At 65.2% G+C, this 55,553-nt stretch carries 54 protein-coding genes (2 of these 54 only partly in view); 30 read left to right on the forward strand and 24 right to left on the reverse strand.

Going from position 1 to position 55,553, the window contains the following annotated elements; all coding sequences use genetic code 11:
• Positions 1–905 carry the 3' portion of a 30S ribosomal protein S12 methylthiotransferase RimO gene (gene rimO / locus L0962_RS10810; protein WP_234086440.1) on the forward strand. Its footprint begins 418 nt before the window's first position, so the window shows 905 of its 1,323 coding nt (coding positions 419–1,323); its start codon lies off the left edge, out of view; the stop codon is at positions 903–905.
• On the opposite strand, the gene L0962_RS10815 is transcribed toward rimO, so the two are convergent.
• Positions 906–1,253, reverse strand: a complete 348-nt coding sequence (locus L0962_RS10815) for a DUF3024 domain-containing protein (RefSeq protein WP_234086441.1) — start codon at positions 1,251–1,253, stop codon at positions 906–908. It abuts the gene before it with no gap.
• Positions 1,254–1,373: 120 nt separating this feature from the next.
• Here L0962_RS10815 and L0962_RS10820 point away from each other — a divergent pair, with 120 nt between their 5' ends.
• Positions 1,374–2,762 (forward strand): FAD-binding oxidoreductase, encoded by a 1,389-nt coding sequence (locus tag L0962_RS10820; RefSeq protein WP_234086442.1) that lies wholly within the window; start codon positions 1,374–1,376, stop codon positions 2,760–2,762.
• Here L0962_RS10820 and L0962_RS10825 read toward each other — a convergent pair.
• On the reverse strand, positions 2,710–3,504 hold the full coding sequence (locus tag L0962_RS10825; RefSeq protein ID WP_234086443.1) for a 4-hydroxy-tetrahydrodipicolinate reductase: 795 nt from the start codon (positions 3,502–3,504) through the stop codon (positions 2,710–2,712). The genes L0962_RS10820 and L0962_RS10825 overlap by 53 nt on opposite strands.
• 271 nt (positions 3,505–3,775) lie before the next feature.
• Here L0962_RS10825 and L0962_RS10830 point away from each other — a divergent pair, with 271 nt between their 5' ends.
• Both L0962_RS10830 and L0962_RS10835 read left to right on the forward strand, forming a co-directional pair.
• Entirely contained in the window at positions 3,776–4,282 is a 507-nt protein-coding gene (locus L0962_RS10830; RefSeq protein ID WP_234086444.1) for a MarR family winged helix-turn-helix transcriptional regulator, read from the forward strand.
• A 2-nt stretch (positions 4,283–4,284) separates the two neighbouring features.
• Positions 4,285–4,791, forward strand: a complete 507-nt coding sequence (locus tag L0962_RS10835; RefSeq protein WP_234086445.1) for an OmpA family protein — start codon at positions 4,285–4,287, stop codon at positions 4,789–4,791.
• A gap of 2 nt (positions 4,792–4,793) precedes the next feature.
• Here the strand turns inward: L0962_RS10835 and L0962_RS10840 are convergent, their stop codons facing one another.
• The 5 genes from L0962_RS10840 to L0962_RS10860 form a co-directional block, all read right to left on the reverse strand.
• Complete coding sequence (locus tag L0962_RS10840; RefSeq protein WP_234086446.1) at positions 4,794–5,675, reverse strand: Hsp33 family molecular chaperone HslO; 882 nt, start codon at positions 5,673–5,675, stop codon at positions 4,794–4,796.
• Positions 5,672–6,040: an arsenate reductase gene (locus L0962_RS10845; RefSeq protein WP_255680793.1), complete on the reverse strand. Its 369-nt coding sequence runs from the start codon at positions 6,038–6,040 to the stop codon at positions 5,672–5,674. Before L0962_RS10845 ends, L0962_RS10840 begins: the two co-directional genes overlap by 4 nt.
• Positions 6,041–6,047: 7 nt before the next feature.
• Positions 6,048–6,485, reverse strand: coding sequence for a hypothetical protein (locus tag L0962_RS10850; RefSeq protein WP_234086448.1), 438 nt, complete (start codon positions 6,483–6,485; stop codon positions 6,048–6,050).
• A gap of 139 nt (positions 6,486–6,624) precedes the next feature.
• On the reverse strand, positions 6,625–7,023 hold the full coding sequence (locus tag L0962_RS10855; protein ID WP_234086449.1) for a hypothetical protein: 399 nt from the start codon (positions 7,021–7,023) through the stop codon (positions 6,625–6,627).
• A gap of 53 nt (positions 7,024–7,076) precedes the next feature.
• On the reverse strand, positions 7,077–7,994 hold the full coding sequence (locus tag L0962_RS10860) for a LysR family transcriptional regulator (RefSeq protein WP_234086450.1): 918 nt from the start codon (positions 7,992–7,994) through the stop codon (positions 7,077–7,079).
• A 95-nt stretch (positions 7,995–8,089) separates the two neighbouring features.
• Between L0962_RS10860 and L0962_RS10865 the strand changes: the two genes are divergently transcribed.
• Both L0962_RS10865 and L0962_RS10870 read left to right on the forward strand, forming a co-directional pair.
• Complete coding sequence (locus tag L0962_RS10865; RefSeq protein WP_234086451.1) at positions 8,090–9,094, forward strand: zinc-binding alcohol dehydrogenase family protein; 1,005 nt, start codon at positions 8,090–8,092, stop codon at positions 9,092–9,094.
• A gap of 59 nt (positions 9,095–9,153) precedes the next feature.
• Complete coding sequence (locus tag L0962_RS10870; protein WP_234086452.1) at positions 9,154–10,236, forward strand: NADH:flavin oxidoreductase/NADH oxidase; 1,083 nt, start codon at positions 9,154–9,156, stop codon at positions 10,234–10,236.
• Positions 10,237–10,317: 81 nt separating this feature from the next.
• On the opposite strand, the gene L0962_RS10875 is transcribed toward L0962_RS10870, so the two are convergent.
• Entirely contained in the window at positions 10,318–11,241 is a 924-nt protein-coding gene (locus tag L0962_RS10875) for a DMT family transporter (RefSeq protein WP_234086453.1), read from the reverse strand.
• Positions 11,242–11,393: 152 nt separating this feature from the next.
• Between L0962_RS10875 and L0962_RS10880 the strand changes: the two genes are divergently transcribed.
• The 4 genes from L0962_RS10880 to L0962_RS10895 all read left to right on the forward strand — a co-directional run bounded on the left by L0962_RS10880 (position 11,394) and on the right by L0962_RS10895 (position 16,467).
• Positions 11,394–12,800, forward strand: a complete 1,407-nt coding sequence (locus L0962_RS10880; protein WP_234086454.1) for a PLP-dependent aminotransferase family protein — start codon at positions 11,394–11,396, stop codon at positions 12,798–12,800.
• A 122-nt stretch (positions 12,801–12,922) separates the two neighbouring features.
• Positions 12,923–14,314, forward strand: coding sequence for a cytochrome c oxidase accessory protein CcoG (gene ccoG, locus L0962_RS10885; RefSeq protein WP_234086455.1), 1,392 nt, complete (start codon positions 12,923–12,925; stop codon positions 14,312–14,314).
• A gap of 25 nt (positions 14,315–14,339) precedes the next feature.
• The gene (locus L0962_RS10890; RefSeq protein WP_234086456.1) at positions 14,340–16,010 is read left to right on the forward strand and encodes a nitrite/sulfite reductase; all 1,671 of its coding nucleotides are present in this window, start codon (positions 14,340–14,342) and stop codon (positions 16,008–16,010) included.
• Positions 15,994–16,467 carry a DUF934 domain-containing protein gene (locus tag L0962_RS10895; protein ID WP_234086457.1) on the forward strand — a complete coding sequence of 158 codons (474 nt, stop codon included), beginning with the start codon at positions 15,994–15,996 and terminating at the stop codon, positions 16,465–16,467. Before L0962_RS10890 ends, L0962_RS10895 begins: the two co-directional genes overlap by 17 nt.
• Before the next feature lie 42 nt (positions 16,468–16,509).
• Here L0962_RS10895 and L0962_RS10900 read toward each other — a convergent pair whose 3' ends face one another.
• Positions 16,510–18,345, reverse strand: coding sequence for an SLC13 family permease (locus tag L0962_RS10900; protein WP_234086458.1), 1,836 nt, complete (start codon positions 18,343–18,345; stop codon positions 16,510–16,512).
• Positions 18,346–18,396: 51 nt separating this feature from the next.
• Positions 18,397–20,706: a Tex family protein gene (locus L0962_RS10905; RefSeq protein ID WP_234086459.1), complete on the reverse strand. Its 2,310-nt coding sequence runs from the start codon at positions 20,704–20,706 to the stop codon at positions 18,397–18,399.
• Positions 20,707–20,835: 129 nt separating this feature from the next.
• Here L0962_RS10905 and fliW point away from each other — a divergent pair, with 129 nt between their 5' ends.
• Positions 20,836–21,276 carry a flagellar assembly protein FliW gene (gene fliW / locus L0962_RS10910; protein WP_234086460.1) on the forward strand — a complete coding sequence of 147 codons (441 nt, stop codon included), beginning with the start codon at positions 20,836–20,838 and terminating at the stop codon, positions 21,274–21,276.
• A gap of 45 nt (positions 21,277–21,321) precedes the next feature.
• On the opposite strand, the gene L0962_RS10915 is transcribed toward fliW, so the two are convergent.
• From L0962_RS10915 to L0962_RS10925, 3 genes are read right to left on the reverse strand one after another with little or no spacing between them, the layout of a single operon-like run.
• Positions 21,322–22,446 carry an FIST C-terminal domain-containing protein gene (locus tag L0962_RS10915; protein WP_234086461.1) on the reverse strand — a complete coding sequence of 375 codons (1,125 nt, stop codon included), beginning with the start codon at positions 22,444–22,446 and terminating at the stop codon, positions 21,322–21,324.
• Positions 22,447–22,452: 6 nt separating this feature from the next.
• Positions 22,453–22,974, reverse strand: coding sequence for a gamma carbonic anhydrase family protein (locus tag L0962_RS10920; RefSeq protein WP_234086462.1), 522 nt, complete (start codon positions 22,972–22,974; stop codon positions 22,453–22,455).
• A 37-nt stretch (positions 22,975–23,011) separates the two neighbouring features.
• Positions 23,012–24,265 (reverse strand): dicarboxylate/amino acid:cation symporter, encoded by a 1,254-nt coding sequence (locus tag L0962_RS10925; RefSeq protein WP_234086463.1) that lies wholly within the window; start codon positions 24,263–24,265, stop codon positions 23,012–23,014.
• A gap of 169 nt (positions 24,266–24,434) precedes the next feature.
• On the opposite strand from L0962_RS10925, the gene L0962_RS10930 reads away from it, so the two are divergent.
• The 5 genes from L0962_RS10930 to L0962_RS10950 are packed head-to-tail and all read left to right on the forward strand — an operon-like array spanning position 24,435 to position 32,854.
• On the forward strand, positions 24,435–27,254 hold the full coding sequence (locus L0962_RS10930; RefSeq protein WP_234086464.1) for a bifunctional diguanylate cyclase/phosphodiesterase: 2,820 nt from the start codon (positions 24,435–24,437) through the stop codon (positions 27,252–27,254).
• Between the two features lie 60 nt (positions 27,255–27,314).
• On the forward strand, positions 27,315–27,695 hold the full coding sequence (locus L0962_RS10935; RefSeq protein WP_234086465.1) for a nucleotide pyrophosphohydrolase: 381 nt from the start codon (positions 27,315–27,317) through the stop codon (positions 27,693–27,695).
• Positions 27,692–30,640 carry an MHYT domain-containing protein gene (locus L0962_RS10940; protein WP_234086466.1) on the forward strand — a complete coding sequence of 983 codons (2,949 nt, stop codon included), beginning with the start codon at positions 27,692–27,694 and terminating at the stop codon, positions 30,638–30,640. Before L0962_RS10935 ends, L0962_RS10940 begins: the two co-directional genes overlap by 4 nt.
• Positions 30,640–31,653: an HD-GYP domain-containing protein gene (locus L0962_RS10945; RefSeq protein WP_234086467.1), complete on the forward strand. Its 1,014-nt coding sequence runs from the start codon at positions 30,640–30,642 to the stop codon at positions 31,651–31,653. The genes L0962_RS10940 and L0962_RS10945 overlap by 1 nt, the downstream gene beginning before the upstream one ends.
• Positions 31,646–32,854 carry a DUF3095 domain-containing protein gene (locus L0962_RS10950; RefSeq protein WP_234086468.1) on the forward strand — a complete coding sequence of 403 codons (1,209 nt, stop codon included), beginning with the start codon at positions 31,646–31,648 and terminating at the stop codon, positions 32,852–32,854. Before L0962_RS10945 ends, L0962_RS10950 begins: the two co-directional genes overlap by 8 nt.
• Positions 32,855–32,857: 3 nt before the next feature.
• Here L0962_RS10950 and L0962_RS10955 read toward each other — a convergent pair whose 3' ends face one another.
• The gene (locus L0962_RS10955; protein ID WP_234086469.1) at positions 32,858–33,703 is read right to left on the reverse strand and encodes a 23S rRNA (adenine(2030)-N(6))-methyltransferase RlmJ; all 846 of its coding nucleotides are present in this window, start codon (positions 33,701–33,703) and stop codon (positions 32,858–32,860) included.
• Positions 33,704–33,709: 6 nt separating this feature from the next.
• The gene (locus L0962_RS10960; RefSeq protein WP_234086470.1) at positions 33,710–35,200 is read right to left on the reverse strand and encodes a hypothetical protein; all 1,491 of its coding nucleotides are present in this window, start codon (positions 35,198–35,200) and stop codon (positions 33,710–33,712) included.
• 92 nt (positions 35,201–35,292) lie between these two features.
• Here L0962_RS10960 and L0962_RS10965 point away from each other — a divergent pair, with 92 nt between their 5' ends.
• The 4 genes from L0962_RS10965 (at position 35,293) to cowN (ending at position 37,617) form a co-directional block, all read left to right on the forward strand.
• Positions 35,293–35,634, forward strand: a complete 342-nt coding sequence (locus L0962_RS10965; protein ID WP_234086471.1) for a DUF3301 domain-containing protein — start codon at positions 35,293–35,295, stop codon at positions 35,632–35,634.
• Positions 35,618–36,466, forward strand: coding sequence for a D-hexose-6-phosphate mutarotase (locus tag L0962_RS10970; RefSeq protein ID WP_234086472.1), 849 nt, complete (start codon positions 35,618–35,620; stop codon positions 36,464–36,466). The genes L0962_RS10965 and L0962_RS10970 overlap by 17 nt, the downstream gene beginning before the upstream one ends.
• Before the next feature lie 96 nt (positions 36,467–36,562).
• The gene (locus tag L0962_RS10975) at positions 36,563–37,219 is read left to right on the forward strand and encodes a Crp/Fnr family transcriptional regulator (protein ID WP_234086473.1); all 657 of its coding nucleotides are present in this window, start codon (positions 36,563–36,565) and stop codon (positions 37,217–37,219) included.
• A 77-nt stretch (positions 37,220–37,296) separates the two neighbouring features.
• Positions 37,297–37,617: a N(2)-fixation sustaining protein CowN gene (gene cowN, locus L0962_RS10980; protein WP_234086474.1), complete on the forward strand. Its 321-nt coding sequence runs from the start codon at positions 37,297–37,299 to the stop codon at positions 37,615–37,617.
• 9 nt (positions 37,618–37,626) lie between these two features.
• On the opposite strand, the gene L0962_RS10985 is transcribed toward cowN, so the two are convergent.
• Positions 37,627–37,929 (reverse strand): monooxygenase, encoded by a 303-nt coding sequence (locus L0962_RS10985; protein WP_234086475.1) that lies wholly within the window; start codon positions 37,927–37,929, stop codon positions 37,627–37,629.
• A 131-nt stretch (positions 37,930–38,060) separates the two neighbouring features.
• On the reverse strand, positions 38,061–38,459 hold the full coding sequence (locus L0962_RS10990) for an RcnB family protein (RefSeq protein ID WP_234086476.1): 399 nt from the start codon (positions 38,457–38,459) through the stop codon (positions 38,061–38,063).
• Positions 38,460–38,647: 188 nt separating this feature from the next.
• On the opposite strand from L0962_RS10990, the gene L0962_RS10995 reads away from it, so the two are divergent.
• The 4 genes from L0962_RS10995 (at position 38,648) to L0962_RS11010 (ending at position 40,441) form a co-directional block, all read left to right on the forward strand.
• On the forward strand, positions 38,648–38,971 hold the full coding sequence (locus L0962_RS10995) for a thiosulfate sulfurtransferase GlpE (RefSeq protein WP_234086477.1): 324 nt from the start codon (positions 38,648–38,650) through the stop codon (positions 38,969–38,971).
• On the forward strand, positions 38,968–39,357 hold the full coding sequence (locus tag L0962_RS11000) for a hypothetical protein (protein ID WP_234086478.1): 390 nt from the start codon (positions 38,968–38,970) through the stop codon (positions 39,355–39,357). The genes L0962_RS10995 and L0962_RS11000 overlap by 4 nt, the downstream gene beginning before the upstream one ends.
• Complete coding sequence (locus L0962_RS11005; protein WP_234086479.1) at positions 39,354–39,986, forward strand: glutathione S-transferase family protein; 633 nt, start codon at positions 39,354–39,356, stop codon at positions 39,984–39,986. Before L0962_RS11000 ends, L0962_RS11005 begins: the two co-directional genes overlap by 4 nt.
• 290 nt (positions 39,987–40,276) lie before the next feature.
• The gene (locus L0962_RS11010; protein ID WP_234086480.1) at positions 40,277–40,441 is read left to right on the forward strand and encodes a DUF3149 domain-containing protein; all 165 of its coding nucleotides are present in this window, start codon (positions 40,277–40,279) and stop codon (positions 40,439–40,441) included.
• A 180-nt stretch (positions 40,442–40,621) separates the two neighbouring features.
• Here L0962_RS11010 and L0962_RS11015 read toward each other — a convergent pair whose 3' ends face one another.
• From L0962_RS11015 to L0962_RS11040, 6 genes are all read right to left on the reverse strand, one after another.
• On the reverse strand, positions 40,622–42,547 hold the full coding sequence (locus tag L0962_RS11015; RefSeq protein ID WP_234086481.1) for a TonB-dependent siderophore receptor: 1,926 nt from the start codon (positions 42,545–42,547) through the stop codon (positions 40,622–40,624).
• Positions 42,548–42,557: 10 nt separating this feature from the next.
• On the reverse strand, positions 42,558–43,313 hold the full coding sequence (locus L0962_RS11020; protein WP_234086482.1) for a sulfite exporter TauE/SafE family protein: 756 nt from the start codon (positions 43,311–43,313) through the stop codon (positions 42,558–42,560).
• Positions 43,303–44,364 (reverse strand): 4Fe-4S binding protein, encoded by a 1,062-nt coding sequence (locus tag L0962_RS11025; protein WP_234086483.1) that lies wholly within the window; start codon positions 44,362–44,364, stop codon positions 43,303–43,305. Before L0962_RS11025 ends, L0962_RS11020 begins: the two co-directional genes overlap by 11 nt.
• A complete protein-coding gene (locus L0962_RS11030; RefSeq protein ID WP_234086484.1) occupies positions 44,357–45,229 on the reverse strand; it encodes a hypothetical protein in 873 nt (290 codons plus the stop codon). Before L0962_RS11030 ends, L0962_RS11025 begins: the two co-directional genes overlap by 8 nt.
• A 143-nt stretch (positions 45,230–45,372) precedes the next feature.
• A complete protein-coding gene (locus L0962_RS11035; protein WP_234086485.1) occupies positions 45,373–45,930 on the reverse strand; it encodes a response regulator transcription factor in 558 nt (185 codons plus the stop codon).
• Complete coding sequence (locus L0962_RS11040; protein ID WP_234086486.1) at positions 45,927–47,174, reverse strand: HAMP domain-containing histidine kinase; 1,248 nt, start codon at positions 47,172–47,174, stop codon at positions 45,927–45,929. Before L0962_RS11040 ends, L0962_RS11035 begins: the two co-directional genes overlap by 4 nt.
• 327 nt (positions 47,175–47,501) lie before the next feature.
• Between L0962_RS11040 and L0962_RS11045 the strand changes: the two genes are divergently transcribed.
• From L0962_RS11045 to cydC, 5 genes are all read left to right on the forward strand, one after another.
• Complete coding sequence (locus L0962_RS11045; protein WP_234086487.1) at positions 47,502–49,037, forward strand: cytochrome ubiquinol oxidase subunit I; 1,536 nt, start codon at positions 47,502–47,504, stop codon at positions 49,035–49,037.
• A gap of 13 nt (positions 49,038–49,050) precedes the next feature.
• Positions 49,051–50,187 (forward strand): cytochrome d ubiquinol oxidase subunit II, encoded by a 1,137-nt coding sequence (cydB, locus tag L0962_RS11050; protein WP_234086488.1) that lies wholly within the window; start codon positions 49,051–49,053, stop codon positions 50,185–50,187.
• A gap of 15 nt (positions 50,188–50,202) precedes the next feature.
• Positions 50,203–50,301 carry a cytochrome bd-I oxidase subunit CydX gene (gene cydX, locus L0962_RS11055; RefSeq protein WP_234086489.1) on the forward strand — a complete coding sequence of 33 codons (99 nt, stop codon included), beginning with the start codon at positions 50,203–50,205 and terminating at the stop codon, positions 50,299–50,301.
• Between the two features lie 80 nt (positions 50,302–50,381).
• A complete protein-coding gene (gene cydD, locus L0962_RS11060) occupies positions 50,382–52,127 on the forward strand; it encodes a thiol reductant ABC exporter subunit CydD (protein ID WP_234086490.1) in 1,746 nt (581 codons plus the stop codon).
• 23 nt (positions 52,128–52,150) lie between these two features.
• Complete coding sequence (cydC, locus tag L0962_RS11065; protein ID WP_234086491.1) at positions 52,151–53,806, forward strand: thiol reductant ABC exporter subunit CydC; 1,656 nt, start codon at positions 52,151–52,153, stop codon at positions 53,804–53,806.
• Positions 53,807–53,845: 39 nt separating this feature from the next.
• On the opposite strand, the gene L0962_RS11070 is transcribed toward cydC, so the two are convergent.
• A complete protein-coding gene (locus L0962_RS11070) occupies positions 53,846–54,760 on the reverse strand; it encodes a LysR family transcriptional regulator (RefSeq protein WP_234086492.1) in 915 nt (304 codons plus the stop codon).
• Positions 54,761–54,849: 89 nt separating this feature from the next.
• On the opposite strand from L0962_RS11070, the gene L0962_RS11075 reads away from it, so the two are divergent.
• Positions 54,850–55,553, forward strand: the 5' portion of a protein-coding gene (locus tag L0962_RS11075) for an NAD(P)H-dependent oxidoreductase (protein ID WP_234086493.1). The gene runs 103 nt beyond the window's last position; only the first 704 of its 807 coding nucleotides appear in the window; it begins with the start codon at positions 54,850–54,852; the stop codon falls past the right edge of the window.

Genomic DNA, 55,553 nt, shown 5'->3' on the forward strand with positions numbered 1-55,553 from the left:
TCGCCTATCTGAAGATTTCCGAAGGCTGCAACCACAGCTGCACCTTCTGCATCATCCCGTCGCTGCGCGGCCCGCTGGTGTCGCGGCCGGTCGGCGACGTCCTGGCCGAAGCCGAAAACCTGGCGCGGGCCGGCGTCAAGGAACTGCTGATCATCTCGCAGGACACCTCGGCCTACGGCGTCGATCTCAAGTACCGCACCGGCTTCTGGGGCGGCAAGCCGGTCAAGACCCGGCTGCGCGAACTGTGCGAGGCGTTGGCCTCGTTCGGCATCTGGGTGCGCCTGCATTACGTCTATCCGTATCCGTCGGTAGACGACGTGATTCCGCTGATGGCCGAAGGCAAAATCCTGCCTTACCTCGATGTGCCGTTCCAGCACGCCAGCCCGAAGATCCTCAAGGCGATGAAGCGTCCGGCCTCGGCCGAGAACACGCTGGAGCGCATCCGCAAGTGGCGCGAGATCTGCCCGGAAATCGTCATCCGCTCGACCTTCATCACCGGCTTCCCGGGCGAGACCGACGAGGATTTCGATCAGCTGATCCAGTTCCTCGAAGACGCCCAGCTCGACCGCGTCGGCGCCTTTGCCTATTCGCCGGTCGAAGGCGCGGCGGCCAACGATCTGGGCCTGCTGCTGCCGGAAGACGTGCGCGAAGACCGTCGCCGCTGGCTGATGCAGGTGCAGGAAGACATTTCCGCCGACAAGCTGGCGGCGAAGATCGACACGGTGATCGACGTGCTGGTCGACGAAGTCGACGACGAGGGCACGATCGCCCGTTCCAAGGCCGATGCGCCGGAAATCGACGGTCTGGTCTATCTCGACGGCCATTTCGATGCGCAGCCGGGCGATTTCCTCAAGGTCCGGGTGATCGATGCCGACCACCACGATCTCTACGCCAGGATCGCCTGATCAGGACCAGAAGGTGCCGTTGGCGTCCTCGTCGAGCAGCGCGATCAGCCGTTCCAGTTCGCGCTGCGGTTTCGGTGAATAGGGGCGCCAGGCGAGTTGACCTGTAAAGCTCGGTGCATCGAGCATCCAGCTGCCGGATCCCTTGTTGTAGCGGAAACGGGCGATGTCCAGATGCGCCCAGTCGCCGACCCGGCGAGGCGAGGGACGCGACTCGACCAGGACCACGGCGTCGTCCTCGAACCGCAGTTCGAGGCGCAGTTCGGCCTGCCGCTCCGGCGGCACGCGGCGTTCGCAATAGGCGCCCAGGCGATTGCGGGCAAGGTGCTGGATCAGGATGGGAAGTGGCATGACAGGTCGGCGGCTATGCCCGAATCATAGCCTGCGGGGTGCGCATCGGGAAAGCGTTTGACGCTGCGCCGTCGGCTGCCGACAATGCGCCTGGCGAAGACATCAAGGAGGTTGCCGGCCATGCAGGCCCTGATCGACAGTTTGCGCAGCGCGCTCGGCGAAGCCCAGGTGCTGACCGAGGCCGGCGACATGGCGCCCAGCCTGACCGACTGGCGTGGCCGCTACACCGGCAACGCGTTGTGCGTGGTCCGGCCGGCCGATGCGATGGAGGTGGCGGCCGTCGTCCGCGCCTGCGTCGCCGCCGGCGTGGCGATCGTGCCGCAGGGCGGCAATACCAGCCTGTGTGGCGCGGCGACGCCGGCGGCCGACGGCCGCACCGTCGTCGTCTCGTTGCGCCGGATGAACCGCATTCTTGCGGTCGACGCGCAGAACAACACGATTTCCGTCCAGGCCGGCTGCACGCTGGCCGAGGTCCAGGCCGCGGCGCGCGCCGCCGGACGGCTGTTTCCGCTGGCGCTCGCCTCCGAAGGCAGTTGCCAGATCGGCGGCAACCTGTCGACCAATGCCGGCGGCGTCCAGGTGCTGCGCTACGGCAATGCCCGCGAGCTGACGCTGGGCCTGGAAGTGGTGCTGCCCGGCGGCGAGATCTGGGACGGCATGCGCGGGCTGCGCAAGGACAATACCGGCTACGACCTGAAGCAGTTGTTCATCGGCGCCGAAGGGACGCTGGGCATCATCAGCGCCGCCGTGCTCAAACTCTTTCCGTTGCCGACGCGGCAAAGCACCGCCTGGCTGGCCGTCGCCTCGCCGGCGGCTGCGGTCGACCTGCTCAACCAGGCAAAAAACGTCTTCGATGCGCAATTGACCGCCTTCGAACTGCTCTCCGACATCGCCCTCGGCCTGGTTCTGCGGCACATTCCGGCCAGTCGGCGGCCGGGGGCGGTGAGCCCGTGGTACGTGCTGGCCGAGTTTTCCGACAGCGAGCCGGCTGCCGTCGAGGCCTGGCTGGCCGAGCGTCTGGCGGCCGGCGAGATCGCCGACGGTGCGCTGGCGCAGTCGGCTGCGCAGGCGCAGGCCCTGTGGGCGTTGCGCGAAAATATTTCCGAAGCGCAGAAACGCGAGGGGATCAGCATCAAGCACGACATCGCCGTGCCGGTGTCGCGCCTTGCCGACTTCCTGCGCATCGCCGACGATGCCTTGCATGCCGCTTTCCCCGGCATCCGCGTCGTCGCTTTCGGCCACGTCGGCGACGGCAACCTGCACTACAACCTGTCGCAGCCTGACGCCGGCGAAAACGCCGAATTCATCGCCGCCCAGCCGGCGGTGAACCGCATCGTGCATGACGCGGTCCACGCGCTGAACGGCTCGATTTCCGCCGAGCACGGGCTGGGACAGCTGAAGCGCGAAGAAATCCTGCGCTACAAGTCGCCGGTCGAGATGGCGCTGATGCGCAGCATCAAGCAGGCAGTCGATCCCGCCGGCCTGATGAATCCGGGAAAGCTGGTTTGATCGTGCCCAGTTCGATCTCGTGCTGCAGTTCGTCGCTGATCAACTGCAGCAGCAACTGGTCGAAACTGTAGAAGCCCGGCCCGAGCCGCGACAGCTGGTCGATGGCGAAGGCCGCGCCGGTGCCGAAGGCTTCGCGGCGGATCGAATTGTGGATCAGCCGCACGGTCTGGTGCGGAAAGCCGAAGATCACTTCGTGATGGCCGACGATGCCGCCGAGGCGCAGCGACGTGATGTGCTCGTCGCGAACATCCAGCGTTTCCGCCAGCTTGCGGGCCGTCCCCGAAATCTCGGGTTTCTCGCGGAAATGCTGCTCGACGATCTCGATGTCGGCGAACGGGGCGATGCGGCGCAGCATGCGCGACGCCAGCATCAGGAAATTGATGCCCAGCGTGATGTTGGGCGATGCCATCACCGCGATGTCGCGGCCGAGCGAATGCAGGTAGTCCAGCGTCGCTGCCGGGTAGCTGGAGATTGCCGTGACCAGGCAGATGCCTCGCCGGCGGATCGCTTCGCCATAGGCCAGCACCGAATCGGCGCCGGAAAAGTCGACGATGCCGTCCACCGGATGGCGATCCAGCCAGTGGCCGAAGGTGGCCGCGTCGAGTTCGACCGTCGGCAGGTCGATGTCGTCGGCGGCGGAACGCCGCGCGACCCAGCGCAGGTCGAAGCGCGGATCGTCGCGCAGGACGCCGGCAACCGCTTGTCCCGCCTTGCCGTAACCGATGAGTCCAAGTCTGAGCATTTTTCCTCTCCTTTCCCTGGTTCGAGAAAATGTGGGAAGCGGGGACTTCCCGGAATCGGCATGCCTGAGGCTTGTTGTTGTTGGTCCGGGCCTGGCCCGATGGCCGGCGTTGCCGGCCCGCCGCGAACGGAAAAAAACGGGGGGAAGCTCCCCCCTGAAACGTCCTCGTCGAAAAGGAATGAAAGTCTGACTTAAGCCACACTCCATTGGAAGGCAATATAATTCAGGTGCGACAAACGCGCAACATTATTTCCTGACTTCGGGTCCGCTCGTGCAAACTGAAAATCAACTGACGCAACAAACCGTGCTGGACGTGCTCCAGCAATTCCGTCTCATCTATGGCTCGATGCGCCGCCACTTCCGCATGGTGGAAGAGCGCTGCGGCATGTCCGGTTCTCAGATGTGGGTGCTGCAGGAAGTCCACCGTTCGCCGGAGATCGGTATCGGCGAACTGGCTATCCGGATGGGTATCCACCAGTCCACGTGCAGCCTGCTGGTGGACAAGCTGGTCGGCTTTGGCTGCCTGAACAAACGCCGCCAGGAAGCCGATCACCGGCGCGTCGGCCTGTGCCTGACCGACAAGGGGGCGGCGGCGCTGGCCCGCTTGCCGGGACCGGCCGAAGGCATCCTGCCTGAGGCGCTGTCGAACCTGTCGGAGACGGTGCTGCGTACGCTGCACATCAATCTCGATGAATTGATCCGTAATCTTCCCGGCAAGGAAGACAGCTATGCCAACACGCCGCTGGCCGACATGGTCCGGCAGCGCGAAGAGGTATGACGGTGCGGCGCATCTGGACGGGGGCGTGCACCACGCTGGCGGTGGCGCTGCTGACGGCTTGCGGCAGCGCGCCGGTGGCGCGCATCCTGCCCGAAAAGCCGGCGGAAAAGAGCGAGCGCAAGGCTGCACCGGTATCGCTGGCGCCGGCGGTCAGCGAGAAACAGCTGATGTCTGCGGTCGACGAGGTGAACAGCGTGTTTTTCCCGCCCGACGGCGTGACCGTCGATGCCGAGGGCCGGCGCCGGCTGGGCGAACATGCGGCTCGCCTGAAAGCCGACGGCGACAAGGTCGTCACGCTGGTCGGCCACACCGACGATCTGGGCAGTCCGTCCTACAACCTGGCGATTGCCGAACAGCGGGTCAATGCGGTGTATGCGGTACTGCGCAGCCAGGGCGTGCCGGCGACGCAGATCCGGCGTTACGGCCTGGGTGCCGAGGATGGCGGTCCGGCCTGCAAGTCGGCCGCATGCCGGCGCCTGATGCGCCGGGTGCAGCTCAACTACGACTGAACTCAGTTCAGCGCCGTGCCCTCGCTGGCCGCGAAGATCGCTTCGACGTCGGCCGGCGAGAAGCGGTAATCGCGGTTGCAGATGTCGTCGCGGATCAGGATTTCGCCGTGTTCGGCGACGATGGCTTCGGCGTCGGCGCGACCGAGCGAGCGGATCATGTCGCGCACCTTGTCCCAGTCTTCCGGGCAGTGATAGACCACCGGCTGCGGGTCGTAGACGCGGATGCCGCCGGCGGCGATCTCTTCGTGGAACAGCCGGCCGAGCAGGTTTTCGCAGTCGAGTTCGAGCAGTTCGGCCGGTTTCACCGTCGCGGCCAGCTGGTTGATCCGGTGCCAGCCATCGGCATCCAGCGTATCGGCCTCTGGCAGCTTCTGCAGGAACAGGCAGGCCGCGCTTTTCGGCGCGGCCGTGCAGAACAGTCGCGACGGCTGCTGTTCCGACTGTTCGAGGTAATGCTCGAAGATCGCCGCGATGCTGTCGCCGACCAGCGGCACGTAGCTCTGGTAAGGCTGGCGGGCGGTCGGCAGGTCGAGGCTCATCAGCAGTTGGCCGCCGAGGTGCGAGCCGAGCAGGTCGGGCACCGGCGCCGGCAGTACCACCGGGTTGCTGTGCGCCATGCCGCGCATCTGCAGTTGTTCGTTGCAGTCCATCACCAGCATGCGCACCGGACCGCCGCCGCGCAGTTGCAGCGTCAGCCGGCCCGGCTGCTTCAACTGGGCGCCGATCAGTGCCGTCACCGCCGCCATCTCGCCGAGCAACTGGGCGACCGGCGGCTGATAGTCGCGGCCGTCCTGCATCTGCTGCCAGGCTTCGTCCAGGCGCACCACGGCACCGCGGATGTCCAGTCCCTCGAACAGGAAACGACGAACGCTGCCGCCGCTCATTTCAGCATCTCCGCGTAGCTTTCCGGCGTGAAGCCGACCCGCAGTTCCTTGCCGGTATCGAGTACCGGCCGTTTGATCAGGGCCGGATACTGCGCCATCAATTTCAGTGCCTTGGCCTCGTCGACCGCAGCACGCTCGTCGTCGCTCAGCTTCTTCCACATCAGGCCGCGCGTGTTCAGCAGCTTCTGCCAGCCGGCGCGGGCATTCCAGTCCGGCAAGTTGGTTTCGGCCACGCCGGCCTTCTTGTAATCGACGAATTCGTAGGCGACGCCGTTTTCATCGAGCCATTTCATGGCCTTCTTCATGGTGTCGCAGTTCTTGATGCCCCAAATTTTTACCGCGAAAGTGGTTGTCGATTGAGTCATGGGAGTTCTATTGAAGTGTTTGATATTTGATCATAACGCCCGCTTGGCTTTCTTCAGTTCGGATTGCACGTGCGAATTGATGATATTGGAGGTCGAGTTCGCTATCCGATGCCCATTTCACCCGAACGTCTGGGCCTCGGGTTAAGCCTGCAGGGGCTCGCCCATGGTTGCTGTCGGCAGCAAAAAACGACTTGGGAAGATCCTGCGTATTCGCGGTATCGAAAGAGGTCTTCACAATTGCTACATGCGTGTTGAAATCGGTGCTCGCCCCGCAGTCGACTTGAAAAATGACTGCCTTCAATTTATTGCTAGGCGAGGGAATCTGGTCGAAAACAGTTGTTGCACACATGCCGGAAGTAAGGCGATCCAAAGCGAAAAGGCAGCCACCCATGGTTACGACAACAATTCCGATAGTCCAGAGCAAGACTTTTTTCCAAGTAGCCATATTTAATACCGTTACTCAGTTCTTGATGCCAAAAATACGGATGGTGGACATGCAGAGGCTCCGCTGGGTGTTCCGGGGAAGGCGCGATTATCCCAGAGCTTCGCTGCAAGTGTTGTCCGGTTCGGGAAAAGCGGCAGGGTCATGTTGCCGTGCGGCGCAGGGCTTCGATCTGCGGTATCAGTCGTTCCCAGTAATCTGCGGTGAAATGCCCGAAGAGCGGGCGCAGGAAACGGATTTTGCAGCGGAAAATCCAGGACTGGCGGCGGTCGACGATCCGGCGGCAGCGCTCGTCCAGCCACTGGCTGTCGAAGCCGGCCCATTCGCCGGCGATGCACATCAGGTTGGCCGATACCGCCGGCGCCACCTCGGTGTCGTGGATGATCCGGATTTCCCGCAGGGAATAGGGCGAAGCGGCGATCGTCCGGGCAATCGCCGCGAGCTGCAAATCGCTCAGTTCGGTATCCAGCCAGAGTTCCGACAAGGCTTCCCAGACGGGGCGGCGGGCGAGCAGATCCTGATCGGTGAGGGGTGGGGGCATGACGAACGCTTGGTGTGCCGGTTCCCCGATTTTGCCTGCTTTGATTTCCGTTGTCATGATTTGCCGGCGTTCGCCAGCGCAGCGCAGCGCTCGCGCAGGAATTCCCGCAGCAGGATGACCGTGGGTGACAGTTGCCGGCGGTCGGCGCAGGTCAGCGACAGCGGTGCCGCTTCGCCCTGCCAGTCGGGGCAGAGGCGGACGAGGCGACCGGCGGCCAGGTCGCTGGCGATGTCCAGTCCCGATTTGTAGGCGATGCCGTGGCCGGCCACGGCCCAGCGGCGGACGGCGTCGCCGTCGTCGCAGAGACGGTTGCCGGTGACGGTGATGCGCATTTCCCGGCCGTCGCGGGTGAAGCGCCACTGGTCGTGCAGGTCGTCGCCGAGCCGGAAACACAGGCAGTTGTGGTGGACGAGATCGTCCGGGGTATGCGGAGCGCCGTGCTTGGCGAGGTAGCCGGGGGCGGCGCACAGCACGCGGCGGTTGGCGGCGTGCAGCGGCAGCGCGACGAGGCCGGAGTCGGGCTGCTGGCCGTAACGGATGGCCAGGTCTACCGGTTGGCGATAGACGTCGGCCAGGCGGTCGCTGAACTGCAGGCGGAAGCTGACCTCGGGCCAGCGTGCCTGGAATTCGTCGAGCCAGCCGAGGAGGTGGTTGCGGCCGAGGTCGGAGGGCAGCGAGATCTGCAGGTGGTCGCGGACGACCTGACGGCCGGTGGCGATTTCCTCGGCGGCGTCGCGCAGGCCGTCGAGCGCCAGGCGGGCAGCGGGGAGCAGGCGTTCGCCTTCGCGGGTCAGGCGCAGGCTGCGTGTCGAGCGTAGCATCAGCGGTACGCCGAGCTCGGCTTCGAGCCGCTTCAGGCTGGCGCTGGCCAGGGCCGGCGACAGGTCGAGCCGGCGGGCGGCGGCGGAGAGGCTGCCGAGTTCGGCGGCGCGGACGAAGAGTTCGAGATCGTGCAGGTTGCGAATTTTCATGATTTTCTTGAAAGTGTTTCGCTTTGTCGGCAGTTTATTGTCTGATCGATGTAAATGATACTGCGTGCCTCTGTTATTGCCCGCTGGAGCCGCTCATGAAAGCCGTTGCCTATCAGGATTCCTTGCCGATCGAGACGCCCTCGTCGCTGGTCGATGTCGAGTTGCCGGAGCCCGAGGTCGGCGCGCACGATCTGCTGGTTGCCGTGCGGGCGGTTTCGGTCAATCCGGTCGATACCAAGGTACGGCGCGGCGTTGCCCCGGCCGCCGGCGAGTGGAAAGTACTCGGCTGGGACGTGGCCGGCGAGGTGCTGCAGGTCGGTCGGGCGGTGTCGGGATTCGCCGTCGGCGACCGCGTCTGGTACGCCGGTTCGATCGCCCGGCCGGGCGGCAACAGCGAGCGTCATGCGGTCGACGCGAGAATTGTCGGAAAAATGCCGTCGACCGTGGATTTCGCGCAGGCCGCCGCCTTGCCGCTGACCGCCATCACCGCCTGGGAAATCCTGTTCGACCGGCTCGCGCTGGCCGCCGATTCGACCGGCACGCTGCTGGTCGTCGGTGCCGGCGGCGGTGTTGGTTCCATCCTCGTGCAACTGGCGCGGCAACTGACCGGGCTGACCGTGGTCGGTACCGCGTCACGGCCGGAAACGCGCGACTGGCTGCTCGAGCTCGGCGCGCATGCCGTCGTCGATCACCGCCGGCCGCTGGCCGAGGCCCTGCGCGACGCGGGTTTCGCGCAGGCTGATTACGTGGTCAGCCTGAACCAGAGCGAGCAGCATTTCGCCGAGGTGGTCGAACTGATCGCGCCGCAGGGCAAGTTTGCGCTGATCGACGATCCGGCCAGCCTGGACGTCGTACCGCTGAAGCGCAAGAGCGTGTCGGTGCATTGGGAGTTCATGTTCACGCGCTCGATGTTCGCCACGCCGGACCAGGCGAAGCAGGGCCGGTTGCTTGACGAACTGGCGCGGCTGGTCGATGCCGGGCAGGTGCGCACGACGCTGGCCGGACATTTCGGGCGGATCGACGCGGCCAACCTGCGTCGGGCGCATGCGCTGATCGAGAGCGGCACGGCGCGCGGCAAGATCGTGCTGGAAGGTTTTTGACGCAATATCGCGGTCGACCGCAATTTTTCTCATTTTTTGATCGTAGACCGGAGCATGACATGGCCGAACTCTTCACCCCGTTTTCCCTGCGCAGCCTGACGCTGTCCAACCGCATCGGCATGCCGCCGATGTGCCAGTATTCGGCCACCGACGGCCTGGCCAACGATTGGCACGTACAGCACTACGGTAGCCGTGCGGCCGGCGGCGTCGGCCTGGTCATCGTCGAAGCCACGGCGGTCCTGTCCGAAGGGCGGATCAGCCCGGCCGACCTCGGGCTGTGGCACGACGGCCAGATCGAACCGCTGGCGCGCATCGCCCGGCTGATCGACAGCCAGGGTGGCGTGCCGGTGCTGCAACTGGCGCATGCCGGGCGCAAGGCCAGCATCGGCCGCGGCTGGGAGGCGCAGCGCACGTTGGGCGTCGCCGAGGGCGGCTGGACCGCGCTGGCGCCGTCGGCCGTCGCCTTCGAGGGCTATGCCGAGCCGCAGGCACTCGACGCGACCGGCATCGCGCAGGTCGTCGAAGCTTTTGCCGCGGCCGCCCGGCGCGCCTTGCGGGCCGGTTTCAGGGCCGTGGAAATCCACGCCGCGCACGGTTACCTGTTGCATCAGTTCCTGTCGCCGCTGAGCAATCTGCGGACCGACGAATACGGCGGCAGCTTCGCCAACCGCATCCGGCTGACCCGCGACGTGGTCGCCGCGGTGCGTGCCGTGTGGCCACCGGAACTGCCGCTGCTGATCCGCCTGTCGGCGACCGACTGGGCCGATGGCGGCTGGGATGCCGAGCAGACGGTTGACCTGTGCCGCTTGCTGAAAACCGACGGCGTCGATCTGGTCGACGTGTCGACCGGCGGCCTGCTGCCGGGCGTCAGGATTCCCGCCGCTCCCGGCTTTCAGGTGCCGTTCGCGACGCGGGTCAAGCGGGAGGCCGGTTTGCCGGTGGCCGCGGTCGGGCTGATCAGCGAAGCGGCCCAGGCCGAGGCCATCGTGGCCAACGGCGAAGCCGATCTGGTCCTGATCGGGCGGGAACTGCTGAAAAATCCGTACTGGCCCTTGCAGGCGGCGCAGGCGCTGGGCGTGGCGGCGGCCTGGCCGCTGCAGTACCTGCGTGCGCTGCCGGCCGGAACGCCGGGCCGGGCCTGATGCGAACGGGGCGGTGCGGCCTTCCGGCAGGATGGCCGCCCGGACCGCCGGCGTTGCCGCGATCCGTTGTGTCCGGTCGCCTTATCCGGACGACGGGCCGGCCGTTTTGCCCGGCAGGGCGCCCATGATGGCCCCTGCCGAAACGACCAGGATACCGGCGATGACCGTCCAAGTCAGTGGCTCGTCGAGGACGAAGTCAGCGCCAATCGCCGAGACGGCGGGAACCAGTGCCAGCATCATGGACGCCTGGCAGGCGCCGATTTTCTGGTTGGCGTAGCTGTAGAGGCTGGCCGCCAGCATGGCTGCGATGATGCCCTGATAAACGCACTGCAGCGCAATCTCCTCCCAGCCGGCGATCGCCAGTTTTTTCGGCAGGAACAGCAGATACACCGGCCAGTAGATCAGCATCGCAAAGCAGGCAATGCCGCAGATGCCCAGCAATGGCCGGATCTGCCAGCGTCGCATCAGGATGCCGAAAATCGCCCAGGACAGTGCGGCAGCCAGAAAAAGCAGATCGCCGATGAACGCGTGCTGGCCGTGATGGGAGAGCAGGCTGTCGATGCCGATCAGCAACAGTCCGCAGGCCGAGATGAGAAGGGCGGCCAGCGTTTGGCGGGCCAGGCGGAAGCCGCTCGTCAGCGCTACGATGAGCACCGTGCAGAACGGGATTCCCCCGTTGACGAAGATGCCGGCATGCGCGCTCGGGGCAAGCGAGAAACCCGAATAAACGAACAATCCGTAGCCCAGGCCGCCAAACAGGCTGAGCACCGCATAACGCGGCCATTCGGCACAGGGAACGTTGCGCAGGAAATAGAGGCTGCCGAGCAGGCCCGAGATGCCGTAGCGCATCGCCGCCAGATCGAAGGGCGTGAACGCGGCCTTGCTTCCGAAGCGCGAAACGATGTTGAAACCAGACCAGCACAGGACGACTGCCAGACCGGCGAGCAGTCCTTTCGTGGTTTCGGAGATGCGTTGGGGATGGGGCGGTTGCGCAGTTGGGTTCATTTCCGTTCAAACGAGTCCTGTCGCACGAGAGTAAATCACCGGAAACCGCTTGAGTACAGATTCAGCTCAGGCGATTCCGGATGGGAACAGTTTTGCGGCTTGCGCTTAGAATGTGCGCTCGACTGACATCTTCCGCCCTGGGTCGTTTCTTCATGAGCCGCTACCAGACACTTGCCGAGCAAACCGAAAAGCTGATCGTCGACGGTGTCCTGCGCCCGGGGGAAAAACTGCCCTCGGTTCGCAATGCCTGCCGGATTCACGATGTCAGCCCGATCACGGTAACCCAGGCTTACTACCTGCTGGAGAGCCGGGGGCTGATCGAAGCGCGGCCGAAATCGGGCTATTTCGTGCGCGCCCGTCTCGGCAAGAACCTGCCGGAACCCGAGATGACGCACCCGGTCGGCGGATCCACCGAACTTCAGGTCAGCGATTTCATTTTCCAGATCCTCGACAGCGTGCGCGACCCTTCCGTCGTACCGCTCGGCTCCAGTTTTCCCAGTCCTTATCTCTTTCCGCTCGACAAGCTCGGCCGCTATCTCGCCAACGCCGCCCGCCGCTTCGATCCCCTGGCGACGGTGACCGACCTGCCGCCGGGTAACGAGGAACTGCGGCGCCAACTGGCCTTGCGCTATCTGGCGCAGGGCGCGAATGTCTCCCCGCAGGAAATCGTCATCACCTCGGGGGCCATGGAAGGGCTCAATCTCTGCCTGCAGGCCGTCACTCGCCCCGGCGACCTGATCGCCATCGAGTCGCCGACCTTCTACGCCGGCTTGCAGGCCAGCGAGCGCCTGGGCCTCAAGGTCATCGAGATCCCCAGTCATCCCCGCGAAGGGGTCAGCCTGTCGGCCTTGACCGATGCCCTTCGTCATCATCCGATCAAGGCTTGCCTGTTCATGCTCAATTTCGCCAACCCGACGGGCAGCCGGGTCTCGGACGAGAACAAGAAGGCCCTGCTGGAACTGCTCCGGCGCCACGATGTTCCGCTCATCGAGGACGATGTCTACGCCGAACTGTATTTTGGCCAGCAGGCACCCTTGTGCAGCAAGGCGGAGGACCGGACCGGCCTGGTCATGCAGGTGTCTTCGTTCTCGAAGAGCCTGGCGCCCGGCTACCGTCTCGGCTGGGTGGCGGCCGGTCGCTATGCACGTGCCATCCAGCGCCAGAAGCTGTCGCTGAGCCTGGCAACGACGATTCCGGTGCAGATTGCCCTTGCCGATTATCTCAAGCAAGGCGGCTACGAGAACCATCTTCGTCATCTGCGGAATACGCTCGCCACGCAGGAGGCCACGCTGGTGCAGGCGATCGAACGTTATTTCCCGCCGGGAACCAAACTGGCCCGGCCGCAAGGCGGCTATTTCCTCTGGCTGGAGTTGCCCGCCGGCGTCGATACCTTGTCGTTGCACCAGCGCGCCCTCAGTGAAGGCATCAGCATTGCGCCGGGCCCGATCTTCTCGGCCAAACGCGAGTTCAGCCACCATCTGCGGCTCAACTTCGGACATCCCGATTCGGCGCGCCTGGACGCCGCGATGGCGAGCTTGGGCCGATTGATCGCGAGCTGACTGTTCCTATGGGAAAAAGCAAAATCTGAAACTGTTCCCATCCAGCCGCGGGTGGTCTACTTCGTCCCCGGGGTCGGCAAGCTTGTTTCGCTGCCCGACATCGCGACTGAAGGGGAACCGAAATGAGCAAGCCTGTTAATAAGGTACGGGAAGCCAAGCTGGAGCTTTACCGTAAAAAAGGAAAGATTCACGCCAAAGCGACAACAGGGACGTTCAATACCCTGCGCTGGGCCATGGTCTGGTTTACCCAGATCGTTTTCTACGGCACCTGCTGGCTGACCTGGGATGCCAACGGCTTCACCCGGCAGGCCGTGCTGCTGGATATCGCCCACGAGAAGTTCTATCTGTTCGGCCTGGTCCTGTGGCCGCAGGATGCCTTGCTGATGGCCTTCGTGCTGATCCTCGCCGCAACCGCCCTGTTCTTCGTCACGGCGCTGGCCGGGCGCCTGTTCTGTGGATTTGCCTGTCCGCAGACGGTATATACGTCGATCTTCACCTGGATCGAAGCCAAGGTCGAGGGCGACCATCTGGCCCGCCTGAAACTCGACCAGAGCCCGATGAGCGCCCGCAAGTTCGGCCTGAAAGCCATCAAGCACGGCGTGTGGTTCCTGTTCGCGGCGTGGACGGCCATCACCTTCGTCGGCTATTTCACGCCGATCCGCGAACTGCTGCCGACCTTGCCCGACTGGCGCGTCGGTCCCTGGGAAGGCTTCTGGCTCATTTTCTACTGTGCCTTCACCTATGTTCAGGCGGGCCTGGCCCGCGAGGCAGTCTGCCAGCACATGTGCCCCTATTCGCGGTTTCAGGGGGTGATGTTCGATCCGACGACCAAGAACGTTGCTTACGATGGCCAACGCGGCGAGCCTCGCAATGCCCGTCGTCAGGCGGGCAATACCGGTGACTGCATCGACTGCGGTATTTGCGTGCAGGTCTGCCCGACCGGCATCGACATCCGGGACGGGCTGCAATATCAATGCATCAATTGCGGCCTGTGCATCGATGCCTGCGATCAGGTGATGACCAAGATCGGCGCCCCGACCGGACTCATCCGCTTCATGTCCGAAAAGGAACTGGCCGGGGAGGCGCAACCGACGGGGCTGCTCGGACGGCCGCGCGTTGCCCTCTATGCCAGCTTGCTGCTGGTGTTCTCGCTGCTGGGCGCCTGGACGCTCGCCGACCGCTCGCTGTTGCTGGTCGATGTGCTGCGCGACCGCGGGGCCTTGCATCGCGAAACGGCCGACGGAACGATCGAGAATGCCTATACGGTCAAACTGATGAACCTCGACGAGACACCGCGCAGTTTCAACATCGAGGTCTATGGCTTGCCCGGCATCGGCATCGTCGGCGAGCACGAGTTTACGGTGGATGCCGGCAGCATCCGGCCGCTTTTCCTGACCGTTGCCATGCCGGCCGATACGCCGGTCAGCGGGATCCAGCCCATTCGCTTCCGGATTTCGGCGCTGCACGATCCAGCCACTTCGGTCATGGAACGAAGCAGTTTCGTGCTGCCTTGATCGTCACGCCGGATCGCTGAAAACCATGTATCGCTACAACGATATCGATCAGCAACTGGTCGACGACCGGGTCGCCCAGTTTCGCGGGCAGATGGCGCGCTATCTCGGCGGACGCCTGAGCGAGGACGACTTCCGTCCGCTTCGTCTGCAGAACGGGCTGTACGTTCAACGCCATGCGCCGATGCTGCGCGTGGCCATTCCGTACGGTGTGCTGTCGAGCCGGCAAATGCGCATGCTGGCGCATGTTGCCCGGACTTACGACCGCGGTTACGGTCACTTCACCACCCGTTGCAATGTGCAGTTCAACTGGATCCGGCTCAACGAGGCACCGGATATCCTGGCCGCCCTTGCCACCGTCCAGATGCATGCCATCCAGACTTCCGGAAACTGCATCCGCAACATCACCTGCGATGCGTTTGCCGGGGTTGCGGCGGATGAAGTCTTCGATCCCCGTCCTTACTGCGAGATCGCCCGCCAGTGGTCGACGCTGGCGCCGGAGTTCATGTTCCTGCCTCGCAAGTTCAAGATTGCCTTTACCGGCAGCATGGAGGACAGGGCGGCAATCCGTTTTTACGATATCGGCCTGCGTGCCAGGGTATCGGATGGCGGCACACGCGGCTTCGAGGTGTTTGTCGGCGGTGGCATGGGGCGGACGCCGATGCTCGGCCAGCCGGTCAAGGATTTTCTGCCCGGCAACGAGCTGCTGAACTATTTCGAGGCCATCCTCCGCGTCTACAACCGTTACGGCAGGCGGGACAACAAATACAAGGCGCGCATCAAGATTCTCGTCAAGGACCTGACGCTGGCTGGCTTTGCCCGCGAAGTGGACGCCGAGTGGGCGCATCTCCAGGGTGGCCCGAACACGATTCCCGAGCAGACGATTTCGGCGATGGCGGCCTTCTTCGCGCCGCCCGCCTGGCGCCAGGCGGCGAGCGTCGACGCGGACCCCGGCGAGGCGGCCGTCGTCGATCGTTCGTTTGCCCGGTGGGTCAGCCGCAGCGTCAGCGCCCATCGGCATCCCGGTCTGGCAATCGTGACGCTGTCGCTGAAAAAGACCGGCGTTCCGCCCGGCGACGCGACGGCCTTGCAGATGGCGGCAATCGCCGACATGGCGGAGCGCTTCAGTTGCGGTGAAATCCGGGTTACCCATGAACAGAATCTCGTGCTGCCTCATGTGCCTCGCGAGTCCCTCCACGAACTGTGGTCCCTGGCCACCGCCCACGGCCTGGCGACGCCCAACATCGGCCTGCTGACCGATGTTGTCTGCTGTCCCGGCGGCGATTTCTGTTCGCTCGCCAACGCCAAGTCGATCCCGATTGCCGAAGCCATCCAGCAGCGCTTCGACGATCTCGACTATCTGTTCGACCTGGGGCCGCTGGAACTCAACATCTCGGGATGCGTGAATTCCTGCGGGCATCACCATATCGGTCACATCGGCATTCTCGGCGTCGACAAGAACGACGAGGAGTGGTACCAGATCACCCTGGGCGGCAGTGAAGGCCGCGATTCTCGGATCGGCCGGGTGATCGGCCCGTCATTCGCCGCGCAGGATGTTCCGGACGTGATCGAAAAAATCATCGGAATCTATGTCGACCGCAGGCACGACGATGAAACCTTCAGCGATACTTTCGTCCGGATTGGTCTCGCACCGTTCAAGGCCGGCGTTTACGGAGCAAGGCATGGCGCCGCTGATTGACCGACACGGTATTGTTTCCGCCGATCCCTGGCGCTGCATCGACAACGAGGCAGCGCTCGACGAAGCCTGGGGCGCTGCCCGGCAGCACCTGATCCTGGCGATTCCGCTCTGGCGGCATCATCGGGCACGCCTGACCGAACAGGGGCATGCGCTCGGCGTCTGGCTGGGCCCCGAGGACGAGCCCGAGGAGCTGGCGCCGGACCTCGCCGGCTTGCCGGTCATCGCCGTGCAGTTCACCAGCTTCACCGACGGCCGCGGCTATTCCCTGGGACGCATCCTGCGTCAGCGCATGGCTTATGGCGGCGACCTGCGCGCCACGGGAGACATCCAGCGCGACCAGATCTACCTGCTGCACAAATGCGGCTTCAGTTCGTTCGCACTACGTGCGGACCAGTCGCCGGAAGAGGCGCTGGCGGCGCTCGGGGATTTCCGCTGGGCGCCGCTGGTCGGTTGCTAGCGTTACGGCTCGAACGCCATCGTTTCGGATCTGATGACAGTCTCAGAACGGGAAAAGCAGCGGTAGCACGAGTATGCAGACGATCATCACGATCAGCGTGAACGGTACGCCGATCTTCACGAAATCGCCGAAGCGGTACTGGCCGGGGCCGAGCACCAGCGTGTTGACCGGCGATGACACCGGCGTCATGAAGGCGGCCGAGGCAGCCAGCGCGATGGTCATCGCGAACGGGTAAGGCGAAGTGCCGAGTTGCTGCGCAACGCCGATGCCGATCGGTGCCATCAGTACGGCCGTGGCGGTGTTCGATATGAACAGGCCGACCAGCGCAGTCATCGCGAACAGGGCGCCAAGCACCAGGCGCGGCGACGCGGTGCCGGTCAGTTCGAGCAGCGAGCCGACCAGCAGTTCGATACCGCCGGTTTTCTGCAGCGCCAGCGCGAAAGGCAGCATGCCGACGATCAGGATCAGGCTCTGCCAGTGGATGGCACGGTAGGCGCTTTCCATGTCCAGGCAGCGGAAGGCGCCCAGCAGCAGGCAGCCGATCAGGGCGGCCACGACGTTGGGTACGGCACCACTGACCATCAGTCCGACGGTGATGCCGAGTGCCAGCAGCGCCAACGGGGCGCGGCGGGCGGCCGGTGCCGCCTCGTCGATTTCGGCCGGCAGGCTGAGCACCAGGAAATCGTGTGCCTGGGTGTGCAGCAGGCGGATCGACTTCCAGGTGCCGGCGACCAGCAGGGTATCGCCCATCCGCAGCTTTTCATGCAGCATGTCCTGGATGCAGCGCCCGCGCCGGCGCAGCCCCATCACGTTGATGCCGCGCTGCGAACGCATGCGCAAGTCGAGGATGGATTTGCCGATCAGCTGCGAACCGGGCGGGATAGTCACTTCGGCCAGCCCGAGCTCGCGGGTCAGGCTGGTCAGATGGTCCTCGCCGAAATCGCAGTCGATCAGGCCCATGCGTTCGATGAAGCTGGTGATGTAATAGACGTTGTCATCGGCGAAATGGACGAACAGGATGTCGCCGGCCAGGATTTCGCGGTTGGCCGAGGTGGTCAGCATGTCCTCACCGAAACGGCGCGGCCGCTCGATGGCGATCACATTGGCACCGTAGTGGGCGCGCAGCTTCAATTCGCCCAGCGTATGGCCGATCATCGATGAATCCGGGCTGACTTCGAGGCGGCGCGTCTGCCCGTGCAGTTCGTAGTCGGCCGCCAGTTCAAGCAGTCGGCGACGTGCCCGGCGGGGTGGCCCGTCGGGTGCCGCCGCCGGACGGCCCAGGCGGCGCCGGGCGTGGATCATGTAGACGATGCCCAGCCCGAGGATCAGCAGGCCGGCCGGCGTGAAGGAAAAAAAGCCGAAGCCGTCGAATCCGGCACGCCGCAGCTCGCTGTGTACCACCAGGTTGGGTGCCGTGCCGACCAGGGTCAGCATGCCGCTGATCAGTGCGGCGAACGACAGCGGCATCATCAGCTGCGCGGGCGGGATGGACAGCCGGCTGGCGATGCTCAGGGCGACCGGGATGAAGATGGCGACCACTCCGGTCGAACTCATCACCGAGCCGAGCCCGGCGACGGCCAGCATCAGCAGGATGAGCAGGCGGTCCTGGTCATTGCCGGCGCGGTTGGTCAGCCAGTGGCCGATGCGGTAGGCGACGCCGGTGCGGACCAGTCCTTCGCCGATCACGAAAAAGGCGGCAATCAGGATCACGCTGGGATCGCTGAAGCCGGCCAGCGCTTCGGAGACGTCGAGAATGCCGAGCAGGACGAGCCCGAGCAGCGCGAGCAACGCCACCGCATCCATCCGCGGCCGGTTGGCAATGAACGCGGCGATGCAGGCGGCGAGCAGTCCGAATACCCAGAGCATCTGCGGGTTCATGCCCGCGGCGCCAGTGCTCACCGGAGACGCCCGTTCATGCCGGCGGCGCGCTTACTTGCGCAGCTTGGCGAAGGCCGCGGCCATCGCGTTGCCGGCCGGCGGCGGCGCGTTGTGGCGGGCCTGTTGTTTCGACAGCGGCGCACCGCGCTGGCTACTGCCGCCATCATGCTTCTTCGGCTCGTCGGACATGCGCATGGTCAGCGCGATACGCTGGCGGGCGAGATCGACTTCCAGCACCTTGACCTTGACCACCTGGCCGGCCTTGACCACGTCGTGCGGGTCCTTGACGAAGGTGTTGGAGAGCGCCGAGACATGGACCAGGCCGTCCTGGTGCACGCCGATGTCGACGAAGGCGCCGAAGGCGGCGACGTTGGTGACGACGCCTTCGAGGATCATGCCCGGGCGCAGGTCCTTCACTTCCTCGACGCCGTCGGCGAAGGTCGCCGTCTTGAACTCGGGGCGCGGGTCGCGGCCGGGTTTTTCCAGTTCCTTGAAGATGTCCTGCACGGTCGGCAGGCCGAAGCGTTCGTCGATGTATTTGCTCGGGTTGAGGCCCTTGAGCGCCTGGCTGTTGCCGAGCAGTTCCTTGATCGGCTTCTTCAGGTCGACGATGATTTTCTCGACCAGTGGATAGGCTTCCGGGTGCACGGACGAGGCGTCGAGCGGGTTGTCGCCGTTCGGTACGCGCAGGAAGCCGGCCGCCTGTTCGAAAGTCTTGTCGCCGAGGCGCGGCACCTTCTTCAGCTCGTCGCGCGATTTGAAGGCGCCGTGGGCGTCGCGGTAGCCGACGATGTTGGCGGCCAAGCTGGCATTCAGCCCGGAAATGCGGGTGAGCAGCGGCACCGAAGCGGTGTTGACGTCGACGCCGACGGCATTGACGCAGTCCTCGACCACGGCATCGAGGTTCTTCGCCAGCTTGGATTGCGAGACGTCATGCTGATACTGGCCAACGCCGATCGACTTCGGCTCGATCTTGACCAGTTCGGCGAGCGGGTCCTGCAGGCGGCGGGCGATGGAAACGGCACCGCGGATCGACACGTCGAGATCTGGGAATTCCTTGGCGGCGAGTTCGGAGGCGGAGTACACCGAGGCACCGGCTTCCGAGACGACGATCTTTTGCAGCCGGGCTTCCGGGTACTTCTTCATGACGTCCTGGACCAGCTTGTCGGTCTCGCGGCTGGCCGTGCCGTTGCCGATGGCAACCAGCGTCACGCCGTGCGCCGAGGCCAGGCGGGCGATGGTCGAGATCGAGCCGGCCCAGTCGTTGCGCGGTTCGTGCGGATAGATGGTGGCGGTGTCGAGCAGCTTGCCGGTGGCGTCGACGACGGCGATCTTGCAGCCGGTACGGATGCCCGGGTCGATGCCCATGGTCACGTGCTGGCCGGCCGGCGCTGCGAGCAGCAGGTCTTTCAGGTTCTTGCCGAAGATGCGGATGGCTTCTTCCTCGGCGCGCTCGCGCAACTCGTTGACCAGTTCGAGTTCGAGGTGGGTATAGACCTTGACCTTCCAGGTCCAGCGCACGGTGTCCTGCAGCCATTTGTCGGCCGGGCGGTTCTGGTGCTTGATGCCGAAACGGGCGGCAATGCGCTGTTCGCACGGGTTGGAACCAGGTTTGATCGCGTCCTCGTTCAATTCCGAGTCGAGCACCAGGGCGACGTTGAGGAAACCTTCGTTGCGCCCGCGCAAGAGCGCCAGCGCGCGGTGCGAGGGCATGTCGACGATGGACTCGGCGAAGTCGAACCAGTCGCGGAACTTGGCGCCTTCGGTTTCCTTGCCTTCGACCACGGTCGACCGCAAAAGTCCGTGCTCTTTCAGGTAGTCGCGCAGCGTCTGCAAGAGTTGCGCGTCTTCGGCGAACTTTTCCATCAGGATCTGGCGGGCGCCGTCGAGCACCGCCTTGGTGTCGGCGAAACCGGCCTCGGCGTTGAGGTACTTCCCGGCTTCGTCTTCCGGCGTCAACTCGGGGTTGTCCAGCAGGCCGAGGGCGAGCGGCTCGATGCCGGCTTCGCGGGCGATCTGCGCCTTGGTCCGGCGCTTCTGCTTGTACGGCAGGTAGAGATCTTCCAGGCGTTGCTTGGTTTCGGCGTTCTCGATCTCGCCGCGCAGTTCCGGCGTCAGCTTGCCCTGTTCCTCGATGCTGGCCAGCACCGCGCCGCGGCGATCCTCGAGCTCGCGCAGGTAACCGAGGCGCTCTTCGAGGTTGCGCAGCTGGGTGTCGTCGAGTTCACCGGTGACTTCCTTGCGGTAGCGGGCGATGAAGGGCACGGTGGCGCCTTCGTCGAGGAGCTGGACGGCGGCCTTGACCTGGGCCGGGCGGACGCCGAGTTCGAGGGCGATGCGGTGTTCGATGGGTGCGAGCATGGAGGGCAACGGGTGCGGCGAAAAACGGGGGGTGAATGATGCGGAATCCCGGCCCGAATTACAACCCGTCGCCCGGCTTTCCGGGCTGGTGTAGGATGACAGGATCACAACGCCGCAGGGAGAGAGGGCATGAAAGTCGAAACTTATTTGTTCGGTCAGATCGATGTTGCGCCGGAGAAGGTGATTTCCTTCCCGAAGGGGCTGGTCGGCTTCGAAAGCAACCGGCGTTTCACGTTGGCGCACGAAGAAGGCAAGGATGGCCCGGACAGCTTCACGCTGCAGTCGCTCGACGATCCGACACTGGCCTTCCAGATCATCGATCCGGCGGCACTCGGCTTCAATTACGAACTGGTGCTCAGCAACGAGGAAAGCGCGCTGCTGCAGGCACCGGCGCCGACGGATGTGGCAGTGATGCTGGTGCTGTTCAAGCAGGAAGAGGGCAAGCCGTCGGTGACGCCGAACCTGCGGGCGCCGCTGGTCATCAACCTGAAGGCGCGGATCGGCTTGCAGAAAGTCATGGAGGTGCTGCGGCCGAACATCACGCTGTCCAACCTGGCCAGCGCGGTCTGAGCCTGCGCTTCAACGGAAAGGGCCACGCCTGGTGCGTGGCCCTTTTCATTTGCCGCGGCAGCAGACCAGCGCGGCGTGATGGAGTTGCGGGATGCCGATCTGACGGGCCGTATCGATTTCCCCCATCGAGACGGCGCCGACCACGCGGTCGACCTCGCAGGCTTGTTCGAGCATGCTCAGTTCGCATTCGGCATCGCTCCCCAGGTGCTGGCGTCGGCCTGCGCAGTAAAAGGCGAGCAGCGTGTCGTGCGGTCCGGCATGGGGGCGCAGGCCTTCGGCCAGTTGCTCGATGCAGTGGCTTTCGGTGAGCGACGGCGCGCGCAGCAGCTTGAGCAGCGAATTGGCGGGAACTTCGCCGATGCATCTCAGGCTGCCATCGTCCTCGATGCACATCGGCATGCGGACGAGAACGTCGAGCGCGGAAATTTCGCCAAACGGGTAGTGGACCGCATGCTCGTAGAAGTTTTCTCGGGTCAGTTCGACACCGCGGTCGCGCAGCAGGATATCGCGATAGACCTCGAAAGGCGGTCGGCCTTCGATGTTGTCGATGCGGTTACCGGCGACCGAAACGGCCCGCAGCGGGTTTTCCGGCAAGGGGTAAGCGTGGCGGACGACCGGATGGCTTGCGGTCAACATCCCGAAAACCCCGTTTTTCAGACGGCGCTCGCCGTCGAACAGGCAGGTCGTCGGCTGGAAGTTGTCGTTGCCGGCATTGATGCCGGCGTAATGCACGCGTTTGCCGAGCGTCAGATAAAGGGCGTGCAGCATCGAACCGACATTGGGCAGCAGGCAATCGAAGATCAGGAAGAAGGTCGGCTTGCCTGGTGCGAAGGCCGTCAGCGCATGGCTGGCGGTTTCGGCCAGGGCCTGGACGGGGAGAACTCCGGGCGCTGTCGTATCGACCAGCACCCACGACGGGCGGCGGTCGAAGCGCAGCAGCAGCACGCCCCGGTCGACAAAACGCCGTTCGGCAATCAGCGCCGGAAAGACGGCGCCGCATAGCGGAATCCCCTGCGCGCGGCAGACTGCCTGTACCGCGTCGATGCGCTCGCCTTCGGCCGCCGGCAGCAGGGCCAGCACACCAAGTTCGGGGCGGTCGGCACGCCAGTCGGCGAGTGTCGGCGCCAGTTCGCGCCAGTCGTCCAGATAGCGTGCCGCGGAGAATTGCATGGCCGCTCAGATCGTCTGCAGCGTGTCGCGGTAGCGGCCTGCGTTATGCACGTAGTGTTCGGCCGATTTGAGCAGGCGGGCGAGCTCCTCGTCGGACAGCTCGCGCACCACCTTGCCGGGCGAGCCGACGATCAGGCAGCGGTCGGGGAAAACCTTGCCTTCCGGGATCAGCGTATTGGCGCCGACGATGCTGCCCTTGCCGATGACGGCGCGGTTGAGGATCACCGAGCCGATGCCGATCAGGCTGCCGTCGCCGACCGTGCAGCCGTGCAGCATGACCAGATGGCCGACGGTAACGTTGGCGCCGATGTGCATCGGCACGCCTTCGTCGGTGTGCAGCACCGAACCGTCCTGGATGTTGCTGTTGGCGCCGATGTGGATCGGGTCATTGTCGCCGCGCAGCGTGGCGTTCCACCAGATTGAGGTGTTTTCGGCCAGGCGCACGTCGCCGATCACGGTGGCGTTGGGCGCGATCCAGGCGGACGGGGCGATCAGCGGCGACTTGTCGCCGAGGCGGTAGGTGGGCATGGGGGTTTTCTCCGGTTTTTGCGGTCGACCGCGGGAATCAGCCGATTTTGCTGCCATTCTCGCGGTCGACCGCAAGTTTCTGCACGATCAGGCTGCCGATCATGTCGCCCTCGACATTGACCGCCGTACGCGTCGTATCGAGCAGGCGGTCGATCGGCAGCAGGATGGCGATTGCTTCGCTGGGCAGGCCGACCGATTCGAGCACCAGTACCATCGACAGCATGCCGACGCTGGGAATGCCCGGCGCGCCGATGGCGCCCAGCATGGCAACGAAAAAGACGATCAGCTGGCTGGCTAGATCGAGTTCGATGCCGGCCAGCCGGGCAACGAACAAGGCCGCCGCCGCCTCGTAGAGGGCGGTTCCGTCCATATTGACGGTGGCGCCGAGCGGCACGACGAAGCCGGCGATTTCCTTCTTCACGTGCAGATGCTGCTCGGTGCAGCGCAGCGTCACCGGCATCGTCGCCGAACTGGAACTGGTCGCGAAAGCGGTGATCAGCGCTTCGCGGGCGCCCTTGAAGAAGCGCCACGGCGTCATCCCGGTCAGCAGCCAGAGGATGCCCGGCAGCACCACGATCCCGTGGAACAGCGTGGTGCCGGTGACCACGGCGATGAAATGGCCGAGGCTTTCCAGCAGGTCGAGCTGCTGCGTGGCGACCAGCTGCAGCAGCAGCGCCGCCAGGCCGAGCGGCGCCAGACGCATGATCCAGCCGACCACGGTCAGGCACAATTCGAGCAGTTCCTCGAACAACCGGCGGAGGGTGCGGAAGCGTTCGCCGCCGACGACCAGCGCCACGCCGAGGAACAGCGCGATGACGACGATGGCCAGGATGTCGCCGCCGGCCAGGGCCTTGAACGGATTCTGGAACAGGCCGCGGAGGAACTGCGCGATGTAGTCGGGCAGCGGCATCTGGCGCGCCTGGTAGTGCTGCGTCGCTTCGGCGAACATCGCCAGATGCAGGCCCTCGCCGGGCCGGAACAGGTTGGCGGCGCCGAAGCCGATCAGGATGGCGAGCGTCGTCGTTGCCAGAAAGAACAGCAGCGTCGTCACCCAGACGCGGTGCATGCGCTGATGGGCTGCCAGCGCCGCCACTCCGGTGACGATGGAGGCAAAGACCAGCGGTACCAGCACCATGCGCAGCAGGTCGAGGAACAGGTTGCCGAGCAGTTTTGCCCCATATAGCGTCGTCGCCGCATGCGCCGCGCCCGGTGCCTGGGACAGCCAGAGTCCGGCAGTCACGCCGAGCAGGCAGCCGATCAGGATTTGCGTGTTCAGCGAGGGCAGTTTCATTGCAGGTGGAAGTCGGGGCGGTCTCCCCATTCTACCGGCAGGAAGCCCGGTCTGCCCCATCCGTCGCGGTTTTGCCGGAAATCGGCTGCGCCCGCGTGCTGGTCATTTACGGATAAAAAGCTTATTCTCCGCGAGGTTATAGGGGGGTGGTTGCTGCATGGCTGAGGGGATGACAAACGACAATGAATGGGTGCGCCGTTTGTTCGAGGCGTCGGCCGATCCTGCCTGGATCATCGTGGAGGACAGGTTCGTCGACTGCAACGATGCGGCGGTGCAGGCGCTCGGCTATCCCAGCCGCGAAGTGCTGCTGAATACCCATCCGTGGGTGTTGTCGCCGCCGTTTCAACCCGACGGGGAAAGCTCCGACGACAAGGCGGCGCGCCTGATTGCCGAAACGCGGGTCCGCGGTTTTCATTGTTTCGAGTGGATGCATCGTCGTTTCGACGGCAGCGATTTCCTGGTCGAGGTCACGCTGTCGCAGGCGAATCATCAGGGCGAACCGCTGATCGTCTGCATCTGGCGCGACCTTTCGGCACGCCGGGCGAAGGACGAGAAAATCCGCGAGTTGCTGGCCGAACAGCAGCTGATCTTCGACAACGCCAACGCCGGCATCCTGATTTCGCGCCAGCGCCGTGTCGTCCGTTGCAACCGGCGCTTTGCCGAAATGCTCGGTTACGACTCGCCGGATGAATTGCTCGGCCAGTGTTCGCGCATCTTCTACCGTTCCGACGAGGAGTTCGAGCAGTGCGGCGTGCAGGGGTATGGGCAGTTGCAGGCGCGCGGCCAGGCCTATTTCGAATGCCTCCTGCGGCGCAAGGACGGCAGCGATCTGTGGGTGGTCCAGTCCGGCAGCACGCTCGAGCACGGCGAGCGCGATGTGTTCGAAATGCCGACGATCTGGGTCTATACCGACGTCAGCTTGCAGAAACTTGCCGAACTGGCCCTGCGCCGCTCCGAAGAGAAATTCTCGAAAGCCTTCGATTTCTGCCCGCTGGCAGCATCCATCTCGACGCTGGACGACGGTCTGTTCCTCGAAGTGAATCAGGGCTACGAACGGCATTTCGGCTGGACACGCGCCGAACTGCTCGGCCGCAGCTCGGTTGCCGTCGGCCTGTGGCCGGACGGCAAGGCACGCGAAGCATGGCTGCAGGCCGTGCGGGCAGGGCAACGCCTGGATGATTACGAAGCCAGCTGGGTGCACAAATCCGGCGAGCGCCGGGTGGTGCACCTGTCCAGCGAAATATTCGAGCTGGAAGGGCGGGCCGTCATCCTGAACTACGTGACCGATGTCACCGCGCTCAAACTCGCCGAGCAGGACCTGCGCATCGCCGCCGCCGCCTTCGATTCGCAGGAAAGCATGATCGTCACCGATGCGCGCGGGATCATCCTGCGGGTTAACCGGGCCTTTACCGAAACCACCGGTTACAGCGCCGAAGACGTGATCGGCAAGACGCCGGCCGTGCTGCGTTCCGGCCGGCACGATGCGGTTTTCTACCAGGACATGTGGCGGACCATCGCCGAGCAGGGTAGCTGGCAGGGCGAAATCTGGGATCGCCGCAAGAACGGCGAAATCTATCCGAAATGGTTGACCATTTCGGCGGTGGCCGACGCCAGCGGTGTGGTGACGCATTATGTCGGGTCGCATTTCGACATCACCGAGCGCAAGCTGGCCGAAGAGCGGATCAATACGCTGGCCTTCTACGATCAACTGACCGGATTGCCCAACCGCACGCTGCTCTTCGACCGACTGAACCGGGCGCTGGCCCGGGCGCAGCGCCAGACCAATCACGGGGCCTTGCTGTTCATCGACCTGGATAATTTCAAGACGCTCAACGATACCCAGGGCCACGACATCGGCGACCGGCTGTTGAAGGAAGTGTCGCAACGCATCAAGACATGCATCCGCGAGGAAGACACCGCGGCGCGTATCGGCGGCGACGAATTCGTCGTCGTGCTCTCCGGCCTGGGCGGCGAACCCGACATTGCCGCCCGCAAGGCCGGCGTGATCGCCCGCAAGATATTGGCCGCGCTGGACCGCGATCACTGGATCGGCCAGCTGACGCACCGCAGTTCCGGCAGCATCGGCGTGACGCTGTTTCAGGAGCACAGCGTCAGTGCCGAGGAACTGATGCGTCAGGGTGACATGGCGATGTATCGGGCAAAGGCGGCCGGCCGCAATTCGATCTGTTTCTTCGATCCGGAGATGGAAGCGGCGGTGCGCATTAAGGCGGCGCTGGAGCAGGATTTGCGGCAGGCCATTGCGCAGGGCGGGTTCGTGCTGCATTACCAGGCCCAGGTGGGTTGTACGGGGGAAATCACCGGCGCCGAGGTCCTGGTCCGCTGGCCGCATCCGCGCGACGGCATGATTTCGCCGGCACGTTTCATTCCGCTGGCCGAGGAAATCCGCCAGATTGCACCGCTCGGCCTGTGGGTGCTGCGTTCGGCATGCCGGACGCTGGCCGAGTGGCGCAACGATCCGCGGCTGGGGCGGCTGACCATTGCGGTCAACGTCTCGGCCGGGCAATTTCTCGAGGCCGATTTCGTCGAGCAGGTGCTCGGCGTGCTGGCCGAATCCGGTGCCGACCCGCGGCAACTGAAACTGGAACTGACCGAGAGCCTGTTCGCCAGCGACATCGAATTGATCATCGACCGGATGCAGCGGCTCAAGCGCTGCGGCATCGGCTTCTCGCTCGACGACTTCGGTACCGGCTATTCCTCGCTGTCCTACCTGAAACGCTTGCCGATCGACCAATTGAAGATCGACCAATCGTTCGTGCGCGACGTGCTGACCGACGCCAACGATGCGGCGATTGCCCGCACCGTCATCGCACTCGGCCAGACGCTCGGCTGCGCGGTCATCGCCGAAGGGGTCGAGACGCTGGCTCAGCGCGATTTCCTGGCCGAACACGGTTGCCACGCCTACCAGGGCTATTACTTCGCCAAACCGGAACCGGTCGACGCCTTCGTCGGGCGCGTTCAGTCGGGCTGAGCCCTTGCCGTCCGGGGAGGGGCGCTGGCATCATGCGAGCTCCTCCCGGAGAGCGCAAAATTGCCCGACCTAAGCAAGTTGACCGCGGAACTGCTGGCCTTCCGCGATGCCCGCGACTGGCGCCAGTTCCACACCCTGCGTCACCTGATTTCATCGCTCAACCTGGAAGCTGCCGAACTGCTCGAGCTGACGCAATGGCGCAGCGACGAGGAGATCGAGGCGCTGCCGGCCGATGAACGGCTCGGCGAAGCGCTGCGCGACGAATGCGCCGACGTGCTGCTCTACCTGCTGCTGATCGCCGACCATGCCGGTATCGACCTGCTGGCCGCCGCGCATGAAAAGCTGCGCAAGAATGCGTTGAAATACCCGGTCGACCGCGCGCGCGGCTCGCGCGAAAAATACACCCGCTTGCATGTCCCGGCCGAAGGAGATCAGCCTTGAATCCGCTGGTCCTCGACATCTGGTCGCGTTATTTTCTCGACGACACGCACGGCGTCTTCCTGCTCTACGGCGATTACAGCTACGGCCTGGTGGCTCTGTCGCTGCTGGTGGCGATTGCCGCGTCGGTGGTCTCGTTTCAGCTGGCCGGGCTGGCACGTCTCGGTCAGGGCCGCCTGAATCGGCAGATCGCCCTGCTGACCGGGGCGCTGGTGCTCGGGGTCGGCATCTGGGCGATGCATTTCATCGGCATGCTGGCGTTCGAGATCTGCACGAGCGTCCGCTACGACCTGACCGGCACTTTCCTGTCGATGATCCCGGGGCTGCTGGCTTCGTGGATTGCCCTCAATGTGCTGGTGCGGCGCGAAATTACCTGGAAACTACTGGTGATCAGCGGCGTGCTGGTCGGCGCCGGCATCGGCAGCATGCATTATGCGGGGATGGCAGCGATGCGCATGGGGCCGCAACTGCGCTTCGATCCCGACTGGTTCGCCGCCTCCATCGTCGTGGCGGTGCTGCTGGCCATCCTCGCCTTGTGGATACGTTTCGGCCTGCGGCGCAGCAAACGCTTGTCGGGCGTGACGCGGATGCTGCTCGGCGGCACGGTCATGGGGCTGGCGATATCCGGCATGCACTACACCGGGATGGCGGCCGCCCGTTTCGTTGGCCTCGACGACCCGTACTACGTACAGGGCTCGAACGTCGATTACTACATGGCGTTCAATATCGCGCTGCTGACGGTGGTGGTGGCTGCCGCGGCGATGTCGGCCAACGGCCTGATGCGCTACCGCGAGCTTTTCCTGCGCATGCGGCAGCAGCAGTCGCGGACCCGGGCGATCGTCGAGACGGCGGTCGACGGCATCATCACGATCGACGCGCAAGGCATCATCCAGGATGTCAATCGCGCCGCCGAGACGATGTTCGGCTGGCCGGCCCGGGACATGCTCGGCAACAACATCAGCATGCTGATGCCGGAGCCCGACCGTTCGCGTCACGACGGCTATCTGGCCCGTTATCTTCAGGAGGGCGACGCCCGCATCATCGGCATCGGCCGCGAAGTCACCGGTCTGCGGCGCGATGGCAGCCTGATGCCGATGCGGCTGGCCATCGGCCGGGTCGAGACCCGCGGTGAGCCGTTGTTCGTCGGTTTCGTCACCGACATCAGCCAGCGCCACGCGATGGAGCAGGCACTGCGCCAGGCCAAGGAACGGGCCGAAATGGCGGCCGAGGCGAAGAGCAGCTTCCTGGCCAACATCAGCCATGAAATCCGTACGCCGATGAATGCCATCCTCGGTTTCACCGATCTGGTGCTGGCCTCGAAACTGGCCGACGATCAGCGCAAGCACCTGAGTACGGTGCGCCAGTCGGCGCGCAGCCTGCTGAGTCTGATCAACGATGTGCTCGACACCGCCAAGCTGGAGAAAGGGGCGGTCGAGCTGGAGGCCAGCGATTTCTCGCTGCGCGAACTGTGTCGCCAGACGCTGGCGTCGCTCCGTCTGTCGGCCGATGCGAAAGGGCTGTTCCTGAGCAGCGAGTACGACGAACGGCTCGGCGAATTCTTCGTCGGCGATCCCCTGCGCATCCAGCAGGTCCTGATCAACCTGGTCGGCAACGCCATCAAATTCACCACGCGCGGCAGCGTGCTGGTTCGGGTCGATCCGGGCGAGCAGGGGAGCGGCGTGACGATCTCCATCGTCGATACCGGCATCGGCATTCCCGCCGACCGCATCCAGCGCATCTTCGATCCCTTTGCCCAGGCTGACGCGTCCACCACCCGGCGTTTCGGCGGCACCGGCCTCGGTACGACCATCGCTCGCCAGCTGACCGAGTTGATGGGCGGAAAGATCACCGTCGAGAGCCAGTTGGGCAAGGGCAGTACCTTCCGCGTATTCCTGCCGCTCAACCCCGGCAAGCCGGTGGCGCGCGAAGTGGCCGAAAAGCGGATCGAGTTGCCGCCGCTGCGCATCCTGATCGCGGATGACGTGCCGCAGAACCTCGAATTGCTCGACATCAACCTGGCTCGGGCCGGACACAAGGTTTTCAAGGCGGCAGACGGACGCCAGGCGCTGGCAGCGATTGCCGCGGAGGCGCTGGACATCGTGCTGATGGATGTCCAGATGCCGGAAATGGACGGTTTGCAGGCCACCCGCCAGCTGCGCGACGACGAGCGCCAATCCGGGCGCCCGCATCTGCCGGTGATCGCGCTGACGGCGTCGGTGCTGGAAGAGGATTACCACGCGGCGCGGGCGGCCGGTATGGATGGGTTCGCCGCCAAGCCGGTCGATCTGCCCGCGCTCTACCGCGAAATTGCCCGTGTACTCGGCCTGCATCTCGAGCCTGTCGAGATTGCCGAACGCCTGAAGCCGGTGGCCGACGGTGTCGACTGGTCGCGTGGCCTCGACCTGTGGGGCGATGAGGCGGCGTATCGCTCGGCGCTGCTGCGTTTCCACGAGAGCTGTCCGGCCAGCCAGGCGGCGCTGGTGCAGGCCGTGGCGATCGGCGATTTCGCCAGTGCGGCGGCGGTCGCCCATCGCTTGCAGGGGGCGGCGGGCAACCTGGCGCTGCCGACGGTGCAGGCCACCTGCAGCCGTCTCGAAGCCGCGCTCAAGGCCGGGCGCATCGAGCAGGTCGGCAGCCTGATCGATACCTTGCAGTCGGCGGTGATCCGCGCCTATCCGGGGCAAGCGGAAGCGGGCGTCGAAGCCGTCGAGGACAGTGCCGGCGAGGTCAGCGTCGATACCGAGCGCCTGCATCCGCTGCTGGCCGACCTGGCCGAAGCGCTGGCGCGTGGCGAACTGCCCGACGAACTGAGCAGCGAACTGTTGGCCCTGTTGCCTGTCGGATGGAGCGGTGACCTGAGGCGGGCCCTGGACGATTTCGATTTTGCCGGGGCTGCGATACAGATCGAACGATTGACCGAACGCCTCAACGAAAAGAAAGCTGTCTGATGAATGCGCCCCTCGATTTGCGTCCCGCCGTTCTGCTCGTCGATGACGAGCCGGTCAACCTGCAGGTGTTGCGCCATGTCCTGCAGGACGACTTCCGGCTGCTCTTCGCCCGCGACGGCCACAAGGCGATCGAACTGGCGGCCGCCCAGCAGCCGTCGCTGATCCTGCTCGACGTGATGATGCCGGGCATGCACGGCTACGATGTCTGCCGGGCCCTCAAGCAGCGTGCCGACACCGAACGCATTCCGGTGATCTTCGTCACCGCGCTGACCGACAGCGACGAGGAGTCGCATGGTTTCGAGGTCGGTGCGGTCGACTACATCACCAAGCCGATCAGCCCGCCGGTGGTGCGCGCCCGCGTGCGCACGCACCTGTCGCTGGTGCGTGTGGACGAACTGCTGGAAACCCGGCTGCAGGTCATCCAGCGCCTGGGTCGGGCGGCGGAATACAAGGACAACGAAACCGGCCTGCACGTCGTGCGGATGAGCCACTATTCGCGGGTGCTGGCGCTGGCGGCGGGGCTTGGCGAGCGGTTTGCCGAGAAAATCCTGCACGCTTCGCCGATGCACGATATCGGCAAGATCGGCATTCCCGATGCCATCCTGCAGAAACCCGGCAAGCTGGATGCCGACGAGTGGGCGGTGATGCGCCGGCATCCGGAAATCGGTGCCGAGATCATCGGCGACGACCGTTCGCCGTTGCTGCAGATGGCCCGCCGGGTGGCGCTCAACCATCACGAGAAATGGGATGGCAGCGGCTATCCGGCCGGCCTGCGCGGCGAGGACATTCCGGTCGAGGCGCGCATCGTCGCACTGGCCGACGTGTTTGACGCGCTGACCTCGATCCGCCCCTACAAGCGGCCGTGGACGGTTGAGGACGCGGTGGCCCTGATTCGCCAGGAAGCCGGTTCGCATTTCGATCCGCAGCTGGCCGGCCGTTTCATCGAGCAATTGCCCGAATTGCTGAAGATCAAGACGCGCTGGGAAGAAACCGGGGACGACGCTGTTGCCTGAACACTGTACTGCTGCGGTCGACCGGGATTTTTATCAAAATCTGCCGGCCTCGCCGTCTTTCGAGGCGGCGGTCGAAACCGAGGGCCACGCCGATTTGCCGGACAGCTGGTGGGTGGTGGTCGCCGACGTCGAGGATTCGACGACGGCGATCCAGGCCGGCGCCTATAAACACGTCAATACCGTCGGCGTGGCGGCGATCGCCGCCGTCAGCAACATCGAGCGCTCGTTGAGCCTGCCTTTCCTGTTCGGCGGAGATGGCGCCGTACTGGCCATTCCCGATTGCCTGAAAGCGGCAGCGGTGGTCGCCTTGCGCGGGGCGCAGCGAATGGCGAGCGATGCCTTCGGCTTGCGTCTGCGGGTCGGTCTGGTGCGGGTTGGCGAACTGCGTGCCGGCGATTACTGGGTGCGCTTGGGCAAGGTCAGCCTGTCGCCGACGGTCGATCAGCCAGTGTTTTCCGGCCGCGGCTGGCAGCGGGCCGAATGGCTGGTCAAGCAGGACGACGACCGCCAGGCGTTGATCGTCCGTCCGGACGAAGGTCCGGCCGAGGCCAGTTTCGAAGGCTTCGAGTGTCGCTGGCAGAACGTTCCGTCCTTCCGCGGCGACAAGCTGTCGCTGATCGTCGTTGCCACGGCGACCGACCCGGCCGAGAACCGGGCCACTTACCATCGGGTCATCGCACGGATCAACGAGGTTTTCGGCGATCTGCAGGCACATCATCCGCTGCGCGCCGACGGATTGCAGTTGAGCTTTTCCCCGACCCAGTTGTCGGGCCAGACCCGCCTGCGTACGGTCAACCGCGCCTGGTACGCAAAAACCGCCTACCTGTTGCGCACCCTGCTGCAGAATGTCGCCGGCTGGTTGTTGTTCCGCTTCAACCGGGATACAAAAGCGGTGCGCTGGAGCGGTTACCGCCAGGAACTGGTGGCCAATACCGATTTCCGCAAATTCGACGGGGCCCTGCGCATGGTCGTCGATGCCAGCGACGAGCAGATCAAATTGCTCGAGGGCTGGCTGGATTGGGAGTATGCCGCGGGCCGGCTGGCCTGGGGCAGTCATCGTTCCGGCGAAGCGCTGATCACCTGCCTGATCGAGTCCTATGCAGGTCGCCACGTGCATTTCGTCGATGGCAGCGACGGCGGCTATGCGCTGGCCGCCCGCCAGGTCAAGGCGCGGCTCAAGGAACTGGCGGCGCGTCGCTGAGCGTCAGGCTTCCTGGCTTTCCAGCACGTAACGCGCGCCGCTGTCCTGGCCGAGCAGCGACACCAGGGTCGGCAGCGTGTCGTGCAGCGTCTTTTCCAGCGTCCACGGCGGGTTGATGACGAACATCCCGCTGCCATGCATGCCGAAGCCGTCGCCGGACGGCGAACGGACTTCCAGCGTGGCCAGCAGCCAGCTGCGCACGCCGAGCCGCTTCAGGCGATCCGGCAGTTCGCGCGATTCGAGCTTGGGCAGCATCGGGAACCACAGCGCGTAGGTGCCGGTGGCGAAGCGCTTCAGCGCCTCCTGCAAGGCCTTGATCACCGCCGTGTAATCGGCGCGGGTCTCGTAGGACGGGTCGATCAGCACCAGGCCGCGGCGCGGCGGCGGCGGCAGGATCGCCTTCAGGCCGGCAAAGCCGTCGCCTTCGGTGATCGCCACCTGGCGGCCGGCGCCCTGAAAGCATTCCTGCAGCAGTCGGGCATCGGTGCCGTGCATTTCGTAGAGGCGCAGGCGGTCGCTGTCGCGCAGCACCTGGCGGGCCAGCCATGGAGAACCGGGATAGTGACGCAACTGGCCGTCCGGGTTGAGTTCGCGGACGAAATCGACGTAATCGGCGAGCGCCGGCGGCAGCCCTTTGGCCTGCCACAGCTTGCCGATGCCGTCCTTCCATTCGGCCAGCTTGCTGGCATGCACCGAATCCAGCGTGTAGCGGCCGGCGCCGGCGTGCGTGTCGACGATCCAGAACGGTGCCGGCTTGTCGCCCAGGTAATGGCCGATCTGCAGCAGGATCAGGTGTTTCAGCACGTCGGCGTGATTGCCGGCGTGGTAGGCATGGCGGTAGCTGAGCATCGGGATTCAGTCGGACTTGGGGTCGAGGGCGACGAATTCTAGCCCGTCGTTGGCATCGATGCATTTGCCGATGCGTTTTTCCAGCGGTCGGCCGGGCAGCCCGATGCGTACCGCTTGCCCGGCCGGCAGCCTTCCGGGTGGCAGGATCAGGCCGGGAAACTTGCCGTAGGCCGGCAGGCGGTGCAGGAAGATGGCGCGGCAGACGGTTTTTTCGCCAGTTGTCACGTCGACCGCACTAACCTGCGGCGACAGCATCTGCAGGCCGATCTCCAGCCGGCTGCCGATGGTGGCGATGCGGCGCACCAGACAGACGTGCACCTTGCTCGATTCGCGCGGCTGCAAGGCCACGATGTCGCCGACGCCGACCTGCCATTTCTCGCCCTTGATGAAGCGCAGCAGAAAACCGTCCGGGCTTTCGTCGATCAGCGACCATTCGCTGGGCGCCAGCGTGTCGTCGCGCTGGTGCGCCGCATCCAGCGAGCGGCGGGTGTAGGCGAGGCCGTCGAGGAAGGCGATCACCCGGTCGAGGCCGACCACCAGATCGGCCCGCGGCCGGAAACGGGTGCGCGAGAAACGGCGGGCACTGCGCCCGGCCAGCGCGACACGCAGCGCCTGCAAGACGGCCGGCGGCGCATCGAGGCGGTTGCCTGCCGGCTCGCCGGCGTGGCCGGCAATGCTGTGGTCGAGGGCATCCAGCACTGCCGAGCCGTCGACCAGATAGCTGCCGAATACCGGTGTGCCGGCGGGCAGGCGGCCCAGTGCATGGCCTGCTGATCCGTTTTCCGGATTGACCAGAAAGCGGTGTTCGGCCGGCGCTTCGCTCAGATTGTCGGCCGTGGTCTGCGCCAGCCGCGCCTGCGGCGCCAGTCGGCGGGCACAGTCGAGCGCCGTGTCGAGGTCGCTGCGGTGCAGGCGCGCCGGTTCGAACCAGGCGAACAGCAGAATGCTGCAATAGGCGTTGCGGATGCCGTCCAGGTTTTCCGGAAAGTGCGCTGCCGCGCTGCCGTAGAGCTTGTGCGCCAGCAACCAGGACGACGGCGACGGCTGGGCATAGGCGCGGTAGGCCAGCAGGTGGCGGCGGCCGATCGCTTCCAGCGCCCGCTCGGCGGCGCGCTGGAACAGGTTGCCCTGGGCCTGGGCGCGGGAACTGCGCGCAATCTGCCGGGCCAGCGCATGGTAGCCCTGGGCCAGGGCCTTCAGGAAATTGTCGATGTGCAGCGCGCTGGTCGTCGCATCGAGCGGCAAGGGGAGGACCGAGCGGGTCAGCGCGATTTCCAGTTCGGGCAGCACCTGTTCGGCGGTCTGGCGGATTTCTTCCAGGCGTTTCAGGCGCATGTGCAGATTCGTCTCGCGCCCGGCCTCGGGCAGCGCTTCGCCGGTCAGCCGTTCGAGCGTGGCCAGCGGGCCGAGGCCGGTGAGGATGTCGTGCAGTGAGACGGCGGGTTCGTCCGGCTTGAAGCTGAGCAGGTCGCGCAGGCGGCGAAGAGGGGAGTTCATGATCATCGGGATGTCATTGAGTCGCGGGATTATCGGCGATTACGGCGTGCTTGTGCAGCGGCGATATTGACCATCCGCGTATACTTGGCGCGATGGATTTCCTCGAACTCTTCGTGATCGGCCTGCTCGGCGCCGGCGCCTGGTTCTGGCTGGACAGCCTGAAGGCCCGCGAAATCGGCATCGATGCGGCCCGCCGGGCCTGCGATCAAGCCGGCTGGCAGTTGCTCGACGACAGTGTGGCCGGCCAGGGCCTGCGCCTGGCGCGCGACGCCGACGGCCGCCTGCGGCTGCGCCGCAGCTTCGCTTTCGAATACTCCGATACCGGCGACAACCGGCGGCGCGGCAGCGTCACGCTGCTCGGCCACGACGTCGAAATCCTCAGCATCCGTCCCCAACTTCACGTTGTTCCATCCCCGCATGAAACCCTGCATTGAATCCATCGAATTCCACGGTCTCGAAGCCTTCCGCCTGCACGGGCCGGGCGGCGGCACGGCCATCGTCAGCCGCCTCGGTGGTCAGGTCCTGTCATGGACCACGCCGGACGGCCGCGAACGCCTGTTCCTGTCCGAGCGCGCCGTCTTCGACGGCAGCCAGGCGATCCGCGGCGGCGTGCCGGTCTGCTTTCCCCAGTTCGGTGCGCGCGGCGACCTGCCGCGCCACGGTTTTGTGCGCAACCGGCGGTGGGATGTCGCGGCGCAGCGCAGCGGCGACGACTACGCGCTATTGACGCTGGAAACCGCCGACGACGCCGACACCCGCGCCATCTGGCCGCATTCCTTCCGCCTCGAACTGACGGTGATGCTGGAAAAGGACCGCCTCGACCTCGAACTGTGCGTGGTCAACCCCGGCGACACGGCGTTTTCGTTTACCGGCGCGCTGCATACCTATCTGCGCGTCGTCCAGGTCGAGGATGCCGCGCTCGAAGGCCTCTACGGCCACGATTACCGCGATGCGGCGAACGGCGACCGGGTGATCCGCGAAACCGGGACCGAACTTGCGGTCGACCGCGAAACCGACCGGATTTACCGCCGGGTTCGCCGTCCGCAACTGCTGCGCGCCGGCAACCTGAGCCTGGGCATCCAGCAGCAGGGCTTTGCCGACGTCGTCGTCTGGAATCCTTGGGTCGATAAATGCGCGGCGCTCAGCGACATGGCGCCGGAAGGCTGGCGCCACATGCTCTGCGTCGAAGCGGCGATGGCCGACAGCGTGGCCAGCGTGGCGCCCGGCGACGAGTGGTACGGCCGCCAGTCGCTGGTCGCCGTGTAATCCTGTCCGCTTGTCGCATTCGCGACACTGTCGGCCGGCCTGAAACGAGGCGGGGCGCGCTTTCCGGCGTGGCCCCGCTTTTGCTTGAACGATGGCATGCGTGTCGTCGAATCCGTCAAACCTCCCACTGCCGCCTGCCTGCCGCCGGAAATGCTGGCCGGCTTCGCACGCCAGGAACTGGCGCGCGGTGCGCTGTTCGCCACGCCGGCCGATCCGCGCAATCAAGTGTTCATCGTCGAGCACGGAAGGCTGCGTGTTTACCTGGCCGGTGAAAGCCGCGACCTCAGCCTGAGTTTCCTCGAACCGGGCGACATCTACACCACGCACACGCCGACCTACGTCGAGGCCGTGGCTCCCACCGTCGTCTGGCTGATCGACACTCCGGCCTTCGCCCGCCGGCTGGCCAGCGATCCGTCGCTGACCCCGACCACCATGCGCGTGCTCGGCCGCCTGCTGAGCAATGCCGTCACGCTGATCGAAGACCTGGCCTTCCGCGAAGTACCGTCGCGCCTGGCGCGCTTCCTGATCGGCATGGTCGAACGGCGCGGTCGGCCGCTCGACGGCGGCGACTGGCTGGTCAGCCTCGATCTCGGTACCGAAGACATCGCCAGCCTGCTCGGTTCGACGCGGCAGACCGTTTCGTCGCTGCTCAACGAATGGCAGCGCCAGGGCATCCTCGACCGTCCGGGCCGCCGCATGCTGCGCATTCGCGGCCTGCACGAACTGCGCGAGCTGGCCGACAAGATCGCCTGACAACTGTCGGCCAGCCGACGGACAGGAACCTGCCGCGGCGTTACAGTGACGACTCCTTCAGTCCGGGAGTCAGCATCATGGAGAATCAAGCGCCAAGCGCGGTCGACTGCGGCTGCCGCAAGAAAAAGACCGATCGCTACATCACCTTCGACGGCATCGATTGCGACGGCAATGCCCGCCGGGTCATGGAAATGATCGAACAGCACGCGCCGGAATCCGGCCAGGCCAAGGCTTTCTGGGATTACTTCCTGGCCAAGCGCACGCCGAAAAGCGGCCCGGCGCCGGACGATCTGTTCCTGGTCCATTCGCACATCAACCAGATTCGCGAGTTGTTCGAATCGCGTGAAGACCAGGTTGCGCTCGACCTGCTCTTCCTGGTCGAAGAGGAGTGCTGCTGAACGGCAGCCTCAGAGCGGGGCGCGGTCGATCCGCGACAGCGCCTCGTTAACCGCGAATATCTTCGCGTTGACCGCAGGCACGCCGAACCCTTTCAGGCGTGCGCTGTGCATGGTCAGATACGCGTCGGCGCTGGCCCGGTCGGCAAACAGATAGACGCCGCCCGCTTCGCCGGCGGTCGGGTTCTCCGTCCACAGCTTCCACAACAGCCCTGGTTCGTCGGCGATCGATCGGGCCAGGTCTTGCATCGCGTTGCTCATTTCGTCGCCCCAGGGGCCGGCGTAGGGGAAGTCGACTTGCAGCAGGTAGGGCATGGCAGGCTTTCTTGATGAGGGTTTCAGGGCGACGACAGCGGGGTTTCCGGTTGGCGATTCTGTAAAAAATCCGATGCCGTTGCAAATGCGACGGCCGGCGATGTCAGCCCTGCCTGCCGGCAGACCGGCGCTCAGCGACCGATGACGATCTGCGCGATGATGCCGGTGCCGATGGCGATCAACGCGTAGTCGGGGCCGACCTGAACCCATTGCTGGCCGCGCGGCGGGGCGTACAGGTGGTGGCGATGCCAGTCGGCGACGACGTAGTGCGGGCTGCGGTAGGCATGGGCCAGTCGGTCGCCGCGGTGGTAGTGCCGGTGCGGGCCGATGCCGGGACCGCGGTGATGGCGATCATAGCCGCGCGTTTGGTGGTGCCGGTCGTAGTGTTGAGGCGAATGCTGCGGCTGATAGCGATGGCCATCCTGGCGGTCGTGGCGACCGTGACGGTCGTGCGGATCGGCATGGGCCAGGCCGGCGCTCAGGCTCAGCAGCAGGGCGGCGATCAGGGTCATCGGGCGATGGCGGATCATGATGTGTCTCCTGGGTGTTGTTGGGTGAGACGACTTTAACCAGCGGCGCGCGTCATGACAGTGCGGCTTTGTTGTCCAGAATGTAACAAAGCCTACGCATGTTTCTGCGGTCGACGGCCTGTCATTGCGGTTTTTCGCCTGGCATCGGTTTTGCGTGAAGGCCCGCAGCCCTTTTCGGATCCGTCGCCATGAATTCTCAGGATGTTTCAGCCTTCCGGTGCATTTCCGCTGCCGAAGCGCTTGCGCTGATCGCCGCCGATCCGGCGGCGGCCGTGTTCGATGTCCGCGATCCGGCAAGTTTCCAGACATCCCGCCTGCCCGAGGCCGCCCATCTGGACCTGTCGCGCTTTCCGCTGTGGATGCGCCGGCTGGACAAATCCACGACGGTCGTCATCTATTGCTATCACGGCAATGCCAGCAAGGAGTACGCGCAGATGTTCGCCGATTTCCGTTTCACCCGGGTGTATAGCGTCGACGGCGGTTACGAGGCGCTGGCGGCGGTTGCCGCGTGAGCGACAGCCTGGCGCGGGTGACGGCGTGGACGGCGGCGCATCCGCTGACGCCGAGCGAAGTCGATTGCGCGACGGCGGTGATGCTCAAGATACTCGACGGCAAATGCAAGATGCATCCGGGGGAGAAGCGGCGGATGGCCGAGCTCTACGATGCGGTGAAGGCGCAGCCGGGCGTGTTGCTCGGCGGCGATCTCCATGCGCTGATCGCCGCGGCGCGCGGCGACGCCGACGACGCCCTGCGCAACCATATCTACGAACAGCGCGTGCTGGCCGAATCGGCGATTTCGCGGCCGGTGATGAAAGCGTTCAAGGCGCGCATCCGTGCCGAAGGGCTGTTTGACGACGAACAGGAATCGACCGACGACGGTGCGGAGGAAAACGCTTGACCAAGAAGTTCTACATGACGCCCGGTTCGTGCTCGACCGGCATCCACATCCTGCTCGAGGAATGCGGCCTGGTGTTCGAGGCGCATATCGTCAATCTGCTGGCTGGCGACGCCAACAGCAAGGAATACCGGGCGATCAATCCGAAAGGCACGGTACCGGCGTTGATGCTCGACGACGGCAGCGTGCTCACCGAGTTTTCGGCAATCGCCTGGTGGCTCGGTCGCAGTTATCCGAAGCGCGGCCTGCTGCCGGAAAGCGTGGCCGACGAGGTGCGCGTGCTCGGCCTGCTCAACCACGCGGTCAACACGCTGCACATGCAAGGTTTTGCCCGCATTTTCACCACCGAGCGTTTTGCGCCGAGCCATTGCGATCATGCGTCGGTGGAAGCGCAGGGCCGGCTGATCGTCGAGCAGGGATTTGCGCTGGCCGACAAGGAACTGGCCGGTCGCGACTGGGTGGTCGAGCGTTTCGGGGTGGCCGACGCGGCGCTGTTCTACGTCGAATTCTGGGCCGAGCGCATCGGCATTCCGCTGCCGCCCAATTGTGCGGCGCATTACCGGCGCATTCTGACGCGTCCGGCGGTGCGGCAGGTGCTCGCCGAAGAGGGCTACGCGTCGGCCTTGCGCTGAGTTTTTTCGGCGTTTTGCGTGTCATGAATGGCAAAAGTTGTCTTTTTTGACCGACGTCGGTGGCGAGCTCGCGATGGCCGGGCGATCGTGGCTTTCTCCGCCCCGGTGATTGTGCACCCGCCGCAAATCCTTGTCGGGCTGGCTTTTCGGCGCTTTTTTGTCCGGCGGCTTTTTTGCTGTTTTCCGGCGGTCGACCGCAATATGTCATGCGGGCATGTCTCTTGCGCTCTGCTTCTCCGTGATTGCCGTCCGGCAGTCATCGACCGCAAGATAAAAACAGGAGAATCGTCATGGCATGGGAGTTACTGTTTACGTCGGATATCGGCTTGCTGAGCCTGTTCACCATCGCTTTCATTCTGGTCATGGGCTGGTACATCGCCGGTTACGCCGCCAGGCACATGAAGTCGGACGCGGAGTCCAGTCGCAACAACCCATCCCGTCCTGCGGTGCATTGACGCAGGCGGCGCCGTTTTCGACCGGCAGCGGCCGGTCGGAATGAAGGGAGGGCGACTCCCGTTGCGGCGGTTTCAGGACGGATTTCCCTCATCCGGCCATGCCCGGGGCCGGATGACACCTCCCTGTGAAAACGTCTTTCCCAAACCCGCCGCAGTCGGGGTCGCCCGGCCTTTCGGGAATCAGAAACGATAGTTGCCGCTGACGTAGGCAAAGCGCGTCGGCGGATCTTCCAGCGCGTACATCGAGCCCCAGTTTTCCGGCAGTTGCCGGTTGAACAGGTTGGTCACGCCGGCCGCGACCGAGAAGGCCCGGTTGAAGCGGTAGCCGATCTTCAGGTCGGTGGTGCCGTAATTTGTGGACAGCGTGGCTCCGCGGATGCTGTTGTGCGAGTTGTAGTAGTTGAAGTAATAACGCCCCTGCAGATCGCCGCTCCAGGCGCCGTTGTCGAAACGCAGGCCGGCGCGCAGGATGCTGCCGGGGCGGCCGGTCAGCCGGTTGCCGGTCGATTCGTCGCGGGCTTCGATGATTTCGTAGCCGCCGCGCAACGACCACAGCGAGGTGATCGCCCAGTTGCCGCTGAGTTCGAGCCCCTGGATTTCGGCGCGTCCGACATTGGTGTAGACCGAGCGCGAGACGACGCCGACGGGGTCGCCGGGCAGGCGTGGTGCCGAGACGGTGGTGATCAGGTTCTTGCTGTACGTCCGGTAGGCGGCCAGGTCGATCCGGAAATCCTTGCCGGTGTAGCCGGCGGCCGCTTCGATGCTGCGGCTTTCTTCCGGTACCAGGTCGGCATTGCCGACGATCAGGAAGGTCCCGCGGCGGAAGGTCGAGTATTGTTCAAGCACCGTCGGCGCCCGGAAGGATTCTCCGTAACCGACACGGAAGTTCCAGTGGCCCGGACGGTACTGGACCGACAGACGCGGCGTCGTGGCGTTGCCGAATTCGTTGAAACGGTCGTGACGCAGGCCGGCCAGCAGACTCCAGTCGCGCAGGAATTTCATCTCGCCCTGGACGAAAAGATAGTCGTTGGTCCGGTCGCCGACCTTGCTGGTGTTGTTGGCTATGCTGATCTTGTCGTTCTGCTGGCCGAGCCCGACGGTCAGGGTGTGGTCGCCGACCGGCAGTACATAGCGGCCGCCGAACTGGGTCTGGTTGTAGTCGGTGCGTTCGAGCGTCGGATAGGCGCGGGTGGTTTCCCCTTCGCTGCGGCCGATGGCCGCGTCGAGGGCCAGCACGCCAGGTCCGGCCTCGCCGGTGTAGTTCAGGCTGGCGAAATTGCGGATTTCCTTTTCGTAGGCCTGAAACTGGGTGAATGGCGCCGCGCTCAACTGATCCGGGCTGCGGTCGTTCTGTTCGGCGTGTTCCAGCGACAGACGCAATTTTTGTCCGGGGGCGATCTGCAGGCCGCCGTGGTAGCTGACATAGCTTTCGTCGATGCCCTTGATGTCGGCTCTTGCGGTCGACGGGTCGGCATCGTAAGGATTGCGATTGCGCTTTTCGACGCTCAGGCGGTGGGTCAGCCTCTCGCCGCCGTATTCGATGTAGCCCTTCAGGAGGTTGGTTTCGCGCTGGCCGCCCTGGGCCTGCCCGTACATTGCCGAAGCGCCGCCGTGCAGGCCGCTGTTCAGCGCGGGTTGCCGGGTGATCACGTTGATCACGCCGCCGGAGGCATCGGCACCGTAGAGCGCGGACATCGGGCCGCGGACGATTTCGATCTGCCGGACGTCTTCGGTCGAGTAGAAATTGATGTCGCGGGATCCATACTTCTGGGTTCGCCGCAGGCCATCGTAGAGGACCAGGGTACCGCTGCCGGTCATGCCGCGCATGCTGATCGTCGAATTGAGCATGGTGCCGCGGGTATCGACGCCGACCGCCTGGTCCAGCGCGTCGATCAGCGACAACCCGGGCGTCGCCTCGAGATCGCGCTGGCCGACCACCTGCACGCTGGCCTGGACATCCTGGATCGGCTGCTCGTAGCTGGCGGCGGTGACGACCACGGTGGCAAGCGGTTTGGCCTCCTGCGCATGCAGAGGCGCGCCCAGGGCGAGGCAGACGGCCAGGCCGACGGGCCGGCGGGTGAAGAGCGGAAAGCGGGTGCGGATCATGATCGAAAACTCAGTCGATTTGACGTTGGTGAAAGAAAACGGGATGCGTGCCGGTCGCCGGACGGCGCCGGGTGAGCGCAATCAGCAGGACGACGGCGATGCCGGCAGCGATCAGTGCGGCGGTCGCCGAGACTTGCGCGATGCGACGCGTACCGATGGCGAGCAGCACGGCGGCGGCAAACCAGGGCAGCAGACGTTTCAGCCACGGCTGGTCGACGCACAGCGAGCGTGCCAGGCTGGCGGTGGCGGGGATCAGGACCAGCATTGGGGTCAACAGGGCGCCGAGGCCAAAAAAGAAACCGATCGAGGTGCCTTGCCAGCCGCTCTCCGAGCCGGCGGCGGTCGCCAGCAGGCTGGCCAGCGGCGCGCAGGGAATCAGGGTCAGGGCGACGCCGAGCAACAGTGGCGACAGCCGGGCGTTGGCCGCCTGCCGGCGACATTGCCGGTGTGCCTGGCGACGATCGTTGATCAGTAGCACGGCGGAAAGCAGGGCGGCACCGCCGATCGCCAGGTTGCCGTAGCCTTCCGCCAGCCCTTTGACGAACCAGGCGCCGAGCGCGCCGGCCAGCCCGCCGAGCAGCGTGTAGGCCAGCAACCGGCCGCCGAGGAAGGCCGCGGCATCGCGCAGGCCGGCGCTGCGACCGTCGGCCCGGCCGAGCATCAAGGTGCCGATGAATGGCAGGCAGGTCGCGGCGCAGGCGGTGATGCCCAGCGAGACGCCGAGCAGGAAGGCCGACAGCCAGGCGTGGGAGAGTTCAGGCGACATGGTTGCGGTCCGTCCGGCGCACGATGCGGATCGGCTTGGGCTGGCCTTCCGGCGTCTCGCTGCGCACCCGTTGCTTGTAGTAGTCGCGTTTCGACGAAAACAGCGCGAACGGGCCGAATTTCAGGTGGATGACCTGGTCGTCCGGACAGAATTCCGCACAACGGCCGCACAGCGTGCAATCCTCGTTGAAGGCGTGGCGTCCGTGCCGATGGTGGATTTCCGGGATGTCCATCGGGCAGGCCTTGGTGCAGATGCCGCATTTGTCGCATTTGGCGTGCGCGGTCTTGCTCAGACGCAACAGCGAGGCATGGCGGGCGACGGCATTGAGCGCCAGCATCGGGCAAATGCGGCAGAACGGCTGACGCACGGCGAGCGCCGCCGCGACGATGAAACCGGCGAGCAGGTTGCCGATGATGCCGATGCCCAGGCTGAAACCGTCGGCACCGGTACGCAGGGCCAGTTCTTCGGTATCGGCGCTGAGCAGGGTGGTGACGATGCGCGAGGGGCAGATATCGCAGTACGGGTTGCCGGCCGAATGCGGCGCATAACCCAGGCCGGCGAGCAGTGGCAGCAGGAATACCAGGCCGAGCAGGATCAGCCATTTGACCGGGCGCAGCCAGCGCAGGCGGCCGGCCGGTACGGTGGTCTGCCCGAAGCCGAGGCGACGGCCCAGCCGGTAGAGCCATTCCTGAACGGTGCCCAGCGGGCAGACCCAGGCACAGAACGCCTTGCCGAGCACGAAAAAGAAGGCGAGGAAGGTGGCAAAGGTGATGAACAGCGGAATCAGTACCTGGGCAGTGACTTGCTGGGCGCGCGCCAGGGCCGCGCCGACCCGATGATCCATCTGGTGCTGGAAGGGGACCAGGGCGCAATAGCCGCCATTCAGCTTGTCGTAGGCGCAGGACAGCGCCGGCAGCGCGGTCGAGATTTTTTCGGCGGCGTAGCTGCCGACGACGAGGCTGCCGTAAACACTGAGGAACAAGGTCAGCAACTGGACGAGCAGCCGGAAGCGGCCGAGGGTCGGGACCAGGCGGCGGATGAACTCAGGCATTTTTCTTCTCCTTGCGCCGCAGAAGGGGAACGGCCAGCAGCATGCCGAGTGCGAACACGCCGATGCCGGCGCCCAGGTTGCGTTCGCGCATGCGGTCCGGGTGGTAGAACTGGCTGTAGGTACTCAGATAGCGGGTATCGCCGGCGGTGTGGCGGGCGGCGAGCACGAAGGCCTGCTGCGCCGCCATGCCTTCCCGGCGGTTCAGCCGGTCGGCGCTGAAATCGTGCGGCAGCTCGATCTCGACGATGCCGTCGCGGTCGGCAGTGAAGTCGCGTCGGCTACCGCCTTCGGTTTCCATGCGCAGCACGCTGCCGGGCAAGGCCGCATTCTCGAAGCGCACGAGGAAGCGCCAGCGGCTGCCCTCGCGCGTTCCGCCGTGTTCCTGCAGGCGCAGGGGGACGATTTCCAGGCCACCGCGCGGCGCCAGCAGCATCTCGGTGGGAACCTGGTGTTTGGCCGGGAAGAAGTCATAGGTCGAAGCGCGGACGATCTGACGCAAGGTTCCCGATTCGTCGCTGCGTTCGGCACGGAACCAGAGATGACCGCCACTGCCGAGCAGCGCCTTGTCGGCTTGCCAGCCGCCGGCTGCTGCGGTCAACGGCACCGACAGCGGATTTTCCGGTGTCTGGATGAAGGCGTTTTCGAAGGGGCCACCGGTGCTCGTCAGGCGCACGCCGGGCGGGCCGCCGCGGCTCATCGTTGCCAGCAGTGTCGGCAGGGTCGTCCATGCTTTGCCAACTGCTGCGGTGGCCGATGGTCCGTTATCGGTCGATGTGCCGCCGTGGTTTTCATGGGCATGAAGCATCGGCGGGAGGGCGGTCAGGGCGGAGAGCAGAAGTCCGCCAAAGGCTGTTCGGTAAGACACGTTCGCAGGCAGTCCGGAGTGAAAAGGCGCGCAATCTTGGCACGCCTCGCTGCCGTTGCCGGTGCGACATATCGTCGCACAATGCCATGATTCTTAAGATAAATCCGATATTTAGCCGGATGTCATCGCGGTCTCCGGCCGGGTCATTCGGTGAAGTTGTCCTGGGCCGGCGGGCGCTTTTTTGCCAGCTTTCGCTGCAGCGTCCGGCGGTGCATCTTCAGGGCCTTGGCGGTAGCCGAAATATTGCCGTGGTGCTCGGCCAGCTTGCGCTGGATGTACTCCCATTCGAGATGGCGGACGCTCAATTGATCGCTGCCGACTTCGGAGTCGATCTCGATCCGGTCTTCGGTCAGTGCCTGGACGATGTCGGTGATGTTGGCCGGCTTGGGCAGGTAGTGGCAGGCGCCCAGGCGCATGGCGGCGACGGTGGTCTGGATGCTGGCGTAACCGGTCAGCACGACGATCCGGGCGCCGGGCGAGCGTTCGAGGAGCGGTGTGATCAGGTTGAGGCCTGACTGCCCGCTGAGGTTCAGGTCGAGAATGACGTACTCCGGTTCGAAATCGCCGCCTTCGCTCAGTGCTTCGGCCGGCGTAGCGGCCGTGCGCACTTCGAAGGCGCGGCGGGTCATGGCCCGGGCCAGGGTCGTCCGGTAGTTGTCGTCGTCTTCGACGATCAGGAGTCGCGGTGCTGTTTCGCTCATGCGTTTTTTTCTCGGATGGGGGGATGGGGAAGCAGAAATTCGATGCGCGTGCCGCCGGTTTCGCCGCCGCGCTGATGAAGGTGGCCGCCGCGCTGCTCGGCCGTGGCACGGGCAATGGCCAGGCGGCTCTGACGGGTGTCGAGCAGTTCGGCCGGCAGGCAGTCGGTTCGGGCGGGCTCCGGCAGTTCACAGCCGTCGTCTTCGACGACGATCTCCAGGGCGGTGCCGTGTTTCCGTGTGCTGAGCAGGATTTGCCGGGCGCCGGCCTCCAGCGCATTGTTCAGCAGGCAACCCAGGGCGCGTTCGCTGGCCAGGTCGAAGGTTTCTGCCTGGATATCCTGGGCTTCAAGGGTTTCCAGCCGGAAATCGGTTGCCGGATGATTGGCCTGCCAGGCATGGACGAAGGATTTCAACCAGCTGGCCGCCGATTGTCCGCTGGCGCCGGTTTGCCGTGCCCGTTGCGATAGCCGGTCCAGGCTCTGTCGGCAGCGATCGATCTGGCGTCGTGCTAGTTGCAGTTCCGGGCGCAGTTCGTCGGGAAACTGCGCATCCTCCTGCCAGTCTTCGAGCAGCAATCCGACCGTGGCCAGCGGGGTGGACATTTCATGCGCCGCACTGGCGGCCTGGGTGCCCAGCGACAACAGCCAGTCGGCTTCGATGTTCCGTTCGCGCGCTTCGGCCAGCGCCGCGTCGCGCCGGCGCAGCGTACCGCTCATGCTCTGGATGAACCAGATGGAGACGACGGTCGATACGCCGAACACCAGCCACATGCCGAGCAGGTGCATGTAGGTGGCCCGCTCGGCGTCGACGACAGGCAGCGGCAGGTGAAAGCGCCACAGGAACGAATAGAAGAGGATCGCGCTGACGCCGAGCAGCCAGGCTTGGCCGCGCTCCAGTGTGATGGCGCCGATGGCGACCAGCGGCAGGAAGACCGAGATCAGCGGATTGGTCGCGCCGCCGGACAGGTAGATGAAGATGCTCCAGCAGAGCAGGTCGAAGTGCAGTTGCAGCATCGGGGTCAGTGCCGGAATGCCGTGGCGGTCGCTGATATGAAAGCGCGAAGCAAGCCACAGGCAGGCGTTCAGGCTGGCGGCCAGGGTCGTGAAGGCCAGCAGGCGGGGCAGTATCTCGTGCGTGCCCAGCACGTTGGGGCTGATCAGGGCGGCGATCAGCATGGCGCCGATCGACAGCCAGCGCAGATCGATCAGGCGGGTCTGGGTGAGCCGGGTCAGCGAAGCGATCACGATAAAAAGAAGCCCCGGTTGCCGGGGCTTGAAAGCATTGAGAGGTGGTTCACGGATGAAACACATCGCCACCTTAAGGTGCACCACCGTCTGCGGGAAGTGACTGAATGTCGCACCCGGAGAGCGGGTGCGACAAGCCGCCTCAGCGACATTCGGTCACTTCTGCCGGGCGTTGGGGGACAGCACAATGCGCCGGCCGATGGACCCCAAGCTCGCGTCGGCGCATCTCCGGCCGTCGGGGCTCCGGCCTCGACGGTCACCTCGCCGGCGTGATGTGGGAAGGGGGGCTCGCCGGCTTCGTCAATCGATATTCAAAGGGGAATCGTCATGATTGATTCGACGGTCGTTGACCTGTCGCGGTTGCAGTTTGCCGCGACGGCGATGTACCACTTCATCTTCGTGCCGCTGACGCTGGGCCTGTCCTGGCTGCTGGTCGTCATGGAAACCGCCTACGTCATGAGCGGCAAGGAAATCTACCGCGACATGACCAAGTTCTGGGGCAAGCTCTACGGCATCAACTTTGCCCTGGGCGTGACCACGGGCATTACCATGGAGTTCCAGTTCGGCACCAACTGGGCCTACTACTCGCACTACGTCGGCGACATCTTCGGTGCGCCGCTGGCGATCGAGGGGCTGATGGCCTTCTTCCTCGAATCGACCATGGTCGGTTTGTTCTTCTTCGGCTGGAACCGCCTGTCCAAGGGCGGTCACCTGGCGGTGACGATGCTCATGGCGCTGGGCACCAATCTGTCGGCGGTGCTGATCCTGATCGCCAACGGCTGGATGCAGGATCCGGTCGGCTCGGTGTTCAACCCGGTGACCATGCGCATGGAACTGGTCGATTTCTGGGCGCTGGTCTTCAATCCGGCGGCGCAGGCCAAGTTCGTGCACACCGTGGCGGCCGGCTATGTCGCGGGTTCGCTGTTCGTGCTCGGCATTTCGTCCTGGTATCTGCTGAAAGGCGTGCACATCGAATTCGCTCGTCGCTCCTTCCGGGTGGCTGCTGCGTTCGGGGTGGCCGGCGTACTGTCGGTGATCGTGCTCGGCGACGAGTCGGGATATGCCGTCTCCGAATCGCAGAAATCCAAGCTTGCCGCCATCGAGGCGATGTGGGAGACCGAACCGGCACCGGCCGGTTTCAACCTGATCGCGTCGATCAACGAGGCCGAGCAGAAGAACGACTGGGCCATCCGCGTGCCCTATGTGCTCGGTCTGATCGCGACCCGGTCGACGAGCGAGACCTTGCCCGGCATCCGCGAGATTCGCGCCGAAAACCGGCTGCGCATCGAGAACGGTGTCCAGGCCAACCTGGCACTGGAAACGCTGCGCCGCGATCCGCAGGACGAAATGGCGCGGTCGACCTTCGAAAAACATCAAAAAGACCTGGGTTACGGTTTGCTGGTCAAGCAGTACAGCCCGGACCTGAGCCAGGCCACGCCGGCGCAGCTCGATCGCGCCGCGCATGATTCGGTGCCGCGCGTGGCGCCGCTGTTCTGGTCGTTCCGCGTGATGGTCGGCCTCGGTTTCGCGATGCTGGTGCTGTTCGCCGTGGCGCTGTGGTCGAGCATCCGCAACAACTTCCAACAGAAGCCATGGCTGCTCAAGTGGGCGCTGTATTTCATCCCGGCACCGTGGATCGCGATCCACAGCGGCTGGCTGGTCGCCGAATACGGCCGGCAGCCGTGGACGGTGTTCGGCACGCTGCCGACCTACCTGTCAGCCTCCAGTCTGTCTGCCGCCAGCCTGTGGGGATCGATTGCCGGTTTCGTCGGTTTCTACACCCTGCTGCTGATCGCCGAGATGTACCTGATGTTCAAGTACGCCCGTCTCGGCCCGGTGGCCCTGCAACCCAACCAGGCCTGAAGGAGTTCCCGCAATGTTCGATTATGAAACCCTGAAACTGATCTGGTGGTTGCTGGTCGGCGTGCTGCTGATCGGCTTCGCGATCATGGACGGTCACGACATGGGGGTTGGCACCCTGCTGCCCATCCTCGGCAAGGACGACACCGACCGCCGGGTGATGATCAATACCGTCGCGCCGCACTGGGACGGCAATCAGGTCTGGTTCATCACTGCCGGTGGCGCCATCTTCGCTGCCTGGCCCTTCGTCTATGCGACGGCCTTTTCCGGGCTGTACTGGGCGCTGCTGCTGGTCTTGTTCGCGTTGTTCTTCCGGCCGGTCGGCTTCGAGTACCGTTCCAAGCTGCCCAATCCGGCCTGGCGCAGCGCCTGGGACTGGGGGCTGTTCGCCGGCAGCGCAGTACCGGCGCTGGTCTTCGGCGTGGCCTTCGGCAACCTGTTCCTCGGTGTGCCGTTCCGGCTCGACGAAACGATGCGCTCGTTCTATTCCGGTTCGTTCTGGGCGCTGCTCAATCCCTTCGCGCTGCTGGTCGGCGTCGTCAGCCTGTCGTTGCTGACGCTGCAGGGGGCGACCTTCCTCGCCCATCGCACCGAAGGCGCGCTGCAGGCACGGGCCAAGCTGGCCGGCAGCGTGCTGGCCGTCGTCCTGCTGCTGGCCTTCTCGGGGGCCGGTTTCGTGGTGTCGCGGATCGACGGCTACGTCATCCAGTCGATCCCCGATGTCGGCGGGGTGCTCAATCCGCTGATGAAGGAAGTCGTGCGTCAGCCCGGTGCCTGGTTCGGCAACTTCAACAAGGCGCCGGTGCTGTGGCTGATTCCGGCATTGGCCTACGTCGGTGCGATCGGTGCGCTGGTCGCGCTGCGTGTCGGGCGGACGCTGTTTGCCTTCGTCGGTTCGTCGCTGGCCTGCCTGTCGGTGATCCTGACCGCCGGCGTCGCGCTGTTTCCGTTCGTGCTGCCGTCGTCGGAATTGCCCAAGGCCAGCCTGACCGCCTGGGATGCGACGTCGAGTTACGTGACGCTGAACGTGATGCTGTGGGTTGCCCTGATCTTCACGCCCATCGTGCTGGCCTACACCGGCTGGGCTTACCGCGTGATGGCCGGCACGGTCACCCGCGATTACATCAAGGCCAACGACAAGGCGCTTTACTGAAAGAAAGGAAAGACGATGTGGTATTTCACCTGGGTTCTTGGTCTGGGGTTCGCCGTGCTGCTGGCGGTGGTCAATGCGCTGTGGCTCGAAGCGCAGGAGAAAAAACAGGATTGAGGCGCGGTTGACCGCAAGTCTTGATGAATCCTGCAGGCGCCGGGAATCCTCCCGGCGCCTGATTTTTTCGGAGAAAACCCTTGTCCGATCCCGTTTCCGAGCCGCACGTCGCGGCCTTGCGTGCGATTGTCCGGCGTTTCGGTCGCGTCCCGCGCTGGTCGGCGATAACCGTCGTCGCCGGTGTGCTTCAGACCGCGGCCGGCATCGCGCTGGCGGCGATACTGGCCAGCCTGTTTCACGGCCTGGTCATCGCCGGGCAGCCGTTTGCCGGGTTGTCGTCGACCTGGTGGCTGATCCCGCCCTGCCTGTTGCTGCGGGCGCTGGCCGGGATGCTTCGGGAAGAGGCTGGCGGACGCGTCTCGCTGGCGGTCCGCCGTTCCTTGCGCGGCGCCTTGCTCGACCGTTTGCATGAACTGGGACCGGCCTGGCTGCAGCGACATCAGGCCGGCAGCCTGAATGCCAGCCTGCTCGAGCAGGTCGAGGCGATGGACGGCTATTTCGCCCGCTATCGTCCGCAGCAATGGTTTGCCGTGCTGACGCCGCTGCTGATCCTGGCGGCGGTCGCCCGCTTGAGTTGGGCGGCGGCGCTGATCCTGGCGCTGACTGCGCCGCTGATTCCCCTGTTCATGGTGCTGGTCGGTTGGAGTGCGCGCCAGCGGCAAAGCGAACAGTTTCTTGCGCTGCAACGGATGAGCGGCCATTTCCTCGATCTGGTCCGCGGGCTGCCGACCTTGCGCCTGCTCAATGCGCACGGGCGCATGGGCGACGAGGTGGCGATGGTGGCCGATGAATTCCGTCGCCGCTCGATGCAGGTCCTGCGGCTGGCTTTCCTGTCCGGTGCGGTGCTCGAGTTTTTCGCCTCGATCGCCATTGCCCTGTCTGCCGTCTATTTCGGCATGAGTTTTCTCGGCCATCTGGATTTCGGCCTTTACGGCGTGCCGCTGACATTGCAGACCGCCATGTTCGTGCTGCTGCTGGCCCCCGAGTTTTACCAGCCTTTGCGCGATCTCGGCACGCATTACCATGCCCGCGCCGAGGCCCTGGCGGCGGCTCATGCGCTGCAGGCGATCCTGTCCGCCGAGACGCCGCAGCCGGCCGGCGGCGCGACGGTGCCAGGCCGGCGACCGCCGGCGCTGGCGCTGGTCGCGGTCGATTTTTCCCATCGCCCCGGCGAAAGCGTGCTACGGCAATGTTCGCTGCAGGTCGCCGCCGGCGAGGCGATCGCCATCTGCGGGCCGAGCGGCGGCGGAAAAACCACCTTGCTTCGTTTGTTGCTCGGTCAACTGTCGGCCCAGAGCGGTCAAGTCTGCGTCGACGGCGAAGCGATCGAGACGCTCGACCTGGCGGCCTGGCGCGAGCGTGTCGGCTGGATGAACCAGCATCCCCGCCTGCTGGCCGGCAGCCTTGCCGCGAATCTGCGCGTCGCCCGTCACGATGCGCCGGACGACGAATTGCGCGAGGCGCTGTGTTTTGCCGGCCTGGGCGACTGGCTGGCCGGGTTGCCGGCCGGGCTGGCGACAGCGCTCGGCGAGGGCGGCCGGGCGCTTTCCGGTGGCCAGCTCAGACGACTGGCGCTGGCCAGGGTCCATCTGCGCCGGGCCGACGTGTTGCTGCTCGACGAACCGACGGCCAGTCTGGATGCGCAGACGGAGGCCTGGGTCGTGGCCAGACTCGGCGAACTGCGGGCCGGGCGGACGACGATCCTGCTGACGCATCGAAAAATGCCGCTGCAGATCGTCGACCGCAGCCTTCACCTCGAATCGGGTTGCCTGACCGAAAGGCCGGCAACGAACCCTTCGCTAAACCCACGGCAAAGGCAGGCCTGATGACCATTCATGACGCTTTTCGGATGCTGCGCCCGTTTTGCGGCCGCCTCGGCGGTGCCGGCCGCTGGCTGCTCCTGGGGAGCTTGCTCGGCACGCTGACGCTGATCGGCAGCCTCGGCCTGCTGTCGCTGTCCGGCGGTTTTCTCAGCGCGGCGGCCGTGGCCGCGCTGACGCCGGCCGGCATCGCCGCTTTCAATTTTTTCCTGCCCGGTGCCGGCGTCCGTTTCTTTGCCATGCTCCGGACGCTTTGCCGCTGGGGCGACCGGGTCGTCACGCACGAGGCCACCTTCCGCTTGCTGGCGGCGTTGCGCGTCTGGCTTTACGGCCGTCTGGCTCGTCTTTCACCGCGCCGGATACTGACCCTGCATGGCGGCGACGTACTCAATCGTCTGCTGCGCGATGTCGACGCCCTGGACAATCTGTATCCACGCTTTCTGTTGCCGACAGCTTCCGCCGTGCTGGCCTGCCTGGCAATGGGATGGTTTTTCCTCTGTACCTGGCCGAGCCTGTGGTGGTTGCCCGCCCTGTTCCTGGCGAGCGTGTTGTCGCTGCTGCCGCTTGCCGGCTGGGCGCTGGGCCGCCGGCCGCTGCCGCTGCTGATGCGCGGTCGGGCGACGCTGCGCAGTCACCTGCTCGACTGTTGCGAAGCGCTGGAGGATTTTTCGCTGCATGCAGCGGCATGGCGGGAACAATGCCGACGGACCCTGGCGGTCGATGCCTGCTGGCTGTCCACGCAGCTTCAGGCGGCACGCCGGGCGGCCGGATTGCGTGCCGTGGTGGGGCTGCTGGTCGGTCTGGCGGCCTGGCTCTGTCTGGCGCTGCTGGCCGTGATGGCAGAGCCAGGGGAGGGGCCCTGGCTGGTGGCGGCAGTACTGCTGATTCTCGGTGCTGGCGAATTCCTGTTGCCGCTGGCCTCGGCTGCCGTGGATCTGCCCGGTACGGCGACGGCAGCCGACAGGCTCACGGCGCTGGCCGAACAGCCGGCGGGCGACGATCGTCCGGCACCGGGCCTGCAGCCGACCGATGGCAGCATCCACATCGCCGGCCTGGGTTTCGCCTGGGATGCCGACGCTCCGATTCTGGCCGACCTGAATCTCGACATTCCGCTCGGGCAGCACGTGCTGATCTGCGGTGCCAGCGGCTGCGGCAAGACAACCCTGGTTCATCTGCTGAGCGGTTTCGAGGAAGCGCAGGGTGGTTCGATCGAGATCGGCGGCGTGCCGCTGCCTCGGCTCGACGAAAGCACATTGCGCCGCCATGTTGCCTGTGCCAGCCAGTTAGCCTGGGCGAAAACGGCGACGCTCGCCGACAATCTGCGTCTGGCTCGGCCGGATGCCGCGGCTGCGGTGATGCACGAAGTTCTGGCGACGGTCGGACTGGAGCCGGCCAAACTGGGCTGGCGGCAGGGTCTGGAAACCTGGATCGAGGCCGGCGGCGCCAGTCTGTCCGGCGGCCAGCGCAAGCGCCTGGCCGTTGCCCAGGCCCTGCTCAGGGATGCGCCGATCACGATTCTCGACGAGCCGAGCGAAGGGCTGGACAGTGCCTCGGCACAGGCGCTGCTGAACCGCGTCGGTGAGCGTTTGCGGGGACGAACCCTGATCTGGATCAGTCACCGCGACACGGCGGCTTATCCCTTCGACCAACGGATCGAATTGCCGGTATTGGGCGGGAACGCCTGACATCGGTAAAACCCGCCCGGCGAGACGGCGGCACGCGGTTCAAACCATCCCCGGAATCGTTGCCGCTCGCGCCGCCAGGAAATCCACCAGCAGCCTGACCCGCGCTACTGCCGCCCGTTCCGGCACGATCAGCATGTTCAGCGGCACCGGGTCGGGTGTGTAGTCCGGCAGGATTGGCACCAGACGCCCGTCGGCCAGCAGATCGTCCACCAGCCAGTGATGCGTCGGCGCGAAGCCGCGCCCGGCCAGCAGTGCCTCGCGCGCCGCCAGACCGTGGTCGACGCGCAGCGTGCCGCCGACCGCCACGACGTGGCGCTGACCGTCCGGCCCCCGCATCGACAGCGTCTCGCTGCCCAGCACATTGCTCATGCGGATGCCGGCGTGGTCGCGCAGGTCTTCCGGCTTGGCCGGTACGCCCTGCTTGGCCAGGTAGGACGGCGCGGCGACCAGCAGTCGGCGGCTGTGGCCGAGCGCGCGCAGTTTCATCGCGCTGTCGCCCAGCGGCCCGAGGCGCAGCGCGATATCGACGCCATCGCGCACCAGATTGACCCGCTCGTCGGCCAGGCTCAGATCGACGGTGATGCCCGGATGCGCGTCCTGAAAGGCGAACAGCAGGCGCGAGACGTGCAGCACGCCCAGCGCGGCGGTGCACGACACCCGCACGGTGCCGGCCAGCGCGCCGCTGATTGCCCCGACGTCCTGGCAGGCCTGCTCGAAGAGCTGCAGCAACTGCAGCGTGCGCTCGTAGAACAGCCGCCCCTCGTCGGTCAGGCTGACCCGCCGCGTGGTGCGGGCGAACAACTGGACGCCCAGCGCTTCCTCCAGTTCGCGGATATGGCGGGTGACGGTCGGCTGACCGGCTTCCAGCTCGCGCGCCACGGCCGAGAAATTGCCGCGTTCGGCGACGCGGGCGAAGGTGCGCAGGCGCTCCAGGGTGATCGTCGATATATCCATGATCCGAATATATTATATGTACTCATGCTCCGTGGATCGGTTCTGCCGGCCGCTCTATGCTGGCGCCTTCCATCGCCACGGAGGTTTCCATGAACGTACTGATCGTCTTCGCCCATCCCGAAGCCCGCTCCCTCAACGCCGCCATGCGCGACGTCTGCGTCGAGGAACTGCAGGCGCAGGGCCATACCGTGCAGGTCTCTGACCTTTACGCGATGCGCTTCAAGCCGGTCGTCGACCGCGACGATTTCCCGCTGCTGCCGCCCGGCGAACGGCTCAAGGTCGCCGCCGCCTCGCAGGCCGGCTACGCCGCCGGGGCGCTGACCGACGACGTGCTGGCGGAAATCGCCAAGCTGCAATGGGCCGACGCGCTGATCCTGCATTTTCCGCTGTGGTGGTACACCATGCCGGCCATCCTCAAGGGCTGGGTCGAGCGCGTCTTCGCCTACGGCTTTGCCTATGGCGTCGGCGAGCACAGCGACGCCAAATGGGGCGACCGCTTCGGCGAAGGCAGCCTGAGCGACAAGCGCGCCATGGTCATCACCAGCACCGGCGGCTGGCAGGCGCACTACTCGGCGCGCGGCATCAACGGGCCGCTCGACGACATCCTCTTCCCGATCAACCACAACATCCTCTACTACCCCGGCGCCGCCGTGCTGCCGCCCTTCGTGGTGTACCGCGCCGACCGTCTGCAGGAAACCGATTTCCCGCCCATCGCCGAAGCGCTGAGGGCGCGCATGCGCGGGCTGTTCAGCGATGCACCGATTGCCTATCGCCGGCAGAACGGCGGGGATTA

This window comes from Azonexus sp. R2A61, from assembly GCF_021401135.1.
Taxonomy (GTDB): domain Bacteria; phylum Pseudomonadota; class Gammaproteobacteria; order Burkholderiales; family Rhodocyclaceae; genus Azonexus.

What these genes read in the sequence shown, in the direction of transcription:
- L0962_RS10815 (WP_234086441.1), bottom strand. Translation starts at nt 1,253, where the DNA reads ATGCCACTTCCCATCCTGATCCAGCACCTTGCCCGCAATCGCCTGGGC.
- L0962_RS10820 (WP_234086442.1), top strand. Translation starts at nt 1,374, where the DNA reads ATGCAGGCCCTGATCGACAGTTTGCGCAGCGCGCTCGGCGAAGCCCAG.
- L0962_RS10825 (WP_234086443.1), bottom strand. Translation starts at nt 3,504, where the DNA reads ATGCTCAGACTTGGACTCATCGGTTACGGCAAGGCGGGACAAGCGGTT.
- L0962_RS10840 (WP_234086446.1), bottom strand. Translation starts at nt 5,675, where the DNA reads ATGAGCGGCGGCAGCGTTCGTCGTTTCCTGTTCGAGGGACTGGACATC.
- L0962_RS10845 (WP_255680793.1), bottom strand. Translation starts at nt 6,040, where the DNA reads ATGACTCAATCGACAACCACTTTCGCGGTAAAAATTTGGGGCATCAAG.
- L0962_RS10850 (WP_234086448.1), bottom strand. Translation starts at nt 6,485, where the DNA reads ATGGCTACTTGGAAAAAAGTCTTGCTCTGGACTATCGGAATTGTTGTC.
- L0962_RS10855 (WP_234086449.1), bottom strand. Translation starts at nt 7,023, where the DNA reads ATGCCCCCACCCCTCACCGATCAGGATCTGCTCGCCCGCCGCCCCGTC.
- L0962_RS10860 (WP_234086450.1), bottom strand. Translation starts at nt 7,994, where the DNA reads ATGAAAATTCGCAACCTGCACGATCTCGAACTCTTCGTCCGCGCCGCC.
- L0962_RS10865 (WP_234086451.1), top strand. Translation starts at nt 8,090, where the DNA reads ATGAAAGCCGTTGCCTATCAGGATTCCTTGCCGATCGAGACGCCCTCG.
- L0962_RS10870 (WP_234086452.1), top strand. Translation starts at nt 9,154, where the DNA reads ATGGCCGAACTCTTCACCCCGTTTTCCCTGCGCAGCCTGACGCTGTCC.
- L0962_RS10875 (WP_234086453.1), bottom strand. Translation starts at nt 11,241, where the DNA reads ATGAACCCAACTGCGCAACCGCCCCATCCCCAACGCATCTCCGAAACC.
- L0962_RS10880 (WP_234086454.1), top strand. Translation starts at nt 11,394, where the DNA reads ATGAGCCGCTACCAGACACTTGCCGAGCAAACCGAAAAGCTGATCGTC.
- ccoG (WP_234086455.1), top strand. Translation starts at nt 12,923, where the DNA reads ATGAGCAAGCCTGTTAATAAGGTACGGGAAGCCAAGCTGGAGCTTTAC.
- L0962_RS10890 (WP_234086456.1), top strand. Translation starts at nt 14,340, where the DNA reads ATGTATCGCTACAACGATATCGATCAGCAACTGGTCGACGACCGGGTC.
- L0962_RS10895 (WP_234086457.1), top strand. Translation starts at nt 15,994, where the DNA reads ATGGCGCCGCTGATTGACCGACACGGTATTGTTTCCGCCGATCCCTGG.
- L0962_RS10900 (WP_234086458.1), bottom strand. Translation starts at nt 18,345, where the DNA reads ATGAACCCGCAGATGCTCTGGGTATTCGGACTGCTCGCCGCCTGCATC.
- L0962_RS10905 (WP_234086459.1), bottom strand. Translation starts at nt 20,706, where the DNA reads ATGCTCGCACCCATCGAACACCGCATCGCCCTCGAACTCGGCGTCCGC.
- fliW (WP_234086460.1), top strand. Translation starts at nt 20,836, where the DNA reads ATGAAAGTCGAAACTTATTTGTTCGGTCAGATCGATGTTGCGCCGGAG.
- L0962_RS10915 (WP_234086461.1), bottom strand. Translation starts at nt 22,446, where the DNA reads ATGCAATTCTCCGCGGCACGCTATCTGGACGACTGGCGCGAACTGGCG.
- L0962_RS10920 (WP_234086462.1), bottom strand. Translation starts at nt 22,974, where the DNA reads ATGCCCACCTACCGCCTCGGCGACAAGTCGCCGCTGATCGCCCCGTCC.
- L0962_RS10925 (WP_234086463.1), bottom strand. Translation starts at nt 24,265, where the DNA reads ATGAAACTGCCCTCGCTGAACACGCAAATCCTGATCGGCTGCCTGCTC.
- L0962_RS10930 (WP_234086464.1), top strand. Translation starts at nt 24,435, where the DNA reads ATGACAAACGACAATGAATGGGTGCGCCGTTTGTTCGAGGCGTCGGCC.
- L0962_RS10945 (WP_234086467.1), top strand. Translation starts at nt 30,640, where the DNA reads ATGAATGCGCCCCTCGATTTGCGTCCCGCCGTTCTGCTCGTCGATGAC.
- L0962_RS10955 (WP_234086469.1), bottom strand. Translation starts at nt 33,703, where the DNA reads ATGCTCAGCTACCGCCATGCCTACCACGCCGGCAATCACGCCGACGTG.
- L0962_RS10960 (WP_234086470.1), bottom strand. Translation starts at nt 35,200, where the DNA reads ATGAACTCCCCTCTTCGCCGCCTGCGCGACCTGCTCAGCTTCAAGCCG.
- L0962_RS10965 (WP_234086471.1), top strand. Translation starts at nt 35,293, where the DNA reads ATGGATTTCCTCGAACTCTTCGTGATCGGCCTGCTCGGCGCCGGCGCC.
- L0962_RS10970 (WP_234086472.1), top strand. Translation starts at nt 35,618, where the DNA reads ATGAAACCCTGCATTGAATCCATCGAATTCCACGGTCTCGAAGCCTTC.
- L0962_RS10975 (WP_234086473.1), top strand. Translation starts at nt 36,563, where the DNA reads ATGCGTGTCGTCGAATCCGTCAAACCTCCCACTGCCGCCTGCCTGCCG.
- cowN (WP_234086474.1), top strand. Translation starts at nt 37,297, where the DNA reads ATGGAGAATCAAGCGCCAAGCGCGGTCGACTGCGGCTGCCGCAAGAAA.
- L0962_RS10985 (WP_234086475.1), bottom strand. Translation starts at nt 37,929, where the DNA reads ATGCCCTACCTGCTGCAAGTCGACTTCCCCTACGCCGGCCCCTGGGGC.
- L0962_RS10990 (WP_234086476.1), bottom strand. Translation starts at nt 38,459, where the DNA reads ATGATCCGCCATCGCCCGATGACCCTGATCGCCGCCCTGCTGCTGAGC.
- L0962_RS10995 (WP_234086477.1), top strand. Translation starts at nt 38,648, where the DNA reads ATGAATTCTCAGGATGTTTCAGCCTTCCGGTGCATTTCCGCTGCCGAA.
- L0962_RS11010 (WP_234086480.1), top strand. Translation starts at nt 40,277, where the DNA reads ATGGCATGGGAGTTACTGTTTACGTCGGATATCGGCTTGCTGAGCCTG.
- L0962_RS11015 (WP_234086481.1), bottom strand. Translation starts at nt 42,547, where the DNA reads ATGATCCGCACCCGCTTTCCGCTCTTCACCCGCCGGCCCGTCGGCCTG.
- L0962_RS11020 (WP_234086482.1), bottom strand. Translation starts at nt 43,313, where the DNA reads ATGTCGCCTGAACTCTCCCACGCCTGGCTGTCGGCCTTCCTGCTCGGC.
- L0962_RS11025 (WP_234086483.1), bottom strand. Translation starts at nt 44,364, where the DNA reads ATGCCTGAGTTCATCCGCCGCCTGGTCCCGACCCTCGGCCGCTTCCGG.
- L0962_RS11035 (WP_234086485.1), bottom strand. Translation starts at nt 45,930, where the DNA reads ATGAGCGAAACAGCACCGCGACTCCTGATCGTCGAAGACGACGACAAC.
- L0962_RS11045 (WP_234086487.1), top strand. Translation starts at nt 47,502, where the DNA reads ATGATTGATTCGACGGTCGTTGACCTGTCGCGGTTGCAGTTTGCCGCG.
- cydB (WP_234086488.1), top strand. Translation starts at nt 49,051, where the DNA reads ATGTTCGATTATGAAACCCTGAAACTGATCTGGTGGTTGCTGGTCGGC.
- cydX (WP_234086489.1), top strand. Translation starts at nt 50,203, where the DNA reads ATGTGGTATTTCACCTGGGTTCTTGGTCTGGGGTTCGCCGTGCTGCTG.
- cydC (WP_234086491.1), top strand. Translation starts at nt 52,151, where the DNA reads ATGCTGCGCCCGTTTTGCGGCCGCCTCGGCGGTGCCGGCCGCTGGCTG.
- L0962_RS11070 (WP_234086492.1), bottom strand. Translation starts at nt 54,760, where the DNA reads ATGGATATATCGACGATCACCCTGGAGCGCCTGCGCACCTTCGCCCGC.